61 protein-coding genes, 1 pseudogene and 1 riboswitch (1 of these 63 running past the window's edge) are annotated in these 54002 nt (G+C 73.3%); of the genes and pseudogenes, 29 read left to right on the forward strand and 33 right to left on the reverse strand.

Annotation, left to right across the window (positions count from 1 at the left end; all coding sequences use genetic code 11):
- The 3 genes from ABZ836_RS05035 to glgB form a co-directional block, all read left to right on the forward strand.
- Window positions 1-432: alpha-glucosidase C-terminal domain-containing protein (locus ABZ836_RS05035; protein WP_361139389.1), on the forward strand; the 432-nt coding region annotated here is incomplete at its 5' end.
- Window positions 433-457: 25 nt separating this feature from the next.
- Entirely contained in the window at window positions 458-1822 is a 1365-nt protein-coding gene (locus ABZ836_RS05040; protein WP_356139443.1) for a maltokinase, read from the forward strand.
- Window positions 1823-1830: 8 nt separating this feature from the next.
- Window positions 1831-4197, forward strand: a complete 2367-nt coding sequence (glgB, locus tag ABZ836_RS05045; protein ID WP_361139392.1) for a 1,4-alpha-glucan branching enzyme — start codon at window positions 1831-1833, stop codon at window positions 4195-4197.
- Window positions 4198-4291: 94 nt separating this feature from the next.
- Here the strand turns inward: glgB and ABZ836_RS05050 are convergent, their stop codons facing one another.
- Window positions 4292-4525, reverse strand: a complete 234-nt coding sequence (locus ABZ836_RS05050; protein WP_356127135.1) for a DUF6480 family protein — start codon at window positions 4523-4525, stop codon at window positions 4292-4294.
- 207 nt (window positions 4526-4732) lie between these two features.
- Between ABZ836_RS05050 and ABZ836_RS05055 the strand changes: the two genes are divergently transcribed.
- Window positions 4733-5173, forward strand: a complete 441-nt coding sequence (locus ABZ836_RS05055; RefSeq protein WP_356127138.1) for an ATP-binding protein — start codon at window positions 4733-4735, stop codon at window positions 5171-5173.
- Window positions 5174-5244: 71 nt separating this feature from the next.
- Here ABZ836_RS05055 and ABZ836_RS05060 read toward each other — a convergent pair whose 3' ends face one another.
- The 3 genes from ABZ836_RS05060 to ABZ836_RS05070 are packed head-to-tail and all read right to left on the reverse strand — an operon-like array spanning window position 5245 to window position 6962.
- Window positions 5245-5679 carry an ATP-binding protein gene (locus ABZ836_RS05060; RefSeq protein ID WP_361139397.1) on the reverse strand — a complete coding sequence of 145 codons (435 nt, stop codon included), beginning with the start codon at window positions 5677-5679 and terminating at the stop codon, window positions 5245-5247.
- 52 nt (window positions 5680-5731) lie between these two features.
- On the reverse strand, window positions 5732-6109 hold the full coding sequence (locus ABZ836_RS05065; RefSeq protein ID WP_361139400.1) for a DUF5133 domain-containing protein: 378 nt from the start codon (window positions 6107-6109) through the stop codon (window positions 5732-5734).
- Between the two features lie 4 nt (window positions 6110-6113).
- The gene (locus ABZ836_RS05070) at window positions 6114-6962 is read right to left on the reverse strand and encodes an RNA polymerase sigma factor SigF (RefSeq protein WP_361140251.1); all 849 of its coding nucleotides are present in this window, start codon (window positions 6960-6962) and stop codon (window positions 6114-6116) included.
- A 478-nt stretch (window positions 6963-7440) separates the two neighbouring features.
- On the opposite strand from ABZ836_RS05070, the gene ABZ836_RS05075 reads away from it, so the two are divergent.
- Window positions 7441-8325, forward strand: coding sequence for an RNA polymerase sigma factor SigF (locus tag ABZ836_RS05075; protein ID WP_356127150.1), 885 nt, complete (start codon window positions 7441-7443; stop codon window positions 8323-8325).
- 125 nt (window positions 8326-8450) lie between these two features.
- Window positions 8451-9794: an MFS transporter gene (locus tag ABZ836_RS05080; protein ID WP_361139403.1), complete on the forward strand. Its 1344-nt coding sequence runs from the start codon at window positions 8451-8453 to the stop codon at window positions 9792-9794.
- A 123-nt stretch (window positions 9795-9917) separates the two neighbouring features.
- Here the strand turns inward: ABZ836_RS05080 and ABZ836_RS05085 are convergent, their stop codons facing one another.
- A complete protein-coding gene (locus ABZ836_RS05085; protein ID WP_356127155.1) occupies window positions 9918-10364 on the reverse strand; it encodes a cyclic nucleotide-binding domain-containing protein in 447 nt (148 codons plus the stop codon).
- A gap of 352 nt (window positions 10365-10716) precedes the next feature.
- Here ABZ836_RS05085 and ABZ836_RS05090 point away from each other — a divergent pair, with 352 nt between their 5' ends.
- Complete coding sequence (locus ABZ836_RS05090; RefSeq protein ID WP_356127157.1) at window positions 10717-11148, forward strand: hypothetical protein; 432 nt, start codon at window positions 10717-10719, stop codon at window positions 11146-11148.
- A gap of 61 nt (window positions 11149-11209) precedes the next feature.
- Here ABZ836_RS05090 and ABZ836_RS05095 read toward each other — a convergent pair whose 3' ends face one another.
- The 6 genes from ABZ836_RS05095 to ABZ836_RS05120 form a co-directional block, all read right to left on the reverse strand.
- A complete protein-coding gene (locus ABZ836_RS05095; RefSeq protein ID WP_356127160.1) occupies window positions 11210-13489 on the reverse strand; it encodes an FUSC family protein in 2280 nt (759 codons plus the stop codon).
- Entirely contained in the window at window positions 13486-14862 is a 1377-nt protein-coding gene (locus tag ABZ836_RS05100) for an NAD(P)/FAD-dependent oxidoreductase (RefSeq protein WP_356127163.1), read from the reverse strand. The genes ABZ836_RS05095 and ABZ836_RS05100 overlap by 4 nt, the downstream gene beginning before the upstream one ends.
- Before the next feature lie 140 nt (window positions 14863-15002).
- Complete coding sequence (locus ABZ836_RS05105) at window positions 15003-15431, reverse strand: DUF6098 family protein (protein WP_361140254.1); 429 nt, start codon at window positions 15429-15431, stop codon at window positions 15003-15005.
- A gap of 92 nt (window positions 15432-15523) precedes the next feature.
- Window positions 15524-17197, reverse strand: a complete 1674-nt coding sequence (locus tag ABZ836_RS05110) for an FAD-binding dehydrogenase (RefSeq protein ID WP_361139409.1) — start codon at window positions 17195-17197, stop codon at window positions 15524-15526.
- A 174-nt stretch (window positions 17198-17371) separates the two neighbouring features.
- Window positions 17372-18256: a universal stress protein gene (locus ABZ836_RS05115; RefSeq protein WP_356127169.1), complete on the reverse strand. Its 885-nt coding sequence runs from the start codon at window positions 18254-18256 to the stop codon at window positions 17372-17374.
- A gap of 166 nt (window positions 18257-18422) precedes the next feature.
- Window positions 18423-19796 carry an alkaline phosphatase PhoX gene (locus ABZ836_RS05120; RefSeq protein ID WP_361139412.1) on the reverse strand — a complete coding sequence of 458 codons (1374 nt, stop codon included), beginning with the start codon at window positions 19794-19796 and terminating at the stop codon, window positions 18423-18425.
- Window positions 19797-20179: 383 nt separating this feature from the next.
- Window positions 20180-20244, forward strand: a riboswitch (guanidine-III (ykkC-III) riboswitch).
- Window positions 20245-20279: 35 nt separating this feature from the next.
- On the opposite strand from ABZ836_RS05120, the gene ABZ836_RS05125 reads away from it, so the two are divergent.
- Both ABZ836_RS05125 and ABZ836_RS05130 read left to right on the forward strand, forming a co-directional pair.
- Window positions 20280-20597 (forward strand): SMR family transporter, encoded by a 318-nt coding sequence (locus tag ABZ836_RS05125; RefSeq protein ID WP_356127174.1) that lies wholly within the window; start codon window positions 20280-20282, stop codon window positions 20595-20597.
- Between the two features lie 85 nt (window positions 20598-20682).
- Window positions 20683-20799: pseudogene (locus tag ABZ836_RS05130) on the forward strand (DNA-binding response regulator); the annotation flags it as partial.
- Window positions 20800-20859: 60 nt separating this feature from the next.
- Here ABZ836_RS05130 and ABZ836_RS05135 read toward each other — a convergent pair.
- Together ABZ836_RS05135 and ABZ836_RS05140 are read right to left on the reverse strand one after the other, a co-directional pair.
- Complete coding sequence (locus ABZ836_RS05135) at window positions 20860-21063, reverse strand: DUF2191 domain-containing protein (RefSeq protein ID WP_356127177.1); 204 nt, start codon at window positions 21061-21063, stop codon at window positions 20860-20862.
- Window positions 21064-21113: 50 nt separating this feature from the next.
- Window positions 21114-21821 (reverse strand): carbon-nitrogen hydrolase family protein, encoded by a 708-nt coding sequence (locus ABZ836_RS05140; protein WP_361139416.1) that lies wholly within the window; start codon window positions 21819-21821, stop codon window positions 21114-21116.
- A gap of 119 nt (window positions 21822-21940) precedes the next feature.
- Between ABZ836_RS05140 and ABZ836_RS05145 the strand changes: the two genes are divergently transcribed.
- From ABZ836_RS05145 to ABZ836_RS05155, 3 genes are all read left to right on the forward strand, one after another.
- A complete protein-coding gene (locus ABZ836_RS05145; protein WP_356127183.1) occupies window positions 21941-22690 on the forward strand; it encodes a hypothetical protein in 750 nt (249 codons plus the stop codon).
- A 95-nt stretch (window positions 22691-22785) separates the two neighbouring features.
- Window positions 22786-23190 (forward strand): RidA family protein, encoded by a 405-nt coding sequence (locus ABZ836_RS05150; RefSeq protein WP_361139419.1) that lies wholly within the window; start codon window positions 22786-22788, stop codon window positions 23188-23190.
- On the forward strand, window positions 23187-24002 hold the full coding sequence (locus ABZ836_RS05155) for an aldo/keto reductase (protein ID WP_361139422.1): 816 nt from the start codon (window positions 23187-23189) through the stop codon (window positions 24000-24002). Before ABZ836_RS05150 ends, ABZ836_RS05155 begins: the two co-directional genes overlap by 4 nt.
- A gap of 62 nt (window positions 24003-24064) precedes the next feature.
- Here the strand turns inward: ABZ836_RS05155 and ABZ836_RS05160 are convergent, their stop codons facing one another.
- From ABZ836_RS05160 to ABZ836_RS05180, 5 genes are all read right to left on the reverse strand, one after another.
- Window positions 24065-24859 carry a class I SAM-dependent methyltransferase gene (locus ABZ836_RS05160; RefSeq protein ID WP_356127192.1) on the reverse strand — a complete coding sequence of 265 codons (795 nt, stop codon included), beginning with the start codon at window positions 24857-24859 and terminating at the stop codon, window positions 24065-24067.
- A 9-nt stretch (window positions 24860-24868) separates the two neighbouring features.
- On the reverse strand, window positions 24869-25021 hold the full coding sequence (locus ABZ836_RS05165; RefSeq protein ID WP_361139425.1) for a hypothetical protein: 153 nt from the start codon (window positions 25019-25021) through the stop codon (window positions 24869-24871).
- A gap of 41 nt (window positions 25022-25062) precedes the next feature.
- On the reverse strand, window positions 25063-25758 hold the full coding sequence (locus tag ABZ836_RS05170; protein ID WP_361139428.1) for a DUF998 domain-containing protein: 696 nt from the start codon (window positions 25756-25758) through the stop codon (window positions 25063-25065).
- 194 nt (window positions 25759-25952) lie between these two features.
- A complete protein-coding gene (locus tag ABZ836_RS05175; RefSeq protein WP_361139431.1) occupies window positions 25953-26366 on the reverse strand; it encodes a VOC family protein in 414 nt (137 codons plus the stop codon).
- A gap of 10 nt (window positions 26367-26376) precedes the next feature.
- Complete coding sequence (locus tag ABZ836_RS05180) at window positions 26377-26796, reverse strand: helix-turn-helix transcriptional regulator (RefSeq protein ID WP_356127202.1); 420 nt, start codon at window positions 26794-26796, stop codon at window positions 26377-26379.
- 98 nt (window positions 26797-26894) lie between these two features.
- Between ABZ836_RS05180 and ABZ836_RS05185 the strand changes: the two genes are divergently transcribed.
- Both ABZ836_RS05185 and ABZ836_RS05190 read left to right on the forward strand, forming a co-directional pair.
- On the forward strand, window positions 26895-27869 hold the full coding sequence (locus tag ABZ836_RS05185; protein WP_361139434.1) for an LLM class F420-dependent oxidoreductase: 975 nt from the start codon (window positions 26895-26897) through the stop codon (window positions 27867-27869).
- Between the two features lie 91 nt (window positions 27870-27960).
- Window positions 27961-28404 carry an SsgA family sporulation/cell division regulator gene (locus ABZ836_RS05190; RefSeq protein ID WP_356127207.1) on the forward strand — a complete coding sequence of 148 codons (444 nt, stop codon included), beginning with the start codon at window positions 27961-27963 and terminating at the stop codon, window positions 28402-28404.
- Window positions 28405-28600: 196 nt separating this feature from the next.
- Here the strand turns inward: ABZ836_RS05190 and ABZ836_RS05195 are convergent, their stop codons facing one another.
- Entirely contained in the window at window positions 28601-29083 is a 483-nt protein-coding gene (locus tag ABZ836_RS05195) for a DUF6328 family protein (protein ID WP_356128341.1), read from the reverse strand.
- Between the two features lie 686 nt (window positions 29084-29769).
- On the opposite strand from ABZ836_RS05195, the gene ABZ836_RS05200 reads away from it, so the two are divergent.
- Entirely contained in the window at window positions 29770-30006 is a 237-nt protein-coding gene (locus tag ABZ836_RS05200) for a hypothetical protein (RefSeq protein ID WP_356127210.1), read from the forward strand.
- A 131-nt stretch (window positions 30007-30137) separates the two neighbouring features.
- Window positions 30138-30485 (forward strand): hypothetical protein, encoded by a 348-nt coding sequence (locus ABZ836_RS05205; RefSeq protein ID WP_356127213.1) that lies wholly within the window; start codon window positions 30138-30140, stop codon window positions 30483-30485.
- A 113-nt stretch (window positions 30486-30598) separates the two neighbouring features.
- Here the strand turns inward: ABZ836_RS05205 and ABZ836_RS05210 are convergent, their stop codons facing one another.
- On the reverse strand, window positions 30599-31582 hold the full coding sequence (locus ABZ836_RS05210; RefSeq protein ID WP_356127216.1) for an aldo/keto reductase: 984 nt from the start codon (window positions 31580-31582) through the stop codon (window positions 30599-30601).
- A gap of 150 nt (window positions 31583-31732) precedes the next feature.
- On the opposite strand from ABZ836_RS05210, the gene ABZ836_RS05215 reads away from it, so the two are divergent.
- Window positions 31733-32185: an SRPBCC family protein gene (locus ABZ836_RS05215; protein WP_356127218.1), complete on the forward strand. Its 453-nt coding sequence runs from the start codon at window positions 31733-31735 to the stop codon at window positions 32183-32185.
- A 49-nt stretch (window positions 32186-32234) separates the two neighbouring features.
- On the opposite strand, the gene ABZ836_RS05220 is transcribed toward ABZ836_RS05215, so the two are convergent.
- From ABZ836_RS05220 to ABZ836_RS05230, 3 genes are all read right to left on the reverse strand, one after another.
- Window positions 32235-32954: a ribonuclease H gene (locus ABZ836_RS05220; protein WP_356127221.1), complete on the reverse strand. Its 720-nt coding sequence runs from the start codon at window positions 32952-32954 to the stop codon at window positions 32235-32237.
- Window positions 32955-33018: 64 nt separating this feature from the next.
- Complete coding sequence (locus ABZ836_RS05225; protein WP_356127224.1) at window positions 33019-33816, reverse strand: VOC family protein; 798 nt, start codon at window positions 33814-33816, stop codon at window positions 33019-33021.
- A gap of 83 nt (window positions 33817-33899) precedes the next feature.
- Window positions 33900-34397, reverse strand: a complete 498-nt coding sequence (locus ABZ836_RS05230; RefSeq protein ID WP_356127227.1) for a VOC family protein — start codon at window positions 34395-34397, stop codon at window positions 33900-33902.
- A 191-nt stretch (window positions 34398-34588) separates the two neighbouring features.
- Here ABZ836_RS05230 and ABZ836_RS05235 point away from each other — a divergent pair, with 191 nt between their 5' ends.
- On the forward strand, window positions 34589-35239 hold the full coding sequence (locus ABZ836_RS05235) for an ATP-dependent Clp protease proteolytic subunit (protein WP_361139442.1): 651 nt from the start codon (window positions 34589-34591) through the stop codon (window positions 35237-35239).
- 2 nt (window positions 35240-35241) lie between these two features.
- Complete coding sequence (locus ABZ836_RS05240; protein WP_361139445.1) at window positions 35242-35835, forward strand: ATP-dependent Clp protease proteolytic subunit; 594 nt, start codon at window positions 35242-35244, stop codon at window positions 35833-35835.
- A gap of 7 nt (window positions 35836-35842) precedes the next feature.
- On the opposite strand, the gene ABZ836_RS05245 is transcribed toward ABZ836_RS05240, so the two are convergent.
- The 3 genes from ABZ836_RS05245 to mgrA form a co-directional block, all read right to left on the reverse strand.
- Window positions 35843-36190: a helix-turn-helix transcriptional regulator gene (locus ABZ836_RS05245; RefSeq protein WP_361139448.1), complete on the reverse strand. Its 348-nt coding sequence runs from the start codon at window positions 36188-36190 to the stop codon at window positions 35843-35845.
- A gap of 99 nt (window positions 36191-36289) precedes the next feature.
- The gene (locus ABZ836_RS05250; RefSeq protein ID WP_356127239.1) at window positions 36290-36742 is read right to left on the reverse strand and encodes an ATP-binding protein; all 453 of its coding nucleotides are present in this window, start codon (window positions 36740-36742) and stop codon (window positions 36290-36292) included.
- Between the two features lie 183 nt (window positions 36743-36925).
- Window positions 36926-37924, reverse strand: coding sequence for an L-glyceraldehyde 3-phosphate reductase (mgrA, locus tag ABZ836_RS05255; protein ID WP_356127242.1), 999 nt, complete (start codon window positions 37922-37924; stop codon window positions 36926-36928).
- Between the two features lie 111 nt (window positions 37925-38035).
- On the opposite strand from mgrA, the gene ABZ836_RS05260 reads away from it, so the two are divergent.
- The 5 genes from ABZ836_RS05260 (at window position 38036) to ABZ836_RS05280 (ending at window position 43157) form a co-directional block, all read left to right on the forward strand.
- Window positions 38036-38545, forward strand: a complete 510-nt coding sequence (locus ABZ836_RS05260; protein WP_361139453.1) for a DUF664 domain-containing protein — start codon at window positions 38036-38038, stop codon at window positions 38543-38545.
- Window positions 38546-38666: 121 nt separating this feature from the next.
- Window positions 38667-39131 (forward strand): SPW repeat protein, encoded by a 465-nt coding sequence (locus tag ABZ836_RS05265; protein WP_361139456.1) that lies wholly within the window; start codon window positions 38667-38669, stop codon window positions 39129-39131.
- Between the two features lie 190 nt (window positions 39132-39321).
- Window positions 39322-39585: a GlsB/YeaQ/YmgE family stress response membrane protein gene (locus ABZ836_RS05270; protein ID WP_356127251.1), complete on the forward strand. Its 264-nt coding sequence runs from the start codon at window positions 39322-39324 to the stop codon at window positions 39583-39585.
- 272 nt (window positions 39586-39857) lie between these two features.
- On the forward strand, window positions 39858-41543 hold the full coding sequence (locus tag ABZ836_RS05275) for an alpha/beta hydrolase (RefSeq protein ID WP_356127254.1): 1686 nt from the start codon (window positions 39858-39860) through the stop codon (window positions 41541-41543).
- Between the two features lie 225 nt (window positions 41544-41768).
- A complete protein-coding gene (locus ABZ836_RS05280; RefSeq protein WP_361139460.1) occupies window positions 41769-43157 on the forward strand; it encodes a PAS domain-containing protein in 1389 nt (462 codons plus the stop codon).
- Between the two features lie 185 nt (window positions 43158-43342).
- On the opposite strand, the gene ABZ836_RS05285 is transcribed toward ABZ836_RS05280, so the two are convergent.
- Window positions 43343-44827 (reverse strand): hypothetical protein, encoded by a 1485-nt coding sequence (locus ABZ836_RS05285; protein ID WP_356127260.1) that lies wholly within the window; start codon window positions 44825-44827, stop codon window positions 43343-43345.
- A gap of 231 nt (window positions 44828-45058) precedes the next feature.
- Between ABZ836_RS05285 and ABZ836_RS05290 the strand changes: the two genes are divergently transcribed.
- Entirely contained in the window at window positions 45059-46183 is a 1125-nt protein-coding gene (locus tag ABZ836_RS05290) for an aminoglycoside phosphotransferase family protein (protein ID WP_361139463.1), read from the forward strand.
- Between the two features lie 252 nt (window positions 46184-46435).
- Window positions 46436-48358, forward strand: coding sequence for an N-acetylmuramoyl-L-alanine amidase (locus ABZ836_RS05295; RefSeq protein WP_361139466.1), 1923 nt, complete (start codon window positions 46436-46438; stop codon window positions 48356-48358).
- Between the two features lie 81 nt (window positions 48359-48439).
- Here the strand turns inward: ABZ836_RS05295 and ABZ836_RS05300 are convergent, their stop codons facing one another.
- From ABZ836_RS05300 to ABZ836_RS05325, 6 genes are all read right to left on the reverse strand, one after another.
- Complete coding sequence (locus ABZ836_RS05300) at window positions 48440-48937, reverse strand: hypothetical protein (protein WP_356127269.1); 498 nt, start codon at window positions 48935-48937, stop codon at window positions 48440-48442.
- A 45-nt stretch (window positions 48938-48982) separates the two neighbouring features.
- On the reverse strand, window positions 48983-49918 hold the full coding sequence (locus ABZ836_RS05305; protein WP_361139469.1) for a universal stress protein: 936 nt from the start codon (window positions 49916-49918) through the stop codon (window positions 48983-48985).
- Window positions 49919-50119: 201 nt separating this feature from the next.
- Window positions 50120-50365, reverse strand: a complete 246-nt coding sequence (locus tag ABZ836_RS05310) for a DUF397 domain-containing protein (RefSeq protein ID WP_361139471.1) — start codon at window positions 50363-50365, stop codon at window positions 50120-50122.
- Window positions 50366-50551: 186 nt separating this feature from the next.
- Window positions 50552-52069 carry an acyl-CoA synthetase gene (locus ABZ836_RS05315; protein WP_361139474.1) on the reverse strand — a complete coding sequence of 506 codons (1518 nt, stop codon included), beginning with the start codon at window positions 52067-52069 and terminating at the stop codon, window positions 50552-50554.
- A gap of 138 nt (window positions 52070-52207) precedes the next feature.
- Window positions 52208-52399, reverse strand: a complete 192-nt coding sequence (locus ABZ836_RS05320) for a DUF2795 domain-containing protein (RefSeq protein WP_356127280.1) — start codon at window positions 52397-52399, stop codon at window positions 52208-52210.
- Between the two features lie 42 nt (window positions 52400-52441).
- Window positions 52442-52816: a ferredoxin gene (locus ABZ836_RS05325; RefSeq protein WP_356127283.1), complete on the reverse strand. Its 375-nt coding sequence runs from the start codon at window positions 52814-52816 to the stop codon at window positions 52442-52444.
- Window positions 52817-52905: 89 nt separating this feature from the next.
- Here ABZ836_RS05325 and ABZ836_RS05330 point away from each other — a divergent pair, with 89 nt between their 5' ends.
- The 3 genes from ABZ836_RS05330 to ABZ836_RS05340 form a co-directional block, all read left to right on the forward strand.
- A complete protein-coding gene (locus ABZ836_RS05330; RefSeq protein ID WP_356127286.1) occupies window positions 52906-53313 on the forward strand; it encodes a ChaB family protein in 408 nt (135 codons plus the stop codon).
- Window positions 53314-53387: 74 nt separating this feature from the next.
- On the forward strand, window positions 53388-53753 hold the full coding sequence (locus tag ABZ836_RS05335; protein ID WP_356127289.1) for a DUF6479 family protein: 366 nt from the start codon (window positions 53388-53390) through the stop codon (window positions 53751-53753).
- A gap of 59 nt (window positions 53754-53812) precedes the next feature.
- Window positions 53813-54002 carry the 5' portion of a hypothetical protein gene (locus ABZ836_RS05340; RefSeq protein WP_356128344.1) on the forward strand. The gene runs 161 nt beyond the window's last position, so only the first 190 of its 351 coding nucleotides appear in the window; its start codon is at window positions 53813-53815; the stop codon falls past the right edge of the window.

Below are 54002 nucleotides of genomic sequence, written 5' to 3' on the forward strand. Positions count from 1 at the left end.
GATCCGGGGCGGCTGTACCTGCCGACCATCATGGACCCGGTCTTCGGCTACCAGGTCGCCAACGTCGAGGCCTCCATGGCCTCGCCGTCCTCCCTGCTGCACTGGACCCGCCGGATGATCGAGATCCGCAAGCAGAACCCGGCGTTCGGACTCGGCAGCTACACCGAACTCCCCTCCTCCAACCCCGCGGTGCTCGCCTTCCTCCGCGAGTACGAGGACGACACCGTCGTGTGCGTGCACAACTTCTCCCGCTTCGCCCAGCCCACCGAACTCGACCTGAGCGCCTTCGAGGGGCGTCACCCGGTCGAACTGTTCGGCGGAGTCCGCTTCCCGGCCATCGGCGAACTGCCGTACCTGCTGACCCTGGCGGGCCACGGCTTCTACTGGTTCCGGCTCGTCCGAGTCGCACCCCGCGCCAGCCGACGACTGTGAGCCTGAGCCCGCGAAAGGACACGCCATGACGAAGACAGCACCGCTCCGCACCGCCCTCCCGGTCGCCGCCGAGCCCATGGCCTCCCTCAAGGGGCTGTTGCTCGAATGGCTGCCTCAGCAGCGCTGGTTCGCGGGCAAGGACCGGCCCGTGACGGACCTGAAGCTGCTGTCCATGACGGAACTGCACCCGGGCTGCCTGCACCTGCTGGTGCACGCCGAGCACACCGGTCTGCCCACCCCGGGCGGTTCCCCTCCGGGCGACTGCTACCAGCTGCTGCTGGGCGCACGGCGGGAGCTGCCGCCGCGGCTGGCGGAGGCGTTCATCGGCCGGGCCGGCTCCGGCCCGCTGGCCGGCCTGGCCGTCTACGACGCGCTGCGCGAACCCCGTTCGGCGGCCCTGCTGCTCGACCGGCTGCGCCACCCCGGCACGACCGGGCCGCTCACCTTCGAGCGCGACCCCGGTGTCTGCCTGGCGGCCGGGCTGGCCCCGCGGCTGCTGGCGGCCGAGCAGTCCAACACCTCCCTGGTGTACGGCGACGCGTACATCCTCAAGGTGTTCCGCCGCATCCAGCCGGGCACCAACCCGGACTGGGAGGTGCCGTGGGCGCTGGCGCGTGCGGGCTGCACCCGGGTCCCGGCGCCGACGGCCTGGTTCCGCACCTCGCAGCCGTTCGAGGCGACCCTGGGCGTGCTCCAGCCGTTCCTGCCGTCGGCGACGGACGGCTGGACGCTGGGACTCAACGCGCTCGCGGCCGACAACGACTTCACCCGGGAGGCGCACGCCCTGGGCCGGGCCACCGCGGAGGTGCACCAGGCGCTGGCCGCCGCCTTCCCCCGCGGCCCGCTCGGAGCGGAGGCGGCGCCGCAACGGGGCAGGCTGGCGCGGGAGATGAACGAGCGCCTGCACGCCACCGCCCGTGCCGTCCCCGACCTGCGGCCGTACGTGCCGGGGCTGTCCGCCGCGTTCGCCTCGCTGGAGGCGGACCGTCCCGCCCAGCGCATCCACGGCGACCTGCACCTGGGCCAGGTGCTGCGGGCCGGCAGCGAGTGGTTCGTGATCGACTTCGAGGGCGAGCCGTCCCGGCCGCTGGCGGAGCGCCGCAGCGTCCAGTCCCCGGTCCGGGACGTGGCGGGCATGCTCCGTTCCTTCGACTACGCGGCCCGCACCCGCCGGCCGTGGCACCCCGAGTGGGCCCGGCAGTGCCGTGACGCCTACTGCGCGGGCTACGCACGCGGCGCGGGGTGGGACCCCCGCGACGAGCCCGGCGTGCTCCGCGCCTACGAGACCGACCGGGCGGTGTACGAGGTCCTCTACGAGGCCCGGCACCGGCCCGACTGGCTCCCCGTTCCGATGGCAGCGATCCGGCGTCTCGCCGTTCTAGGAGGCTGAACCCGACCATGGCACTGCGTGAGACCGCTCCCCCCGAGCCGTCCGCCCCTCGCCCCGGCGCCGACACCCCGGCCGGCACCGCTCCCGCCGAGGCCGCCGAGGCCGCCGAGGCCGGCCGGGGCGGTGCGGAGGCGTCCGGCGCCGGACGGGCGCCCGCCCGGGCCAAGCGGCGGGCCTCGGCGCCGGTGGTGCGCAGGCCCGTCGTCCCTGGGGCGCCGCCCGCGCCCCCGCTGGGCACGGACGACCGCCACCGCCTGCTCTCCGGCTGCCACCACGATCCGCACGCCCTGCTCGGCGCCCACCCGGTGGCCGAGGGCGTCGTCTTCCGGGCCCTGAGGCCCGGGGCGCGCGGGGTCAGCCTGGTCCTCGACGGCGGGCGGCACGTGCCGCTGAACGACGAGGGTGACGGCCTCTTCGGCGGCCTGCTCGCGCTCGAGGCGGTTCCCGAGTACCGGCTGCACGTGGTCTACCCGGAGGCCGAGGTCGAGACCGAGGACCCGTACCGCTTCCTGCCCGCGCTGGGCGAGCTCGACCTCCACCTGATCCGCGAGGGCCGCCACGAGCAGCTGTGGAAGGCGCTGGGAGCGGAACCCATGGTCCACCAGGGCGTGACCGGCACCCGCTTCTCGGTCTGGGCGCCCAACGCCTCCGGGGTGCGGGTCGCGACGGAGTCGACGTTCTGGGACGGCACCGCCTTCCCCATGCGCTCGATGGGCGCGTCCGGCGTGTGGGAGCTGTTCCTGCCGGGCGTCGGCGAGGGGACCCTCTACAAGTTCGAGATCGCCACCAGCTACGGCACGCGGCTGCTGAAGGCCGACCCGATGGCCCGCCGCACCGAGTGCCCCCCGGCCACCGCCTCCGTGGTGACCGCCTCGCACTACCAGTGGGGCGACCAGGAGTGGATGGCGCACCGGGGCGACCTGCCGGTGCACGAGGCGCCCTTCTCGGTGTACGAGGTGCACCTGGCGTCCTGGCGTCCCGGGCTCACCTACCGGCAACTCGCCGACCAGCTCCCGAAGTACGTCAAGGAGCTCGGCTTCACCCACGTCGAGCTGATGCCGGTCGCCGAGCACCCGTTCGCCCCCTCCTGGGGCTACCAGGTCACCGGTTTCTACGCCCCGACCGCGCGGCTGGGGTCACCGGACGACTTCAAGTACCTGGTCGACAGCCTCCACCGGGCCGGCATCGGCGTGATCATGGACTGGGTGCCCGCCCACTTCCCCAAGGACGACTGGGCGCTGGCCCGGTTCGACGGCTTCCCCCTGTATGAGCCCGGCAACGAGATGCGGGCCGAGCACCCCGACTGGGGCACCTTCGAGTTCGACTTCGGCCGCACCGAGGTGCGCAACTTCCTGGTGGCCAACGCGGTCTACTGGTGCGAGGAGTTCCACATCGACGGCCTGCGGGTCGACGCCGTCGCCTCCATGCTCTACCTGGACTACTCCCGCGAGGACGGGCAGTGGCAGCCGAACGAGCACGGCGGGCGGGAGGACTGGGCCGCCGTCCGCTTCCTGCAGGAGATGAACGCCACCGTCTACCGCCGCAACCCGGGCGTGGTGACCATCGCCGAGGAGTCCACCGCCTGGGAGGGGGTCACCCGGCCCACCGGGAGCGGCGGCCTGGGCTTCGGCCTGAAGTGGAACATGGGGTGGATGCACGACTCGCTGGAGTACATGAGCCACGAGCCGGTGCACCGCAGGTTCCACCACCACGAGATGACCTTCTCGATGATCTACGCCTACAGCGAGAACTACGTGCTGCCTATCTCGCACGACGAGGTGGTGCACGGCAAGCGGGCGCTGGTCTCCAAGATGCCGGGCGACTGGTGGCAGCGCCGCGCCAACCACCGCGCCTACCTGGGATTCATGTGGGCCCACCCCGGCAAGCAACTCCTCTTCATGGGGCAGGAGTTCGCGCAGGGCGACGAGTGGCGGCTGGAGAACGGGCCGGAGTGGTGGCTGCTGGACGCGGCGTACGGCGCCCGGGCCGACCACCAGGGCGTGCAGGACCTGGTGCGGGACCTGAACGCGCGGTACCTCGGGACTCCGGCGCTGTGGCAGCGGGACACCGACCCGGCGGGCTTCCGCTGGGTCGCCTGTGACAGCGCGGACGACAACCTGCTGGCGTTCCTGCGCTTCGGCCGGGACGGGGCTCCGCTGCTGTCGGTCAGCAACTTCTCCCCCGTGGTCCGCCACGACTACGCGCTGTGGATCCCGGAGGAGGCCGGCGCCGTCTGGCAGGAGACGCTGAACACGGACGACCTGCGGTACGGCGGCAGCGACGTCCGCAACGAGGGTCCGGTCCGCCGGCACGAGGACGGCTTCCTGCGGATGACCGTCCCGCCGCTGGCCACCGTCTGGCTGAGCCCCGCCTGACCCGCGGCCCCGCGGCCCCGGACGAAGGACACGAAGCGCCCCCGGGCGGCGCGGCGCGGTCGCGCCGCCCGGGGGCGCGGATGTGTGGTCCCGCTCAGTCCCACACGGTCACGGCGTAGCCGATCAGGCCGACCGCCACCAGCAGCACGAGCAGCAGGATCAGGGTGAGGGGCCCCTTGGCCCACCCCTTGGGCGGGTTGTGGGTCTCCTGGGGCCCGGCCTCCGGCATGCTGCTCTCCGCGGGCGGCGTCTCACCCGGCGGAACTCCCCCGCCGGGCTCGAGGCCGGAGGAACGGGACGGGTCCGGATCGGGATTCGAGTAGCTCATGCCCGCCGGGTTCCCCCGCGCCGCGTGCCGGAACCGCTCGTTCCGCCGCCCGTGCGCGCCGTCTCCCCCACCATCCGTCCGACCGCTCCCACAGGACGCATCCCGCACCACGGCGGGCGCGTAGCCTCCCCGCCTCCGGGAACAAGCAACGGAGGAAGACGAGAGACTGCGCGACAGCACCGCGCCCGACGGGCTGGGGAAGGCATCATGGCATCCGAGCCGCGCGGGGACGACGCGCTTGCCCACCACACCGAAGACGTACAGAGCCTGACCGCGGGCTTCGCCGGCGAACTGCCGGACGTGACGGAGGCCAGGCTCGCCGCCGAGGAGTTCCTCCGGGCCCTGTCCCGGCCCTGTCCTCCCACGGCGCCCGAGCACTGGGACGACATCCTGCTGGTGGTGACCGAGCTCGCCGCGAACGCGATCCAGTACGCTCCCGGCCCCTTCGAGCTGCGGATGCGCCGCACCTTCGACGGGGTGCACGTCGTCATGAGCGACACCAATCCCGCACCGCCGTCACCCCGGCCCTTCCAGCCCAGTCGTGGCGGCGGGGGCATCGGCTGGCACCTGGTGCACACCCTGTCCGACCAGGTCAGCGTGGTGAGCCAGGACGACGGCAAGGACATCCACGTGTTCCTGCCCTGGTAGGAGCCCTGCCGAGGGTCCGTCCCCTCCGGTGAGGACGCCCGGGGTGCTCGGTCCTCGGCTCGGTCCTCGGCTCAGTCCTCGCGGGGCGAGGTCAGCAGGATCAGCACGCTGACCGCCTTGCCCCCTTCCGGGAGCCGGTCCACGCGGATGTCGCGGGCGAGCCGGTGGATCAGGGGCCATCCGTAACCACCCGGCGCGGTCCGGTCGAGGTGCTCGTCCCCCTCCGGGAAGCCTCCGGGCGCGGACAGCGCCTTGGGGACGCGTGCACTGGCGTCGTGGACGAAGACCCGGACCCCGACGGCCTCGGGGCGCACCTCGAAACCGGTCAGGCCGCCTCCGTGCCGGACCGCGTTGGACACCAGCTCGGAGACGACCAGGCGCAGGTCGACGAGGGCGCCCTCGGGCGCCCTGCGGAAAGGGGTCTCCCACTCGTCGCGGACGACGGAGACCGCGTAGGCGCGGGCCGCCGCGGCGCTCGCCACGGCGGCCCGCGGCCGCTCACGCACGGGCTGGGCGCCGGAGCCTCCGCCGCCCTTCACCGGACCGTGCCCCGGCCGGTCATGAGGCCACGGTTCCGCCGCCCTCGGCGACCAGCCTCCGGCCGGCCCCCCGGATCCGGCTCTCCGTGATCCGCCCGTCCTGGGGCACGCCCGCCCTGGGGAGCGTGCCCGCCGCCAGGGAGGCGCCCGGCAGGTGGCCGCCCGCGGGCACCCCCGCCACGGCCGCGCCGGCGGGCACGCTGGCACCGGCGAGCATCCGCCGCGCCGCGGCCAGCGCGGCGCGGACGTCCCGGGTCCCGGTGGAGACACAGAGGGTGTACGCCAGGTCCTCGGAACGCCGGCCGGTGCGCGGGCCGCCCCGCTCGGCCTCCTCGGCGAGCAGGGCGTGGTACTCGTCGACGAGCTTGCGCAGGGTGGCGGGGTGGGGCGTCAGCATGGACCTACTCCTTCGCGAAGGCGGTTCGCATGCCCTGGCCGAGGGCTTCCTCCCGTACCCGCGCACAACTGCGGCTGATGAGCCGCGAGACGTGCATCTGGGAGATGCCCAGCCGGTCAGCGATCCGGTTCTGTGTCATGTCCTCGAAGAACCGCATGTAGAGGATGGCCCGCTCCCGTTCGGGGAGCCGGCGCAGTCCCTCCTTCGCCGCCTCCCGGTCCACCACCACGTCGTACGCGGAGTCCGCCGCGCCGAGGGTGTCGGCGAGGCTGTAGCCGTCGTCGTCCGAGGAGAGCTCGGCGTCCAGCGAGAGGGTGCTGAAGCTCTCCAGCGCCTCCATGCCGGTGGCGACCTCTTCCTCGGTGAGTCCGGTGTACTCCGCGATGCGGGAGGTACTCGGCTCCGGGCTGCCGGGGCTCTGGGTGAGCTCGCGGCGGGCCACCCGGACCTTGTTGCGGAGTTCCTGCACCCGGCGCGGGACCCGCAGGGCCCACATCCGGTCGCGGAAGTGGCGCTTGATCTCGCCGGTGATGGTGGGGACGGCGTAGCTCTCGAACGCGCCACGGGAGGGATCGAACCGGTCGATGGCCTTGACCAGTCCGAGGGCGGCCACCTGCCGGAGGTCCTCGACCGACTCGCCGCGGTCGCGGAAGCGACTGGCGATACGGTGGGCCATCGGCAGCCAGGCCTCGGTCAGCTCCTCACGCACCGCGTCGCGCTCCGGCCCGTCCCCGAGTTCGGCGAGCCTGGCGAAGGCGGCCGCGGTGTCCGGGGCGTCGTCGTGGGGCCGGCGCCCACCGGAAGCTGTCCGATGTGCAGTGTTTTGTCCGTTTACGGAGCGACTTGTCGACATATCGATGACCATGCGATTGAGCTCCTGAGCAGTGGGGGGTCAGGGAACTGCCGCGGAAACGCTGCCCACGGTCGCCGGGAGGTTTCGGGTGCCGGGCGGTCGCGCCGACCTGCGGCGCGTTTCTCCGGTCCGAAGCACGAAACCCCACCTGCCCCAGGGGTCGGACGGCAAACGCCTCGATCTCCAATATTGTGACTGGCGTCACGCAACCCCGCACGCGGGCGGCTCACGCGCGGCGCAGCCGCGCCGCCGCCGCGCGGTCACTTCGAGCGAAAGCGCTGGTCAGGCCTTGATGAGATCTGCTTCACAGAAAAGTTTTCCTTCAGGTGGAGTACGACGTGCAACCCGGGGCAAGCGAGCCATGTCACCGAGCAACAGGGTGGCGCGCAGCTACGAGGACGAATACGCCGTGTACGAGGTTCTCTTCCAGGACCTGGACGGAGTGTTCGATGACTGCAGACGATCAGAGAGGAACAGCATGGCAGCCGTGACCGCGGGAGAGGCAACGACCACGGCGCAGTGGGATGTCCGGACCGAGGAGACGACCGCGGGGCTCCCGTACATCGAGGACCCCTCCGCCGTGGCCCCCCGGGACGCCCGGGAACTGTCGCGCGAGTTCCTGAGCCGCCTCGCCGTGCTGGAGGAAGGCACGCCGGAGTACCAGTACGCGCGGAACACGCTCATCGAGATGAACCTGTCGCTCGTCCGCTACGCCGCGTCCCGCTTCCGCGGCCGCGACGACTCGATGGAGGACATCGTCCAGGTCGGCACCATCGGCCTGATCAAGGCGATCGACCGGTTCGAACTGACCCGCGAGGTCGAGTTCACCTCCTTCGCGGTGCCGTACATCGTGGGCGAGATCAAGCGCTTCTTCCGTGACACCAGCTGGGCCGTCCACGTGCCGCGCCGTCTCCAGGAGGCGCGTGTGGAGCTGGCCCGGGCCACCGAGGAACTGCGCAGCCGGCTGGGCCGGACGCCGACCACCCGGGAGCTCTCCGAGCTCATGTCGCTGCCGGAGTCGGAGGTGGTGGAGGCCCAGAAGGCGTCCAACTGCTACACCTCCTCCTCCCTGGACGCGGCGCTCACCCGGGACGGCGGCAACGACGGCGAGGCCGTGCTGGCCGACTTCATCGGCGCCGAGGACGCGTCGCTGGAGCTGGTCGAGGACTTCCACTCGCTGGCCCCGCTCATCGCCGAGCTGGACGAGCGCGACCGCCAGATCATCCACATGCGCTTCGTCGAGGAGCGCACCCAGGCGCAGATCGGCGAGGAGCTGGGCATCTCCCAGATGCACGTCTCCCGCCTGCTGAGCCGCATCATCAAGAAGCTCCGCAAGGGTCTGCTCGACCCGTCGGTGGCCTGATCCGCCGCTGCCCGTCCTCTCTCCTCCCTCGTGCGCGAACCGGTGCTCGCACCGGTCCGGGCATGAGGGAGGATGTTTTTCGTACAGATAGTTGTAACGAGCATCGAGAGAGCGCGCGGTAGCACGTGGACACGAGCAGTCGGAGCAGCGTCGAGGATCGCGACGGCGGGGACGACACCACGCGGGCGGCCGCGGACGGGCAGGGAACGAGCCCGTCCGCGGCCGCCCCGCGTCGTGGCTGGCGCCGGTTCGCCATGGACACCCGCCCGCTGCGGCGGCCCGCCTACCGGAGGCTGTGGTCCTCCACCGTCGTGACCGCGGTGGGCAGTCAGCTCACGGCGGTCGCGGTCCCCAAACAGATCTACGACATCACCGGGTCGTCGGCGTGGGTCGGCTACGCCAGTCTCGCCGGCCTGGTGCCGATGGTGGTCTTCGCGCTGTGGGGCGGCGCGGTGGCCGACACCGTGGACCGCCGCAAGCTGCTCCTGGTGACCAACATCGGCATCGCGGTGACCTCGGTGCTGTTCTGGGCCCAGGCGGCGGCCGGGCTGGAGTCGGTCGCGGTGCTGATGGTGCTGCTCGCGCTGCAGCAGGCGTTCTTCGGCCTCAACTCCCCGGCCCGGACGGCGTCGATCGCGCGGCTGGTGCCCGCGGACGAGCTGCCCGCGGCGAACGCGCTGGGCTCCACGGTGATGCAGACGGGCCTGGTGGCCGGGCCGCTGCTGGCCGGCGCGCTGATACCCGTCGTCGGGCTGCCCGAGCTGTACCTGATCGACGCGCTGGCCCTGTGCGCCACCGTGTGGGCCGTGTGGCGGCTCCCCGCGCTGCCGCCGCTGGACACCGGCCGCGCGCCCCGGCGGGCCGGGCTGCGGGAGGTCGTGGACGGCTTCCGGTACATCGGCATGCAGCAGGTGCTGCTGCTGTCCTTCCTCGCGGACATCATCGCCATGGTCTTCGGCATGCCGCGGGCGCTCTTCCCGCAGATGGCGGAGGAGACCTTCGGCGCCTACGGCCCGGAGTTCGCGCTGGGCCTGCTGTTCGCCGCCATCCCGGTGGGCGCCGTGATCGGCGGACTGTTCTCCGGGGCGTTCTCGCGGGCACGGCGGCACGGCTGGATGGTGATCGGCTCGGTGATCGGCTGGGGCCTCGCCGTCATCGGCTTCGGGCTCACCGGGAACCTGTGGGTGGCCGTGGCCTGCCTGGCGGCGGGCGGGGTCGCCGACATGGTCTCCATGGTGTTCCGGGGGGCGATCCTGCTGTCCGCCGCGACGGACGAGATGCGAGGGCGGATGCAAGGGGTCTTCACGGTGGTGGTCGCGGGCGGTCCGCGGCTGGCGGACGTCCTGCACGGGACGGGGGCCGCGGCGGTGGGGACGCGGTGGGCGGTCGTCGGCGGCGGTGTCCTGGTCGTCGTGCTGACCCTCGTCCTCGCCTTCGCCACTCCGTCCCTGCGCCGCTACCGCGTCTGACGACCGGCCCGTCGCCGCGTCCGTGGAACCGCGCGGGCGCGGAGGGCGCGCGGAACCGCGCGGGCGCGGAGGGCGCGGACGTGCGCTCCGGGCGGGTCGGTGGCGTGCGGCGGCGGGCCCGGGTCAGTGGCGGGCGTGCTGGAAGGACTCGAGGAGCTGCACCCGGGTGGACTCGAGGCGGTAGGCGAGGATCTCGGCGACGATCCGCATGAGGGAGAGCCCGAGCCCGGGGTCCTCCTCGGCGAGGTCCAGCACGGGCGACGCCTCGAACTCGTAGGCCCGCACGGGGCTGAAGGCCACCGCGCCGAAGTCCCACTCGTGGGGCGGGAAGAGCCAGGACCACCCCAGCAGGTCCCCCGACCCGAGGCTCGCGACCGTCACCCGCCGCAGCTGCGTGACCTGCTGGTACAGGTCCACCCGGCCGGAGCGGACCACCCAGAAGCGGTCCGCCACCCCGCCCTCGTCGAAGATCGGCGCGTCCTCGGGGAACGACACCTCGCGCGCCAGCGTCATCAGCCGTTCCCGGCGGTCCGGAGTCAGCGCGGTCAGCAGTTTGATCGGCTTGGTCATCGCAGCGCTCCTCGCCGGCCGGGCGGACAACGGACACCCTCCCCCCATTGTCAGCGGGTCCCCACGACCGGAGCACTTCGAACGGGTGAAGGGTCGGCAAAGCCGAAAGCCGAGGACGCCCGGGACAAGGACGCGGAAAGGCCGGGGGGAAGCGGGGAGAAGAAGGCGGAAAGGCCGGGCGAGGGCCGCGAGCGCGCACGAAAAGACCCCGACCGGACGGGGGAGACCGGTCGGGGCCGCACAGGGTACGACGACCGAGCGCCGCATACGTGAAGTTTAAACCATCCCCACCCCTTCGGACGAATCGGCCGCCGACATGTGATCGACGTCCCACTCGGGGAACCCGGTGCCGATGAGCGAACCGCATCTGCCGGACGGCGAACCGGTCGAGCTCTACCTCGACCTTCTGCGCCTCCGCCTGAGTCCAGAGGAATACGACCTCCTGCTCCGTCTGGTCCGGCCCGCCCTGCGGGCGCTCGGTGAAGATCTCGACCTCGCCGACATGGAACCCGACGGCGACTGCGTGGACGCGGGTCCGGTCCCGCAGGAGATCCGCGACGAGGCAGCCCTGGTGATCGCCGCCGCGGTCACCGGCCGTCTCGACAACGTCCTGATCGAACTCGACTACGAGGACACCGGTCCCATCCGGGTCGTCACCGACGCGGCGAGCGCCGCCGACCCCGACCGCCGCCGTGAGATCGCCGACTCCCTGCTGCGACGCCGCCGCGAGGACGAGGAGCTGCGCGGCATCGCCGAGGTGAGCGACCTGCCCACGGACTTCTGACCGCTCCCCTCCCCCACCGGGCCCCGGCTCCGCCGGGGCCCTTCTCATGCCCGCCGCCGTGTCAGGCCGCCCGCTGCCGCGCCGGGGACCGCAGGGGGACCTCCAGCGGCCGGGCGAGGCCGGTGACCGCGTCGTCGAGGCGGCCGAGGTGTCCCAGGACCCGGTCGGTGACACGTCCGTACCGGGGCGCGGCGGGCGTGCCCGGCTCCAGCAGCGACGCGATGCTGGAGCCGGTCTCCAGCTCTCCGGCGTCCTTGCGGCCTTCCACGTGCGCCGCGACCGTCTCGATGTTCCGCACGATCCGCTCTCCGGCGCCGGCCAGCCGGGGGTCGGCGGCGATCGCCGTCTGGCTGGGCAGCAGTTCGGCCGTCGCGGCCAGCGACCTCGCGTGGTAGGCGCAGGTCTCCAACTGGGCCACCACGTACCGCGCGGTGTCGCGCCGGCTGCGCATGGGGGTGATCGGGTGGGTCAGCGGCTGGGTGGAGGACCGCAGCTCGCCCAGCGCCTCGTCGAGTTCCCGCGCCTGGTCCAGGAGGTCCGCCGGGGGGCCGCCGCTGAGCTGCTCCGCCGCGGAGCGGGTGACGTCGGCGAGCCGCTCCAGCACCGTCACCAGCAGTTCGTCCGTGCGGTGCGCGGTGCGTACCGGCAGGATCAGCACCGCGGCGGCCAGCCCGCAGGCGGCGCCCAGCGCGGTCTCCCCCAGGCGCAGCACCAGCACGTCGAGGCTGTAGGTGTTCAGCAGGGTGTAGAGCAGCCCGAGGGTCGCCGTGACGAAGAACGACATCAGCGTGTACGACAGGCGGGCCAGGTAGTGGGTGAGGAAGACGAGCACCAGCACCAGGGCGAAGGCGAGTCCCACCCGCTGCCCCACCAGGCCGGCCAGCACGATGCCCGCCACCACGCCGAGCAGGGTGCCCAGCAGGCGGCGGTAGGCCTTCACCAGGATCTCGCCGGTGGAGCTGGTGTTGACGAAGACGATCCAGCAGGCCAGCACGGCCCAGTACCAGCGTTCCCGGGACAGCAGTTCGCCGCCCGCGATGGCGAGGACGGAGCCGACGGTGACCTGGACGGCGCTGCGGGTGGTGGGGCGTTCCAGGCCGGCGGGTTCCTCGGTCCGCGCGTCCTCGACGGTCTCGGCCACCGCGATGGCGGCGTCCTCGGCCTCGATCTCCTCGCGGGAGCGGGCCGTCTCGGGGCTGTCGTCGGAGTCGTCGGGGCCGCCGCCCAGGGCGATCCGCAGTCCGAGCACGGCGCGGGCGGCCTCGCCGACGCCGCGGAAGACGTCACGGACCGCGGCGGACGCCTGCGCGGGCAGCTTGTCGTCGTCGCGGTAGCCGAGCAGGCGGTTGCGGAGCTGCGCGAGCCCGGTGCCCCGGTGTTCGTCGGCGGAGCGCAGCACCAGGGTGCGCAGGGCGCCGAGGTCGCGGTGGAGGGCCTCGACGGCACGGTCCCGCACGGGCTGCAGGCCGCTCTCGGGGAGGGCGGCGCCGGGCAGGTGCAGGGTGAGGGTGTCGGCGTGCCCGGTGCTGCGGGCGGTGCGGGCGGTGAGGATCAGCAGGCCGAGGCGTTCGGCGGCGATCTCGGCGTCGGCGATGCGCCGCTGCACCAGGGAGGCGGCCCGGTCGTCGGGGGTGCCCTCGGTGAGCCGGGCCTGGATCATCATGGCCGTCTCGTGGAGCCGCGCGGTGCGGGAGCGGAGCTGGTCGAGGGCCTTGTCGACCTGGTCGGGGCCGGCGTCGAGCAGGTCGATCTGGGCGCTCACCAGTTGGGCGAAGCGGGCCCGGAAGGCGGCGCGGAGCCGCACCAGCACCTGTTCGGGGCTGGCCTGGACGACGCCGAAGCGGATCACCGCGCTGCACGCGAAGCCCGCGCCGACCGGCCAGTAGAGGCCGAGCAGGCCTTCGGTGCCGACGCCCAGGAACTGCGAGAGGAAGTACGACTGGAAGGCGATCATCCCGAGCGCGAAGCCCCGGTCGCCGAAGCGGCGGCAGTAGACGGCGCCGAAGATGAGCACCACGAAGACGGCGACGCCGACAAAGGTCCCGCTGAGCAGGGTGCCCAGGGTCAGGGAGACCCAGGCGACGGGCAGGCCCGCGGCGAGGCTGAGGGCCTGCCCGCGCCGGTCCTTCTCCCGCACCGCGAAGGTCGCCACCATCGCCGCCATGGCCCCGGCGACGAGCTGCTCGATCCGCGCGCCGAAGACCGCCACGACGCCCAGGGTGAGGGCGAGCGAACTGACGGTGCGCAGTCCGGCGGTCAGCCGGAGCAGCCCCGGGTCGGACGCGGCGACCCGGTCGCGGAAGGCCGCCCAGCCCGATCGCGCCCGTGCCGCCGTCCTCACGCCTGGCGCAGCTTGTGCCGTTCGACGCGCTCCCGGATCTGCTCGGGCGTGAGGTAGGCGTCGGTGTACTCGAAGTCCTTCAGGGTGGCGGGCTTGCGCGCCTGGAACCCGGTGCGGACGAAGTCGTCGCCGGCCACCGCGTTGAGCGCCCAGTTGGTCGCCACGCGGGCCTTGGCGACGCCGGTGCGCAGCGCAGCCCAGTGGTAGCCGCGGGCCACCGCGAGGGCGGGCAGGCCCTTGAGCTCCACGCCCATCGGCTTGGAGACGGCGTCCAGGCCGCCGAGGTCGACGACCAGGCCGAGGTCCTTGTGGACGTAGGGCCGCAACGGCTGCCTGCGGACCTTGGCGATGACGTTGTCGGCGACGACCTTGCCCTGGCGCATGGCGTGCTGCGCGGTGGGCGGGCAGACGGCGCCCTCCTCGCCCTTGGCGAGGTCCGGCACCGCGGCGGCGTCGCCCAGGGCGAAGACGTCGGGGCAGCCGGGGACGCTCATCTCCGGGTCGACGACCAGCCGCCCGCGGGAGGTCTCGCAGCCGAGGGTGGACATCAGCGGGCTGGCGGCGACGCCGGCCGTCCAGATCAGGGTGTGGCTGGGCACCACGCGGCCGTCGGTGAAGGTGACCTCGGTGGGCGACACCTTGGCGACGGAGACGCCGAGGGACACCTCGATGCCGCGCCTGCGCAGGATGCCGAGGGCGGTCTCGCCCAGCTTCTCGCCGAGTTCGGGCATCAGCCTCGGGGCGATGTCGATCAGGTGCCACTTGATCAGCCCCGGGTCGAGCCTCGGGTAGCGCTTGACGGCGTTGTGGGTCAGCCGCTGCAGGCAGGCCGCCGTCTCGGTGCCGGCGTAGCCGCCGCCGACCACCACGAACTGCAGCCGGGCGGCGCGTTCGGCCGGGTCCTGGCTGGCGTCGGCGAGGTCCAGCTGCTGGATGACGTGGTCGCGGACGTAGGCGGCCTCGGCGAGCGTCTTCATGCCCCGGGCGTGCTCGGTGAGTCCGGGGATGTCGAAGGTGCGGGTGACGCTGCCGGGGGTCAGCACCAGGATGTCGTAGGGCTCGTCGATCAGCTCGTCGGTGACGGTGCGGACGACGCAGACCTTCGCCTTGCTGTCGACGCCGATGGCGCCGCCCGGGATGATCCGGGTGCGGTAGCGGCTGCTGCGCCGCAGTGAGACCGCGATGGACTGGGGGGTGAGCACGCCGGAGGCCACCTGGGGAAGCAGCGGCAGGTAGAGCTGGTAGGAGAACGGAGCCACCAGGGTCACGTCCGCCTCGTCGGGCCCGAGCTTCCTCTCGAGGCGGCGGACGCACTCCACTCCCGCGAAGCCCGCGCCCACCACCAGGATCCTGGGTCGTGTCACGATGGCCACCTTTCTGCGGCTCCTGGGTCGGCTGATCGGTCGTGTGCGTAGAACAGAACACGGTCCGAATGCCCCCGAAGGACCCTTTGATCCCACCCCGTTCCGAGGTCTTTCGCCACTCGGGGCCGGTCTTCGGGGTGCGGCGGGGCTCAGCGGCCGCGTTTCAGCGGGCCCCATTCCTCGCGGTGGCGGGCCACCTCGGCGCGGGAGGCCTCGATCACCTCGTCGCCCACCCAGCAGAGCGGGTCGACGTCCACGACCAGCGGCTCGTTGTCCGGGCCGCGGCCCGCCTCGACGCCCTTGAGCACCCAGGGGCGCACCTGAGGCCCCTTCTCACGGGGCAGGTGCTCGTAGTCGTGGACGCGCCGGGCCACCCACAGGTGGAGCGGGCGGTCCTCCCACCACCTCTCGACGTCCAGCGGGTTGGCGGAGAGACCCGGCATGGCGATGCCCGTCAGCTCGTCGCGGCTGGACGCCTTGGCCAGGTCGACGCCGGGTCCCCTGGACCAGCGGAGGTAGAGCCCGTGGTGCCGCTCCAGGAGCCTCGCGAGCTCCTCGATGGTGTGCAGCACGGGCATGCCGTCCCGCTCGGCGGATTCCACGCGCGATCACCTTCCGTAGAGGACCGGGGTACCCGGCGACCGCCCGCGGAATCCACCCTTCCGGCAGGTCAGGACAGGGCGCGGCCCGCGGCGCGGCCGGCGGCCCGGCCGGAGAACAGGCAGCCGCCGAGGAACGTGCCTTCCAGCGCGTTGTAGCCGTGGACGCCGCCTCCGCCGAAGCCGGCCACCTCACCGGCCGCGTACAGGCCCTCGACCGGGGATCCGTCGGGGCCGAGCGCGCGCGAGTCCAGGTCGGTCTGGATGCCGCCGAGGGTCTTGCGGGTGAGGATGTGCAGCTTGACGGCGATCAGCGGGCCCGCCTCCGGGTCGAGGAGGCGGTGCGGGGCCGCCACCCGGCCGAGCCGGTCGCCGAGGTAGCGGCGGGCGTTGTGGATGCCCTGGATCTGGGCGTCCTTGGCGTACGGGTTGGCGAGCTGCCGGTCGCGCTCCTCGATCTGCCGGCGCACCTCGGCCGCGTCGAGCAGCGGCTCGTCGGTGAGGGCGTTCATCTTCCCGACGAGTTCCTCGACGGTCGTGGCGACCACGAAGTCGGCGCCGTGCCGCTTGAACGCGTCGACCGGGGCCGGGGCACCCTTGCCGAGGATGCGCTCCTTGAGGAAGGCCTTGCGGTCCTTGGCGGTGATGTCGGGGTTCTGCTCGGAGCCGGAGAGCGCGAACTCCTTCTCGATGATCCTCTGGGTGAGGACGAACCAGGAGTGGCCGTGCTCCGCGAGGCCCTCGGCGGTGCGCAGGTGCCGGAGGGTGCCCAGGGTGTCGTAGCCGGGCAGGCAGGGGGCGGGGAGGCGGCGGCCGAGCGCGTCCAGCCACAGGGAGGACGGGCCGGGCAGGATGCGGATGCCGTGGCCGGCCCATATCGGGTCCCAGTTGCGCACGCCCTCGGTGTAGTGCCACATGCGGTCGCGGTTGACCAGCCGGACCCCGGCCGCCTCGCTGATCTCCAGCATCCGGCCGTCGACGTAGGCGGGGACGCCGGTGACCATGCTCGACGGGGCGGTGCCCAACCGCTCGGGCCAGTACCGGCGGACGATGTCGTGGTTGGCGCCGATGCCGCCGGTGGTGACCACCACGGCCTGGGCGGTCAGGTCGAACTCGCCGACGGCGTCGCGGTTGGAGGCGACGCCGCGCGGGGTGTCGTCCTCGGCCAGCAGGGTGCCGCGCACGCCGCGGACCGCGCCCTGTTCCACGACCAGTTCGTCGACGCGGTGGCGGTGGCGGAAGGTCAGCAGGCCGTCCTGGAACGCCTGCTGGGCGTACTTCACGAAGGGCGCGACCACGCCGGTGCCGGTGCCCCAGGCGACGTGGAAGCGGGGCACGGAGTTGCCGTGACCGCCGGCGCGCAGGTCGCCGCGTTCGGCCCAGCCGACGGTGGGCAGGAAGGTGATGCCGTGGCCGTCCAGCCAGGAGCGCTTCTCCCCCGCCGCCCACTCGACGTAGGCGCGGGCCCAGCGGACCGCCCAGGAGTCCTCGTCCTCGGTGCGGTCGAAGGCGGCGCTGCCCTGCCAGTCGCTCCAGGCCAGCTCGAAGGAGTCCTTGACGCGCAACCGCCGCTGCTCCGGGGAGTCGACCAGGAAGAGCCCGCCGAAGGACCAGTACGCCTGGCCGCCGAGGTCGGCCGGACCCTCCTGGTCCAGCAGGAGAACCTTCCGCCCCTGGCGGGTGATCTCGTGGGCCGCCACCAGCCCCGCCAGGCCGGCTCCGACGACGATGACGTCCGCGTCCATGACGGTGTCCCCATTTCTCGGGTTGCTCGGGTTCCTGCGGGCACGCCGGGTCCCGCCCGGTCGTGCTCCGCCTCGCCGGCCGGGCGGAACCGGCCGCACGCCCGCGGCGGTGTGCCGGGGGCGCGCGGCAATCTAACCCGTGACCTGCGCCGCCGGGAACCTGCCGAGGGGAACCTATGCGGCCGGTCCGGGCGGGACGACGGCCACCGGGCAGGGGGCGTGGTGGATCACCGCGTCGGCGACGGAGCCGAGCCGGGTGCCGATCGCGGCGCGCCGGGCGCGGCGGCCTACCACCGTCATCCGTGCCCCGGCCGACACCGACAGCAGCACCTCGCCGGCGCTGCCCATCTCGACGTGCTCGCTCACCTGGACATCCGGGTACCGCTCCTTCCAGGGCGCCAGCGCGGCGGCCAGCGCCTTGTGCTCGAACGGGACCGGGCCGCCGGCCTCGTCCAGCAGTTTCAGGGAGCCGGGGCTGAAGGCGAAGACCGGCGGCAGCGACCAGGCCCGCACCGCGCGCACCGGGGCTCCGGACGCGGCGGCCGCCTCGAAGGCGAAGCGCAGCGCCTCGGCGCTGTCCTCGGGGTCGCCGTGCTGGCCGACGACGATCTCGCCCGTCGCGGCGGTCTCGTCCTTGACGTCGGCGCGGATCAGGACCACCGGAAGGCGGGCTTCGCTGATGACCTGGCGGCCGACGGAGCCCAGCAGGAAGCCGAGGAGCAGGCCCCGGCCCCGGGAGCCGAGCACCAGCATCTCCGCGCCGTCGGCGATCTCCAGCAGTCCGTCCACGGCCTCGCCGCGGTGGATGCGGGTGCTCACCGCGAGGCCCGGGTGGCGCTCGGAGAGGCCGCGGACCGAGTCCTCGACGCCCTGCCGCACCCAGCGCTCCTGCTCCTCCGTGCTGCCGCTCTCCTGCTCGGCGCCGCTCACCCGGCGCGGTTCCCAGGCGTGGACCACCCTGAGCTCGGCGCCGCGCCGGCCGGCCTCGACGGCCGCCCACTCCAGCGCCGCCAGGCTCTCCGGGGTTCCGTCCACTCCCGCGGCGATCGGACGGGTCATCAGCTGCCTCCCTGCTCACGGCCCTCGGCCGCTGTCGTGTCATGACGCACTCGCTCGGGACCAGTCTGGACCACACGCGCCCGAAGATCACGGCGCGTCCGCCCCGCCCGCCGCGACGGCGGCGGGCCCGGGGGCGGCCTGCCGCGGGCCGGCCGCCCCCGGTCCGCTACCGGCGCCAGGGGCCGGTGACCGCGAAGGTGGTGCCGGGGTCGTAGCAGTTGAGGTACATGGTGCCGCCGTCCGGCGAGAAGGCGACTCCGGCGAACTCGCCCCACTCCGGGTCCTCCTCGGTGCCGATGTTCTGCCGGTTGCGAGCCATGGTGTAGACCTCGCCGCGCCGGGTCACGCCGTAGACGTGCTGCGCGCCGCTGCCGTCCTCGCAGACCATCAGCGAACCGCCGGGCGCCAGGCAGATGTTGTCGGGCGACTCGCCCGGCAGCTGGACGTCCGACCCGGGGCCGAAGACGATCACCAGGGTGAGGCGGCGGGAGCCCGGGTCGTAGCGCCAGACCTGGCCGTGGTGGTCGGCGCCGCTGCCCTCGCGGGTGCGGGCGTAGGAGGAGACGAAGTACACCGAGCGTCCGCCCCAGTAGCAGCCCTCCAGCTTCTGCCCCCGGGTGACGCCGCCGGGGCCGTAGTCCTGGAGCCGCGTCGGGGTGCGGGCGGCGAGCGGGTCGGGCACGTCCACCCACTCGACTCCCCCGAAGCTCGCGCCGGGCTCGGCGACCACGGACAGGTCGGGCAGGTCCGGGACGCGCATCGCCTGCAGGCGCCCGCCGGCGCGCAGCGAGCCGAGTCCGCCCTCGGGGCGGTGCGGCAGGAAGCGGTAGAAGAGTCCGAACGGTGCGACGAAGGCGTCCTCGGTCTCGTAGACGACGCCGTGGACGGGGTCGACGGCGACCGCCTCGTGCTGGAACCGGCCCATCGCGGTGAGCGGCACGGCGCCGCTGCGGCGCGGGTCGGCGGGGTCCACCTCGAAGATGAAGCCGTGGTCCTTGGCGTAGCCGGCGATCCCGGCCGTGTCCTCGGTCTCCTCGCAGGTCAGCCAGGTACCCCAAGGGGTGGGCCCGCCGCTGCAGTTGACGGCGGTGCCGGCGACGGCCACCCGTTCGTCCACCACCCGGCCGTCGGGGCCGTCCAGGGTGAGCAGGGTGCAGCCGCCCTTGGCCGCGGGGTCGTAGGTCAGGCCGTCGACGGTGGGCACGCCGAGGGTGGCGGTGGAGCGGTTCTCGTGGTTGCGGACGAGGTGGACGCGGCCTCTCCTGCCGGGCAGCGCCGTCATGCCGTCGTGGTGGGAGGGGACCAGGCCCTCGCCGGAGCGGAGGGCGTCGCCCTCGCGGGACAGCACGCGATAGCGGAAACCTTTCGGCAGGTCGAGCAGGCCGTCGGGGTCCGGGAGCAGCGGACCGTACCCGTCCTCGGTGAGCGGCAGCGCGGCGGCGGCGGACGCGGAGAACAGTTCCGCGACGGCCCCCGAGACGACGACGCCCGCTCCGAGGGCGCCGGAGCGGGCGAGCATCTGACGTCGTGTGGCGGACATGTGCGACCTTCCTGCTGGCGGACAGGACTGTGATCAGCCGTGTGTACCACGTCACTCCGGCGCTCGGGAACCACGCGCGCCGCACGCGTCCGGCTCCGCGAAGGCGGCGTGCGTCGCGCGGCCGGACGGCGTGCGGGAGGGTCCGGGGCGCAGCGGTGCCGGGTACTCCCCGGCGACGGTGTCGCGGGACCCGCGCGGGGGTGCGGGTGCGGTCCGGTGGTGCCGGGGAGCGGTCCGGGGCGGGGGTGCCGGGAAGCGGTCCGAGGGCACCGGGAAGCGAGCGGTGGAGGGGTAAGGGGCAGCGGTGCGGAGGGTGCCGGGATGCGGTCCGGAGGGCCCGGGAAGCGGCCCCCGGGCACCGCGCGCCCCCGTGCTAGCCTCGGAAGTGGTCGCCTCCGTGCGGCCCCGGACGAGCGCGTCGTACCCGGTCAGGACAAGACGGCGTCACGACCACCGTCGTCTCGTCCGAAAGGTGCCGCCGTCATGTCGGCCTGGATCGTCCTGATCGTCTCCGGTCTGCTGGAAACCGTCTGGGCAGTCGCCCTGAGCGCCTCGCGCGGGTTCTCCCGCCTCGTTCCCTCCCTGGTCTTCGCCGTCGCCCTGCTGCTCAGCATGGGCGGGCTGTCCTACGCCATGCGCTCGGTGCCCATCGGCACCGGCTACGCGATCTGGGTCGGCATCGGCGCCGTCGGCACGGCGCTCTACGGGATGGCCTTCCTGCACGAGCCCGCCACCGCCGCCCGTCTGCTCTGCCTGGCGCTGATCGTGGGCGGGGTGGTCGGACTCAAGTTCCTGCACTGACCCGCCGCGCCCGGGACGCCGGAGGCTCAGGCGTCCCGGCGCCGCACCGCCCGCCATCCGGCGAGCAGCGCGGCGGCCGCCCACAGGGCGGACCGAGACGGTGAGGTCCCCCGTCAGCGCGGTGCTCGCCAAGGTGGGCGTGCGGGACCGCACGCAGGCGGTGATCGTCGCCTACGAGTCGGGGTTCGTCTCCCCCGGCTGACGGCACGGTACCGGCCGGGCGGTAGGGGGCTCGGCCGGACCGTGGGGGCTCGGCGGCAGGTCAGCCGCTGTGCGGTTCCTGGGGCTGGGCGTCGACGTCGCGGAGGCGTTCGTCCTTGAGCTCGGTGCGGGCCTCGGTGCGGTGACCGCGGGCGATGTAGTCGCGGATCACCAACTCCACGGCGTCCTGCGGGGAGTTGGTCCCCGACAGGACCATCACCTCCACGACGAGCTCGGCGTCCAGACTGACGGCGACCTTGGCCACGGCTCTCCTCCTGCCCCCGGCCCGCCGGGTGGACGGGCTCTGCCGGGACTCTAGCCGTTGTCCGCCCCGTACACGACGGCCCGGGCCAGGTCGCCGGGGAGGTCGCTCGCCCCGGCGATCAGGGTGCCGTCGGCCGCCCAGATGCCCGAGCGGCCGGAGGTCCGGTCGAAACCGCCGCCGGTGGGGCCGGCGAAGGCGGCGGTGGCCACCCAGACGCCGTGGTCGGCGGCGGCCCGGCGGGCCCGCTCGCCGTGCACCTCGGCCTCGGTGTCGGCGTGCACGACGCCGGCCACGTAACCGTCCATGCCGAGGGCGGCGGTGGCTGCCGCGTGCTCGGGGAGGCCGGTGTCCCGGCAGACGGCGAGGCCCAGCCGCACGCCGTCCACCTCGAGCACGGTGGGTTCGCCGGGCAGGAAGCGGTCGGCCTCGGCCCCGTACAGGTGCGTCTTGCCGTACACCACGCGGGCCCCCTCCCCGTCCACGGCGAGCACCCCGATGTGCGGCCCGGGGACCGGCGCGCCGACCAGAGCCAGCGACCCGGTCCCGGCACAGGCGGCGACCAGGGGCGCCAGGCGCTCGTCGTCGGGGGCGACCGGGGCCGCGTCCAGTTCGTAGCCGGTGAGGGAGAGTTCGGGGAACACCACGACCCTGGCCCGCGCGGCCCGCACCGCCTCCGCATGGGCGACGGCGTTGCCCGCCACGTCGTGGGCCACGCAGCGGGGCTGCGCGACGGCGATGGTCAGGGGTGCGCCGGCCATGGGGCGTCCTTCCGGAAGTCGTTGTGCCTGGTCATCCTATGGGGCGATGAGAGGGACGACGCGCCCGGCGATCACGGCCGAAACCGGGCGGAGACGGCGGGTCGCCCTAGATTCGTCGCATGGGTCACTGGCTGTACCGGAACATCGTCGAGCCCGGCAAGCTCCCCCTGCTGCTCGCCCTCACGGCCTTCGTGATCACCTTCGCGGTCACCCGGCTGGTGACCCGGATGATCCGGGCGGGGCGGGGGCCGTTCCGCGACGTGGAGAGCGGCGGGGTCCACGTCCACCATGTCGTACCGGGGGTGATCCTCACGGTGGCGGGCGGCTTCGGCGCGGTGGCGAGCGGCAGCCACGGCTTCGGGGCCTGCGCGGCGGCGGTGGTCTTCGGGGTGGGCGCGGGGCTGGTGCTCGACGAGTTCGCGCTGATCCTTCACCTGGCCGACGTGTACTGGTCGGAGGCGGGCCGCAGGAGCGTCGAGGTGGTGGTCATCACCGCGGCGCTGGCCGGGCTGCTGCTCGCCGGGTTCCTGCCGTTCGGGGTGAACGGCCTGGACGAGGACGACCGGGAGGGCCGGGGCACGCTGGTGGGCACCGTCGTGGCGCACTTCCTGCTCGCGCTGGTGGCCCTGACCAAGGGGAAGGCGCGGACGGCCGTCTTCGGGCTGGTGGTCCCTTTCGTCGCCCTGTTCGGCGCCGTGCGCCTCGCCCGCCCCGGGTCGCCCTGGGCCCGTCGGCTCTACCGCGACCGGCCCCGTACCCTGGCCCGCGCCGAGCGCCGGGTGCGGCGGCACGAACAGCGCTGGTCGAGCCGCCTGCGCACGGTGCAGGACTGGATCGGGGGACGCCCGGACGACGAGAACCCCGGGTGAAACCCCGCACGCGGGCGTCCACCGCTTTGTAGGGTGACGCCTGATCGCCAACCGGCTACCGACCTGGTCACGCACCGGTCGTCCAAGGGGGACCCATGTCCGACCGCACCCACCTCGACCACCCGCCGGTGGCGGGTCTGGCGCCCGGCAACGGCTACAGCCCGGTGGTGGTGGCGGAGGGGCGGCTGGTGGTGATCTCCGGCCAGGTCGCCCTGGACGCGGAGGGCCGGGTCGTCGGTGAGGGCGACGTCACGGCGCAGACCCAGCAGGTCTTCGAGAACCTGGAACGGTGCCTGAAGGCGGTCGGCGCGTCCTTCGCCGACGTCGTCAAGCTGGGCTTCTTCGTGACCCACGTCGGGGACATGCCGCAGGTGCGGGCCGTGCGGGACCGGTACATCGACGTCGACCGCCCGCCGGCGAGCAGCGCCGTGCAGGTGTCGGCGCTGATCCGTCCCGAACTCCTCGTCGAGGTCGAGGCCTACGCGGTCGTCCCCCGATGACCACCGCCTCCGGCCTGCCGGTCGGACGGGTCGGGTTCGGTGCCATGCGCCTGCCCGCGGCGCCGGGCCCAGCCCGCGAGCAGGCCCTCGCCGTGGTGCGCCGCGCGGTCGGACTCGGTGTCCCCCTGATCGACACGGCCTTCCTGTACGGGTGGGGCGCCAACGAGGAACTGCTGGCGGAGGCGCTGCACCCGTACCCCGAGGGCCTGCTGGTCGCCACCAAGGTCGGCATCGTGCCGTCCGAGGAGGGCGAGGGCTGGGCCCACGACGGCCGCCCGGAGAGTCTGCGGCGCCAGACCGAACAGGCGCTGCGCAGGCTGCGCCTGGACCGCGTGGAGCTGCTGCAGCTGCACCGGCTCGACCCGGCGGTGCCGGTGGCGGAGCAGGTCGGGGCGTTGCGGGAGCTGCGCGACGCCGGCCTGGTGGGCGGCATCGGGCTCTCCGAGGTGACGGTGGAGCAGCTCGCCGAGGCGCGGCGGACGGCGGCGATCGCCAGCGTGCAGAACCGGTACAACCTGTTCGACCGGGAGCACGAGGCGGTGCTGGCGCAGTGCGAGGCGGCGGGGATCGCGTTCCTGCCGTGGCGGCCCGTCGCGGCGGAGCGGTCCGCGGAGGTCGACGCCGTGGCCCGTGAGCTCGGGGCCACGCCGCAGCAGGTCCTGCTGGCCTGGCTGCTGGCCCGTTCGCCGGTGATGCTGCCGATCCCCGGCACGGCGTCGGCGGCCCACCTGGAGGAGAACGTCGCGGCGGGCGCCCTGCGACTGACGGACGACCTGCGGGCCCGCCTGGACCGGGCCGCGGCCGGGGCCTAGCGGCTCAGACGCCGAGGCTCAGGCGCGGAGACGCAAGCGTGGAGACTCAGGCGCGGGGCGTCTCAGGCGCTGGGCGTCTCAGGCAGGGGCCCTGCCTTGCGGAAGAGCGCGGCCCACAGGAACGGCTCGCCGAACGTCCCGGAGGCGGGGTCCGGCTTCCGCATCCGGCGGAGCTCGGCCTCGGTGAGGTCGGAGAAGATCCAGCGGAGGTCGTCGGCGCCGTACGCCACTCCCCCGTGCAGGCGTGCCTCACGGTAGAGGTCGAGGTCGGAGAGCTCGGAGCCGGAGTTCTCGGAACCCACCGCGAAACAGCTCAGCCCGAAGGCCCCGCCGGGGGCCAGGAACCGGTCGAGGAAGGCCAGGTAGCTGACGCGCCGGTGCGGCGGCAGGTGGTGGAAGCAGCCCGAGTCGTAGATCAGGTCGTAGGGGCCGTCGAGGTCCCGCTCGGTGAGCGCGAACGCGTCCGCGCGGTGGAAGGCGACTGAACCGGCCCCCGCGTCCTCGGCCCGTTCCCGCGCCCAGGCCAGCGCCTTGGGCGACAGGTCCACGGCGTCCACGGTGAAGCCGTGCCGCGCCAGCAGCAGCGTGTTGCGTCCCGCGCCGCACCCGAGGTCGAGGGCGCGGCCCCGGGCGCCGAGGGTGACGGCCCCGTCGTCCAGCCAGGACGCCAGGCTCTCGTCGGGCCGCGCGACGAAGAACGGCACGCCCCGCGACCGGTCGGCGTAGAACCGGTCCCACCAGTCGGCTCCGCCCCCGTCCGTCCACCGGTCCGCCCCGGGCGCGAACAGCCCGTCCATCAGCCGGAGGACGTCCTCCACGGTACGAATGCTGCGCATGCTCTCCGGGGTGCGATCCATCCCGAAATCCTATAGGCGTAGGACCAGTTGGCCCAGGTCGCGCCGACCCCGCGCCAGGCCGTCCACGCCCTGCGCGGCTGCTCCCCGGACGTGCGCGTCACGGCCCTGGTACCGCTGCGTGCCCACCTCGCCCACCAGGGCGACGCCACGGTCACCGCCCACGCTTGCCGCGCCCCGACGAACCGTCCTCCGGCGGAACCTGATCAGGTGCGGCGTTCGCTGTCGCCGGGCAGGGGTGCGGGGCGGGCGGACCGTGTCGCGGGAGGCTCCCGGCCCACCCGGCCGAGGAGGCCGGTGAGGCCCAGGGCGAAGGTCCACAGGAGGAGGGGGAAGGCGGCGACGCGTTCCATGCCGCCCATGCCCAGGCCGAGGTACTGACGCACCAGCAGCAGGCCGCAGGCGGCGAAGGCGGTGAGGCCCAGGGCGGCCGCGGCGCGGCGCCAGGGGCATGGCACCCGGTCCGCCAGACCGGCCGCCGCCAGGACGAGGCCCGCGTTGCCCGCGCCCATCGCCAGGAGGGCGCCGAGGACGTGAAGGCTCTCGGCGGAGTCCGCGGGGGCCAGTCCGACCAGGGCGAAGCCCGCCGCAGCGGCGGCCAGCAGGGCGCGGGAGGCCGCCGCTGCCGGACCGCTGCCCCACCACGGGCGGGTGAGGAGCACTCCGGCCAGGAACAGCACGCCCAGGGTGACGAACGAGCCGTTCATCAGGGCGTGCTGGGGCGAGCAGACGTAGCGGGGGTCGGCGTCGCCCTGGACGGCACAGCGGACGTTGCCCAGGTCGCTGATGTTGTGCGCCGACCAGCTGTACGACGGTGTCCAGGCGGCCTCGACGACCGCGTGGGCCGCGAAGAACTGCGCCACGCCGACCGCCCAGGCGGCGCCGCCGAGCCGAGCCGTCACCTGTGCCTCCCCGGGGGCCGGGTGGGCCGGCCGGGTCGCTTTGCCCGACCCGCCCGCCGCTCTCTCCCCTCATGGTCCCCGCCCGCGCCCCGGTCGGCTCGACGGACCGGTGCGAACGGCTGACGCGCGCCCGGGACCGTGGCCGGGGCGGTGGCCGGGACGGCCGGGACGGCGTGGGGCGGGGCGGGGCGCGGTCAGCGGGCCTGCTGGAAGCGGATCATGTTCCCGGCCGGGTCGCGGAAGGCGCAGTCCCGCACGCCGTAGTGCTGGTCGGTGGGTTCCTGGAGCACCTCGCCGGCGCCGCTGGAACGGATGCGCTCGAAGGTGGCGTCGACGTCGCCGGTGGCGAAGATGACGCCCCGCAGCAGTCCCTTGGCCAGCAGTTCCGCCATGGCCCGACGGTCGGCGGGCGAGGCGTTCGGGTCGGCCAGCGGCGGTTCGAGCACCACGGCGACCTCGGGCTGTTCGGGGGACCCGAGGGTCACCCAGCGCATGTTCTCGAAGCCGACGTCGTTGCGGACCTCCAGCCCGAGGGCGTCGCGGTAGAAGGCGAGCGCCTTGTCGTGGTCGTCGACGGCGATGAAGCACTGCGAGAGCGTGATGTCCATGCGCTCCACGCTAGGCGCGCGGTCGGGCGTTCGCTTCTCCGTTCCTGACCGGTCGGGTGTAGAGCTTGGCGACGCACGGCGGGACGGCCGCCTCCGCCGAGTGGTCGCGGGCCCGGTAGGCGCTGGGGGTCTCGCCGACGAGCTCGGTGAAGCGCGAGCTGAAGGAGCCGAGGGAGGTACAGCCGACGGCGAAGCAGACCTCGGTGACCGAGAGGTCGCCCCGGCGCAGCAGCGCCTTGGCCCGCTCGACGCGGCGGGTCATCAGGTAGCTGTACGGGGTCTCGCCGAAGGCGGCGCGGAAGCTGCGCGAGAAGTGCCCCGGCGACATCAGCGCGACCCGGGCCAGCGCCGGGACGTCCAGCGGCTCCGCGTAGTCGCGGTCCATCGTGTCACGCGCCCGGCGCAGCCGGACCAGGTCCTCGAGCGTCACCCGTCCAGCCTCTCACGCGGCCTCATGGCGCGGCCCGCGGTGCGGCGCCCCGGCCGCCCGCGCGGTTTCCTGTCCGCTATGTCGGGAACGCGGCGGGCATGGTGCAAATCGGATACACGATGATGACCGAGCAGGCCGGGCCGCGGGAGCTGGTCGGACATGTGGTGCGGGCCGAGGAGGCGGGCTTCGACTTCTCGGTGACCTCGGACCACTACTTCCCCTGGCTGCGGGAGCAGGGGCACTCCCCGTACGCCTGGTCGGTCCTGGGCGCGGCGGCGCAGGCGACCTCGCGGATCCCGCTGATGACGTACGTGACCTGCCCGACCTTCCGGTACCACCCGGCCGTGGTGGCGCAGAAGGCGGCGACCGTGCAGTTGCTCTCGCAGGGCCGCTTCCGGCTGGGGCTGGGGTCCGGCGAGAACCTCAACGAGCACGTGGTCGGCGAGGGCTGGCCGGCGGTGGACGTGCGGCACGAGCGGTTCGAGGAGGCGGTGGAGATCATCCGCGCGCTCTTCGACGGAGGGCACGTCACGTACCACGGGGAGCACTACCAGGTGGACTCCGCCAAGCTGTGGGACCTGCCCGACGAGCCGCCGCCGATCGGCATCGCGGTCTCCGGCCGGCAGTCGTGCGAGCTGGCCGGGCACTACGCCGACCTGGTGATCGCCACGGAGCCGAAGAAGGAGCTGCTGGACCTGTTCGACCAGCACGGCGGCGAGGGCAAGCCGCGGGTCGGGCAGCTCCCGGTCTGTTTCGACCCGGACAAGGACGCCGCGATCGGGCGGGCGCACGACATGTTCCGGTGGTTCGGGCTGGGCTGGAAGGTCAACGCCGAGCTTCCGCACCCGGACTCCTTCGCCGCGGCCACCCAGTTCGTGACGCCGGACGACGTGGCGTCGTCGATCCCCTGCGGTGACGACCCCGAGGCCTTCGTCGAGGCGGTGCGACCGTACGTGGAGGCCGGTTTCACCGAGCTGGCCCTGGTCCAGATCGGCGGGGACGAGACCCAGTACCCGTTCCTAGAGTGGTCGGAGCGCACGCTGCTGCCCGAGTTGCGTAACGCCTTCGGCTGACCGGCGGCGCCCGGAAGTCGGCGGTCATGGGTGCGGGGAGTGGGGGTAACAGGGTGTGCACGGTACATCTTCCACTCCCCCGGAGGTCTCGATGAAGTCGAGCGCGTTCGTGCACAGGGCCGTTGTGATGCAGCTCCAGTCCGGCGGGAGCGGCAGCGACGCCAACCGTTTCGCGGTGCTCGCGCACCTGAGCTACGACCGCGACGACCCGTTCGCCGTCACCGCGACCTTCAGCCACGACGGGCGGGTGCTGGCCCGCTGGCGGCTGGCCCGCGAGATGCTCGCGGAAGGGCTGCGCCGCCCCGTCGGCGAGGGGGACGTGCGCTTCTCCCCCCGCTACGCCCGCGGCTGGCACGAGCTGCGCATGGACTTCTACGGGGAGCACCGGGGCGACGGCGAGCGTCACCACGCGGTGGTGCACGCCTGGGCACCGGCGGTGGAGCGGTTCCTGGACGAGAGCTACCGCGTGGTGGCCCCCGGCGACGAGCACGTCGAGGTGGACGGCTTCCTCTCGGAGCTGCTGGCGAACGGATGACGTGACGCCTCCGGGGCACGCGCGCGACACCCGCATCGCCGAGAAGAGCACCGCACGACATCGGAAAGGCCCGGCCCCGCGGAAGGGGCCGGGCCTTCCGCGTGTCGGGCCTTCCGCAGGGGCGGGTCTTTCGCGGGCGGGTCTTTCGCGGGGGCTCTCGCGGGCGGCTCTTGCGGGCGGCTCTAGCGGGGGCCGGTTACTTGGAGGTGTACCGGTAGCGGGTCCACAGCGGCAGCACGAACCAGCAGAGGATGTACCAGGCGAGCACGCCCGCGACCAGGAACGGCACATAGCCGTCGTGGGTGGCGACGCGGAGGATGAGCAGGAGCGCCGAGGTCATGGTGCCGAGCAGCAGCACCAGCCCGATGAAGGTGACCCGGGCCGCCCACTGGACGGCCTGCGGCTTCACCCGGCGGCCGGCGACGATGCGGTGCAGGGCGACGGGGGCGATGAGCGCGCCGGTCGTCAGGGCGCCGAGCACGACGGTGACGAGGTAGATCTTCCGGTCGGTGGAGCCGAGTTCCTCGTAGCCGGGCTGGAAGACGACGGTGAGGAGGAAGCCGAAGAGGATCTGCACGCCGGTCTGGGCGACCCTGACCTCCTGGATCAGCTCACCCCACTTCCGGTCGGCGGCCTCCTCCTGGGTCTCGTTGCGGCCTCTGTCGGGCCGCCGGCCTATGCCGCCGCCGAGACCGTCCTCGTCGTCACCGGATCGGTTGCCGGTCACCCTTCCTCCTGTCGCCGGGAGCACTGTCGACAGCCCCTTCTGCCCAGAGTTCCCCGGGCCAAGCGGTGTATGGGCCCACCCGCCGCGACCGGGACCGCCCCCGAAAGGCCGCGCACCGGCGGCGGCCACGGGCGCGGCGTGTTGACATCTCCCTGACCGGCATCGTCCCGACCCGGTCGCCCGTCTTCCGGCGGGCGACGACGCGTGCGGGGCGGCATGCCCCCTATCTCACGGAGGACGACATGGGACTCGACCGCATATCCCTGCTGCGCCGCACCGCCGCACCGCTCCTGGCCGCGACCTTGCTCGCGGGCGCCGCGGGGACGGCCGCGGCGGCGGGCACGAGCGGCGACGACGGCGGCCACGGGCACGGCCACGGTCAGCACGGCTGCTCGGACACCTGCCCCCGACCGGAGCCCGGTCCTCCCGGACCGGCGGGCCCCGCGGGCCCGGCCGGGCCCCAGGGAGTCGCCGGCCCGGCAGGACCCGAAGGACCCGCGGGCCGGCCCGGTCCCGCCGGCCCCGAGGGCGCCGCCGGCCCGGCAGGACCCGAGGGACCCCCCGGACCCGAAGGACCAGCAGGACCCGAAGGACCCGCCGGCCCCGCAGGGCCGACTCTGCCGACCGAGATCCGCCAGGTGAGCCCCGACCTGACTGCCGGCGTCAACACCGCGAGCGTCGACTGCCTGGACGGCTACTCCGTCACCGGCGGCGGCCTGGTGACCCCGCTCGGCGGCAACAACCTGACGACGCAGCTGTATCAGTCCTACCCCTCCGACGGGGACACCTGGACCGTGTCGTTCGTGAACTCGGCGGGCACCACCGGCACCTACACCGTCTACGCGGTGTGCATCCCCGTGACGGAAGCGGACTGACACCGCCCGGCGGCGCCGCGCGCCCCCGGTCCCGGTCGGATGCGGAGACTTCCGGTTTCGGGGATCGGACGCACGGTTACCCGTCGGACTGCAAGAAGCCAGGCGATCTCGGCCGAGGGGGCCCGCGGAACATGACCGGCACACAGCTCACCATCACCCTCAGCGGCGGACACTGCACCGACGCGCAGGCGGTCCTCCGTGTGCTGGAGCCCGTCTTCGGTCCTCCGGACTCACAGCCCGAGGACGAGCACGCCACGGTGCACACCGCCATCTTCGGCGGGTCGGAGGGTTCGGCCCCCACCCCGCCGGACGAGTCGGGACGCACCGGCGTCGCCGAACCGGTGACCGTCACCCTGCAGGGCACGCCCGAGGCGGTCCACAAGGCGGGCGAGGCGCTCTCCGGGGCGTTCACTGTGCGTGACAAGGGCAGCGTCTCCGGGGACCAGGAACTGGAGCAGGAGCTGCTCGTCGAGGCCTGACGGCCGCACCGCTGCCGCCACGCCGAGGGCGGGGCCGTTCCGACACCGGAACGGCCCCGCCCTCACTCGTGCCCGCCCTCACTCATGCCCGCGGTCACTCGGGCCCGCGGTGACTACCAGCGGTTCTCGACCTGCTCCTTGATCCGGCCGTCGTAGAGGTCGCGGATCGCGGCCAGCGTCTCCTCGGAGAGCGGCGGCAGCGCGGCCGCGGCGGCGTTGGCGCGGGCCTGCTCGGGGTTGCGGGCGCCGGGGATCACCGTGGTGACGCCGGGCTGCTGCATGATCCAGCGCAGCGCCGTCTGGGCCGGGGTGAAGCCCGCGGGGGCCAGGCCGGAGAACTCCGCGGCGGCCTCGACACCGGTCTCGTAGTCGACGCCGGAGAAGGTCTCGCCCTGGTCGAAGGCCTCGCCGTGCCGGTTGAAGGAGCGGTGGTCGTTGGCGGCGAAGACCGTGTCCTTGGTGTACCGGCCGGAGAGCAGGCCGGAGGCGAGCGGGACGCGGGCGATGATGCCCACGCCGGCCTCGCGGGCGGCGGGCAGCACCTCCAGCAGCGGCTTCATCCGGAACGGGTTGAGGATGATCTGCACGCTCGCCACGTGGGGCCGCGCGATGGCGGTGAGCGCCTCGGCGCAGGTCTCGACGCTTACGCCGTAGGCGGCGACGCGCCCCTCCTCGACCAGGGTGTCCAGGGCGTCGAACACCTCGTCGGTGGAGTAGACGGGGGTGGGCGGGCAGTGCAGCTGGACCAGGTCGAGCCGGTCCACGCCGAGGTTGCGGCGGGAGCGGTCGTTCCAGGCCCGGAAGTTCTCCAGGACGTAGTTCTCCGGGATCTGGTCGACCCGGCGGCCCATCTTGGTGGCGACCGTGATGTCGAGGTCCGGGCGGCCGCGCAGAAAGGCGGCGATGGTCTGCTCGCTGCGCCCGTCGCCGTAGACGTCCGCGGTGTCGAAGAAGGTGATGCCGGACTCCGCCGCGGCGTCGAGGACCGCCAGGGCGTCCTTCTCGTCGACGTCGCCCCAGTCGGCGCCCAGCTGCCAGGTGCCGAGTCCGATGACCGAGAGGCTCTGACCCGACCTGCCGATTACTCGCTGTTCCATGCCGTCAGTCTGTCACGGGGCCCGGACCGCTCCCACGCGGGCGGCGGTCGCCGCCGGAGAGCTCCGTTCCGTTTCTTCCGGCGAGCCGGTTTGCCGGAGAGGCGGGCGGCAAGACGCAAGTCACGCAAGCTACACGAAGGAGGACATCACGTGTCCGTGATCGAGGAATCCATCGAGGTCCGAGTTCCTGTGCACACCGCGTACAACCAGTGGACGCAGTTCGAGACCTTCCCCGAGTTCATGAGCGGGGTCGAGCGGATCGAGCAGCGCACCGACACGCTCACCCACTGGGTCACCAAGGTGGACGGCGTCAAGCGTGAGTTCGACGCCGAGATCACCGAGCAGATCCCGGACGAGTGCGTCAGCTGGACCACCGTCGGCGGGGAGACCAAGCAGGAGGGCCGGGTGACCTTCCAGCAGGTCGCCCCCGGCGCCACCAAGGTGAACCTGCGCATGCGCCTCCAGCCGGAGGGTGCCGCCGAGAAGATCGGCGACAAGCTGGGCTTCGTCGAGCGCAACGCCAAGGCCGACCTGCAGCGCTTCAAGAAGTTCATCGAGGAGCGCGGCACCGAGACCGGCGAGTGGCGCGGCACCGTCCTCTGACGGCGCTCCGGGCGCCGCTCCGACGGCGCCACGCCCGGCGCAGGCCGGCTCAGCCGGCCGCGCGGCACTCCGGATGGCCCCAGCCCTGGTCGTTCTTGGCGATGGACCCGCCCGCCGGATAGCCGCGTCCGCAGACTCCGCACCTGCCGGGGAACTTGGCCTTGATGGTCCTCGCCGAAGCCCCGGCCGAGGCGGCCCGCCCGCCCGTACGCGCACCGCGCGTGCGGGCGGGCGTCTTCCTGCCCGCGGGCGTCGGCGAGGGCGGGGGCTCCGGCGAACCGAGGGCGCTGCCCGCGGGCTGCTGGGCGCTCGCCGCCTGGCTGGCGGCCCGGTCCGCGAAGTCGTTGAGCGGGTCGCCGTCCACCTGGTGGGCGGCGACGTGGCGGAACTCGACGGTGCGTCCGGCGAGCAGTTCGTCGATCCGGACGACGAGTTCCCGGTTGGCGACCGGCTTGCCCGCGGCGGTCTTCCAGCCGTTGCGCTTCCAGCCGGGGAGCCAGGTGGTGACGGCCTTCATGGCGTACTGGGAGTCCATCCGGACCTCCAGCGGCACCGCGGGGTCGGTGGCCGCGAGCAGCCGCTCGAGGGCGGTCAGCTCGGCGATGTTGTTCGTGGCGGTGCCGAGGGGTCCGGCCTCCCAGCGGGTGGGGATGTCCGGGGTGGTCCCGCTCTCGGCGAGGACCCACGCCCAGGCGGCGGGACCGGGGTTTCCCTTGCAGGCGCCGTCGCAGGCGGCGACCAGTCGTTCAGCACGCATGGATCCGATCATCCCACGCACGGCCCGCGGTCCCGCCCCCGAGGGGAACGGGACCGCGGGCCCGTTGCGGCGCCGGTCAGCCGACCTCGTTCAGCTGCGGCATCTCGCCCTCGGTCTTCTCGGGGTCGAGGAGCGAGAACGGCGCGCCCTGCGGGTCGGTGAGCGTGGCGAAGCGGCCGAAGGGGCTGGTCACCGGGCCGAACTGGACCTGGGCGCCCAGCTTCCGGGCCTTGTCGACGGCCTCGTCGCAGTCGGAGACCGTGAAGTAGACGTTGACGAACGCCGGGGCCTCCGGCGGGAACTCCTCCGTCATCCGCATCCGGCCGAGCAGCGGGGCGCCGTTCAGCTCGTAGACGCGGAAGTCGATCTCGCCGTCGCGCATGTCCTTCTGCGTGTAGGAGAAGACCTTCGGGAAGAACCCGTCCGACTTCTCGGCCTCACGGGTGTAGATCTCGGCCCAGCAGTAGGCGCCGGGCGTGCCGACGGCGTCGAAACCCGTGTGCTTGCCGGACTGCCAGAGGCCGAAGGCGACGCCGCCGGGGTCGCGGGCGATGCACATCGTGCCGTAGTCGGCGACCTGCATCGGCTCCAGGACGATCTCTCCACCGTTCTCGCGGATGCGGGCCGCGGTGGCCTCGGCGTCGGCGGTGGCGAGGTAGAGGCACCAGGCGGACTGCTCCTCGGCGCCGGGCATCGGCGGGACGACCGCGGCGACGGCCTTCCCGTCCGCGTAGGCCTCGGTGTAGTTGCCGAACTCGCTGCTGGACTCGCCGAAGGTCCAGCCGAGGACCTCGCCGTAGAACTTCTTGGCCCCCTCCAGGTCCGCGAACATCGCGTCCGCCCAGATCGGGGTGCCCTCGGGTTGTGCGGCCATGGTGCGGCCTCCGTTCGTGGTGGTTCGGTTCTCACGCTAGTCAGGTACGGCCCGCCCCGCGCGTCGACGGCGGGCCGCGGCGGTCAGGCCGCTTCGGCGGCGGCGCGGAGCTCGGCGACGTCGAGCCGCCGCATCGTGAGCATCGCGGCCATCGCGCGGGCGGCCTTCGCCCGGTCGGGGTCACGCATGATCTCGAGGGCCTCCTTGGGGATGACCTGCCAGGACAGCCCGTACTTGTCCTTGAGCCAGCCGCACTGGCTCTCCTGGCCGCCGTCGCCGACCAGCGTGTTCCAGTAGTGGTCGGCCTCCTTCTGGCTGTCGCACATGATCTGGAAGGAGATCGCCTCGTCGAAGTGGAACAGGGGTCCGCCGTCCAGGGCGGAGAACCGCTGGCCGTTGACGGTGAAGAGGACCTCGGCGACCGACCCCTCGTCGTCGGGGACGATGCGCTCGGGGCCGGTCTCGGAGAACCGGTCGACGCGCTCGATCCGGGAGTCCGGGAAGACCGAGACGTAGTAGTTGGCCGCTTCCTCCGCCTGGTTGTCGAACCAGAGGCAGGTGATGAATCCGTTGATGTCCATCGGTTCCTCCCGATTGTCCGCCGTTCACCACTGTCGACCCGTGGCGCCGGCGAAACTCATCGGCCCGCGGCCGTCTCCCCGGGATCTGCCGTCGGCGAATCTGCCGCAGGCAGAGAAATGCCCTGGTGGGACGAGGTCGGGGGCACAGTCGAAGCAGACCCTTCCGGCACGAGTCCTCAGGAGGACCCGCGATGTTCCCACCGCTCGCCCAAGGACCGTACGGCGCTCCCCGCGCCCAGGACGGTGACACCCCGTACTCGCGTTTCGACGACCAGCTGGCCCAGGCGCTGCTGGCGCAGCGGATCGTGGTGCTCGGCACCCAGGTCGACGAGGTGTCCGCCAACCGGGTCTGCGCCCAGCTGCTGGTGCTGTCCGCGGAGGACCCGCGGACCGACATCGGCCTCTACATCAACAGCCCCGGCGGCTCGGTGACGGCCGGGCTGGCCGTCTACGACACCATGCGGGCGATCCCGAACGACGTGTCGACCCTGGCGATGGGATTCGCGGCCAGCATGGGCCAGTTCCTGCTGACGGTGGGCGCACCGGGCAAGCGGTACGCGCTGCCCAACGCGCGGATCATGATGCACCAGCCGTCCGCCGGCATCGGCGGCTCGGCCGCGGACATCGAGATCCAGGCGGAGAACCTCGAGTTCACCCGGGGGCAGATCGAGCGGATCCTCGCCGAGCACACCGGTCGGACGCGGGAGACCATCGCCCGGGACTCCGACCGCGACCGCTGGTTCACCGCGGAGCAGGCCAAGGAGTACGGCATGGTCGACCGTCTCGTGGACTCCTTCGACGAGGTGCGTCCCAGCGCCTCCCGACGCCGGACGGGGCTGTGATCATGGGAAGCTACACGGTTCCGTACGTGACGGAGCGCACCGCGCGGGGTGAGCGGTCCTACGACGTCTTCAGCCGCCTGCTGTCGGAGCGGATCGTCTTCCTGGGCACCGAGATCGACGACGGCGTGGCGAACGTGGTCATCGCCCAGCTGCTCCACCTGGAGTCCGAGGCCCCCGACCAGGAGATCGCGCTGTACCTCAACTCCCCCGGCGGATCGGTCACGTCGCTGATGGCCGTCTACGACACCATGCGCTTCGTGCGCGCGCCGATCGCCACCTTCTGCGTGGGGCAGGCGGCGTCGACGGCGGCGGTGCTGCTGGCGGGCGGCGATCCGGGGCGGCGGTTCGTGCTGGACCACTCGCGGGTGCTGCTGGGGCAGCCGGCCAGCGCGGGCAGCCAGGGGACGGTGGCCGACCTGGCGCTGCGGGCCCGGGAGATGGGCCGGATCCGCGCCCAGATGGAGGAGGTGCTGTCCCGGCACACGGGCCACGACACGGCCACGCTGCGCGCCGACATGGACCGGGACAGGGTGTTCACCGCGCGGGAGGCGGTGGCCTACGGGCTGGCGGACGAGGTGCTCACCGAGCGCCTCTGAGGCTGCGTCAGGCCGCCAGGCACAGACCGCCGCGGTGCGGGACGCCCGACGACAGGGCCGTGGACCGGGTGGTGAGGTCGCTGTGCACGCGGATCAGCAGGTCTCCGAGGCCCAGGCCGAGGGCTCGGGCGGCGGCGGCCAGGACCTCCGAGGAGGCTTCCTTGCGGCCCCGCTCGAGCTCGGAGAGGTAGGGCATGGAGATCCGTGCCGCCTCGGCGACCTCCTTCAGCGTGCGTCCCTGGGCGAGCCTCTCGCGCCGGAGCGCCTCGCCGACGAGGTCGCGCCACAGCGGCTCCTTGGCCCGGCCGGGGCGGCGGAGGGGAACGGGGGTCCGGGAAGATGCGTGGTCGCTCACCCTGTTCAGCCTAGGCCGCGCTCCGGCCCCGGCAAGACCGCCCGCAGGGGTTCCGCTCAGAGGTGAATCGCGATCGGGCGGGCACGGGGGCGCGGAGGGTCAGCGCTCGAGGCGGAGGGTGGCCCGTATCCGCTTGCCGACCGGGACGCGCTCCACGACGACCTCGTCGGCGAGCGCGTGGACGATCTCCAGGCCGTGCCGGCCGACCCGCTCGGGGTCGCGGGGGAAGATCTTGGGGAGGGCCACGCTGCTGTCGTAAACCGTGACGGTCACGCGGTGGTCCGAACCCTCGAGTTCGAGGATGTAGGGGCCGTGGCTGTGACGGTCCGCGTTGGTCACCAGTTCGCTGACCACCAGGAGGAGTTCGGCGCCGTACCGTTCGTCGGCCGTCGCGCACCACTCGTTCCTCAACTGCTCGAGGAAGTGCCCCGCGAACTCACGCGCCTCGGCGATGCACCCCGGTTCACCGGTGAAGTGCGTCGCACGCCGCAGAGGTTCCACGGGGACGTCGAAGCCCGTCGTCACCACGGTCCCGTCCAGGTGCTCGATCATGCGTTTCTCTCTCGGATGCCGGCCCGGCCGGATACTGATGCGCCTGTCCTTGTACCCGGGTCCGGCCACGGCACTCCCCCCATTTTGAGGTACGCGTAACCGTGTGTACACACGGCGTGGTCCCTGTGGGGCCCTGGGGGCCCGTTCTGTCGCACAGGAACCACGCCGGTGGCCCTTCGGGGATCAGCCGGCGGCGCGGACGATCGCGTCGATCCGGGACAGCTCGTCGTCATCGAAGTCCAGGTTGCCGATGGCGGCGACGGAGTCCTCGAGCTGCTGCGGGCTGCTGGCGCCGACCAGGGCGGAGGTGACCCTGCCGCCCCGCAGCACCCAGGCGAGCGCCATCTGGGCCAGCGACTGGCCGCGGTCGGCGGCGATCCCGTTCAGCGCGCGCAGGTGGCCCACGAGTTCCGAGGTGACCTTGTCGGCGGTCAGGAAGGGGCTGTCGCTCGCGGCGCGGGAGCCCTCCGGGATGCCGTCGAGGTAACGGCCGGTGAGCAGCCCCTGCTCCAGCGGCGAGTAGACGATCGACCCGACCTGGAGCTCGTCCAGCGCGTCGAGCAGACCGGTCTCCTCGGGGCGCCGGTCGAGCATCGAGTAGCGCGGCTGGTGGATCAGCAGCGGCGTGCCGAGGCCGGCGAGGATCCGGGCGGCCTCGCGGGTCTCCTCCGGCGAGTAGTTCGACACGCCGACGTAGAGCGCCTTGCCCTGCTGCACGGCGGAGTGCAGCGCGCCCATGGTCTCCTCGAGCGGGGTGTCCGGGTCGGGACGGTGCGAGTAGAAGATGTCGACGTACTCGAGCCCCATCCGCGACAGGCTCCGGTCGAGCGAGGAGAGCAGGTACTTGCGCGAGCCCCATTCGCCGTACGGGCCGTCCCACATCAGGTAGCCGGCCTTGGTGGAGATCACCATCTCGTCGCGGTACGGGCGCAGGTCGGCCTTGAGGGCCTCGCCGAAGGCGGACTCGGCGGCGCCGGGCGGCGGGCCGTAGTTGTTGGCCAGGTCGAAGTGGGTGACGCCCAGGTCGAACGCGCGCCGCAGGATGGCCCGCTGGGTCTCGACCGGGCGGTCGGGACCGAAGTTGTGCCACAGGCCGAGCGAGAGCGCGGGCAGCTTCAGGCCGCTGCGTCCGGTGCGCCGGTAGGGCATCCGCTCGTAGCGGTCGGGATGGGCGGTGTACAACGCGACTCCTGGTGGTGGACGTGTCCGGTACTGCGCGATCACTCTTCCTCACCACCCCTCCCCCGGTCCAACCGCCGAGCGGGGCGGCCCGATCGGGCGGAGGCTGGAGGTATGCACGCACGGGACATTCTGATCGACGGATACGGCCGGATCCGCGAGGAGGTACACGCGGCGGTCCAGGGCCTGGACGCCTGGCAGCTCGCCGCGCGCCCCGACGCGGAGGCGAATCCGGTGGCCTGGCTGGTGTGGCACCTGACCCGGGTCCAGGACGACCACGTCGCGGACGCGGCCGGCCTGGAGCAGGTGTGGACGGCCCAGGACTGGCACGGCCGTTTCGGCCTGGACCTGCCGGTCTCCGACACCGGCTTCGGGCACGACGCCGCGAGGGTCGCCGCGGTGCGGGTGGACTCCGCGGACCTGCTGACCGGGTACCACGACGCGGTCCACGAGCAGACGCTCGGCTTCCTGCGCTCCCTGACGGCGGGCGAGCTGGAGCGGATCGTCGACGAGGGGTGGGATCCGCCGGTGACGCTGGGAGTGCGGCTGGTCAGCGTGCTCTCGGACGACCTCCAGCACGTCGGGCAGGCGGCCTACGTCCGGGGGCTGGTCGAGCGCATGTGACCCGCATTACACATAACGGGTGAATGGGGGCAGAATGGAACAGGTGCGGGCAAAACCGCACGCATGCGATTCCTTCCGTCCGCACCTGCGGTCAGGCCTGAGATTTCGAAGGAGCCGAGTCATGGCCAATGTCTCGCACCAGCGTGGTGACATGGCTAGTCACCCCGACGTGCTCGAAATGAGGGAACAGTACGCCCGCTCCCAGCAGCAGGGACCGAATCTGGGGATGCTCGCCGCGCCGCTCGCCCTGGTCGGCGTGTTCTGCGCAGCGTCGCCCTGGATCCTGCACTTCACCGGGAGCCAGCCGCCACTGGTGGCGCACAACCTGATCGTGGGCGCGGCGATAGCCGCCCTGGCGATCTGCGCGGCCGCCAGCCCCACGCGGATGGGCGCGCTCGGCTGGGCTGCCGCCGCGCTCGGCGTGTGGATGATCATCGCCCCCTGGGTGGTCGGGACAGGACCCGACGCCGGCGTGATCATCGCCCACATCTGCATCGGCGCGCTGGCGATCTGCCTCGGAGCCGCGTGCGCGGCGCTGGGCATGAGGAAGGCGAAGGCCGCCAAGAAGGCGTCGTCGAGGTTCTGACGACGCCTCTCGCGGTCCTGCGCCACGACGGCGGGGCCGGCCGGGTCACCCCCGGTCCGGCCCCGTTCTCGTGCCCGCCCCCGCATCGCACCCGCGTCGCACCCAGCTCGCACACGCCTCGCACGGCGCGTGCGGCTCCCCGGGCGGGGCAGAAGAACGAGCACGACGCAACCGAAGGGATGGGCGGAAGATGGAGGTCTCGGGCATCATCAGCGCGATCCTCATCGGCATCGTGATCGGCGTGCTGGGGCGTCTCGTCGTGCCCGGACGCCAGCGCATCGGGGTGCTGTGGACGATCGTGGTGGGCATCGCGGCCGCGCTGATCGGTTCGGCGCTCGCCGGGGCGTTCGGCGTCGCGGACACCGACGGGCCGGACTGGGTGGAGTGGCTGATCCAGATCGTGCTGGCCGCGCTGGGCGTGGCGGCGCTGGACCGCAGCCGCGCGACGCGCTGACGCGTCCCGCCGGAGGCACACCGGGGCGGAGGGGAACAGCTTCCCCTCCGCCCCTGCCGTGCCCGCGGCTCCCCCGGTCCCCCCACCGGCCCGTGCGACCGGTGGCGCCCGTGCGGCGAGTGGCGCGCCGGAACTCCGCGGCGGACCCGGGCACCGGGGCGGACCGGGCACCGCGGCCAACCCCTGGCCGGGGGCCCGGACGGTCGGTGGACAGGCGAGGTGGGCGGGGCGCGCCTAGGGTGGGCTACGGCCGTCCACCCCAGGAGGCTCGTATGCAGGGACCGTGCTCCATACGCGTCGCGGCCAAGGCGGCCGCGCTGGCCGTGCTCTGTACGGCGCTGCCCGCCGCCCCGGCCGCGGCGAAGGGCGACGCGGCGGACGTGCCGCCGTCGCTGCGGCGCTTCTACGAGCAACGCGTCACCTGGCACCCCTGTGACACGGAGGACGCCCCGGGCGGACTCCAGTGCACGGCCGTGACGGTCCCGCTGGACTACGCGAAGCCGGGGCGCGGCACCATCGACCTGGCGCTGGCCCGCTACCGGTCCACCTCCGACCGGCCGCGCGGCGCGCTGGTCCTGAACTTCGGCGGCCCCGGCGGCGAGGGCGTCGGCCGGCTGGCCATGGCGGGCAAGGACTTCATGCCGCTGGCCGAGGGCTACGACGTGGTCACCTTCGACCCGCGCGGCGTCGGCCGGTCCTCCCCCGTGACCTGCGGCGAGGCCGCGTACTCCGGCTCACCCGGTTCCCCCCTCGTCGACCCGGACGAGGAGGAGACCGGGGAGGAGGGCACCGTCGAAGGCGGGAGCGGCGAAGACGGGAGCGGCGAGGGCGAGGGGCCCGACGAGAGCGCCTCGCCCGACCGGGTGGCGGACGGCGAACCGCACGCCTACCTGCGCCGGCTGCGCGAGGTCGCCGAGGCCTGCGCCGCCCACTCCGGCCCGGTCCTCGAACACATGGGCACCGTGGACGCGGCGCGGGACATGGACGTCATCCGCCAGGCCCTCGGCGACCGCCGCCTGAACTACCTCGGCTTCTCCTACGGCACCCGGCTGGGAGCCGTCTACGCGGCACAGTTCCCCGACCGGGTCGGACGCTTCGTCCTGGACGGCGTGGACACGCTCACCGCCTCCCCGGTGGAGCAGGCCCGGGCGGGCGCTGCGGGCCAGCAGGCGGCCCTGGAACGCTTCCTGGAGTGGTGCGTCCGCGACATCGCCTGCCCCTTCGGGCGCGACGCGCGCACCGCGCCCCGGCAGGTGGAGCGCCTGGTCGACCTCCTGGACGCCCGCCCGGCCCCCTCGCCGGACGGCAGGCCCCTCACCGGGCAGGACCTGGTGGCCGCCCTGGGGCAGGCCCTCTACAGCAGGGCGCTGTGGCCCCCGCTGGAGCGGGCGGTGGCCGATCTGGTCCAGTACGGCGACCCCCGCGGCCTGCGCTCCTTCACCCAGGGTTCCTTCTCCCCACCGGTGTTCGGCCGCGAGAAGGACGACCGGCCCCGGCAGCCGGTGCCCCTCGACAATCCCCCGGCCGCGCTGCTGGCCGTCAACTGCGCCGACTCCCCCGAACGCCCGTCCGCCGCGCGCATCGCGGCGGAGCTGGGAGCGATGCGGACGTCCTACGAGAAGGCGTCCCCGGTCTTCGGCCGCTACCGGCTGGCCGAGGCGCTGATGTGCTACGGGCGGCCCGCGGGAACCGACTTCGTGCGCGAGCGGGTCCGGAACCTCGACACAGCCAGGATGCTGCTGGTGGGCACCCGCGGTGATCCCGCGACGCCCTACCGCTGGACGGTGGAGACGGCCCGACGGCTGGGCCCGTCGGCGGTGGTCCTGGACAACAGGGGCGAGGGCCACACGGGCTACGGATCATCACGCTGCGTACAACGGACCGTGGAGGATTTCCTTCTCCACGGGGACCTGAAGGGCGGTTCCTGCCCCGCCGAGGAGCCCGAGAACGGCGACTGACGCTTCGTCAGATAGGCTGTCCTGGCCCTCAACTGGCCTGTGCGCCAGTGACGTTGGTCCCCGCTTTCGTGGGCCGAAGGTCCCGGAAGACTCTGGCATATGTCAGAAGCACCACCCCATCGAGTGTTGCCAAATCCCTTACAGCGGGTGGCGAGCTGTGCGAGAGTCGTACCCGGTTCACCGACCGGCCCCGGCCGCACCGTCTCTCAGACACCGGAGTTCGTCATGCCGTCCCATCTGTCCGCGGATCGCCCCGCCGACCGTGCGCCCTCCGGCGCCGGCCCGGTGGAGGCCCTCATCACGCGGACACGGCAGCTCAGGACGGACATGGACGCGGTCCGCCGCGGCACGGAGAGCAACGGCACGAACCCCGCGGACCGGTGGCAGCGCGCTCTCTACGACCTCGCGCTGACCCACCTGGAGGACCTCGACGAACACCTGGCACAGCTCCGCGAGGGCCCGCCGCCCACGGCCGGTTCCCCCGAGGCGCTGCCCGCCTCGCCGGCCCTGGGCGGCGAGGCGGCCACGGCCCCCGGCCGGATCGGCAGCGCGGAGTGGGAACTGCTGACCGACGAGGTCCGCTGGTCCGCCGAGTTCTACGAGATCCTCGGCATGGCTCCCACCGCCCACGCCCTCACCCTCGACGAGCTGCCCTCCCTGGTGCTCGACGAGGACCGGCCCCGGCTCACCGCGATGGTGACGGACTGTCTGGTCGACGGACGTCCCATCGACGGCGAGTTCCGGATCACTCGGCCGGACGACGGCAGGGTGCGGAGCGTGCACATGAAAGGCGAGCCCGTGCTCGACGCCGACGGCAACACCGCCTCCATGTGGGCCGTGCTGCGTGACGTCAGCGAACTGCGCCGTCACCGGCGGACGGTGAGCGAGACCCGTGACTCGCTCCGTCACCGCCGGCCGGCCCGGTCCGGGCAGGGGCTCGTGGTCGAGCCGCAGGAAGCCTTGCTCCCCCCGTGGCACGGCTTCCTGCGGCTCCCGCGACAGGGCGGGCCCGGCTCCCTGGAAGTGGCGGCGCACCGGCTGCCGTTCGAGGGACCCGGTGAACCCGCGGGCAGTGACTGGTACGACGCCTGTGAACTCCCCGGCGGCGAGACGCTGCTCGGCGTCGGTTCCCTCGACGGGGAGCCCTCCGCCGTCGCCACGGGCACGGCGATGGTGATCGGCGGACTGCGCGGCATGGCGATGGCCGGCACCGCGCCCGGGCAACTGACCGCCTGGCTGGGCGACCTGGTGAGCGGTACCGCCCGGCCGCTCACCGGACCGGCGCTGTGCTGCCGGTACCGGGCGGAGACCAGGACCTTGCGATGGGCCGGCCGTCCCGCCCCGATGCTGTTTCGGGACGGGACGGGCCGGCGACTGCGCATGCCCGACGGGCAGGCCGAGGCCGAACACCGGCTGGAGGCGGGCGACCTGCTGGTCCTCCACACCCCGGGACCGGCCACCGGCCGGGACGGCGAGCGCCGGCTGACCGGGCTGGCCCGGACCCTGCTGGCCGAACCCACCGCGCAGGGCGCGGCACGCGTGCTGGTGGACACGTTCACCGCCGAACGGCGCACCGGGACAGCCTGCGTCCTCGTCGCCCGCGTGCAGGGCTGAGCACCGGCCGCGAACCCGCTGAGCACCGGCACGCGGAGAGCTCACGCCTCCACGACCGGACAACGACCGGCCGGACTACGACCGGCAGGGCAACGACCAGCCAGGCACCGACCAGCCGGACAACGGCTGGACGCCCGGTCGGGCTCGGGGATGTCGGGCCCGCCCGGCGGGCAAGGCCCCACCCCTCAGACCGCCGCGCCGCTCCCCGGCCGCTTGGGCTTGGGCAGGGCCAGCTGGATCTCCTCGCGCAGTTCCTCGATCTTCGGATAGCTGGCGTACTGACCGGTGAGGCGGTACATCTCCCGCAGCCGGTCCCAGGTCCGGTGCGAGGAGTTGTTCCCCATGGACACCAGCGCCAGGCGCGCGTAGCGGTCGGCCTGCTCCGGGTCGTCGGCGATGAAGCAGGCGGAGGCCAGGGAGAGCCAGTCGAAGATCTTGGAGCGCTCCCGGCCGTTGGCCCGCAGGTCCAGCGCCCGCTTGGCGTGGTTCTGCGCCAGGGAGGCCGCCGACTCCTCGTGCTCGGCGAGGGTGCGGTAGGCCAGGGCCTCCATGCCGTGCAGGTCGGCCTCGTCGAACATCTGCATCCAGCTCGGCGGGGCCACGTCCCCCTTGTCGGAGACGAAGAGCTCCTCGGCCTGCCCCAGCGTGCGGCGCATGGCCTGACCCTTGCCCATGGCCGCCTGGGCCCAGGCCTCGATGGTGTGCAGCATGGCCCTGGTCCGCGGCAGCACCTCCTCGCCTGCCCCCGACTTGGCCAGCTTCATCAGGTCCAGGGCGTCGTCGGGTCGGCCCAGGTGGACCATCTGCCGGGCTGCCCGGGAGAGCGCCTCACCGGCACGGGGCCGGTCGCCTCCCTCGCGGGCCGCGTGCGCCGCGATGACGAAGTACTTCTGCGCCGTGGGTTCCAGGCCCACGTCGTGCGACATCCACCCCGCCAGGACGGCCAGGTTCGCGGCGACGCCCCACAGGCGACGCTGCAGGTGCTCGGGGTGGCGGTAGGCGAGCATGCCGCCCACCTCGTTCAACTGCCCCACGACCGCCTTGCGTTGAAGGCCCCCGCCGCGTGAGGCGTCCCAGGCGCGGAAGACCTCGACGGAGCGTTCCAGCTCCTCGACCTCCTCGGAGCCCACCGGGGCCGCCTCGTAGCGGTCGAAGCCGGCCGGTTCCGCGGGGAACAGTTCGTCGGTGTGGGGGGCGTCGGCCGCGAGGGCCGGGTCGGTGTTCAGCCACTGGTGCATGGCGCTGTGGAGCGCCGCTCCCGTGGTGAGCGCGACGCCCGCGCCCACCAAGCCGCGTCGGTTGAGCATGAGGTCCATTCCCGTGAATTCGGTGAGGACCGCAGCCGTCCGCTCGGGCGCCCACGGCAGTCCGTCGGGATTCTCCTCGCCGCGCTGCCGTTTCCCCGTTCGCCCTCGCCGGACCAGTCCGAGATCCTCGATGGTCACGACACGGCCGAGACGCTCGGTGAACAGAGCCGCCAGCACCCGCGGCACCGGATCGCGGGGGATCTCCCCCATGTCGATCCAGCGCCGCACCCGGGAGGTGTCGGTCGCCAGCTGCGGATGGCCCATGGCCGCCGCCTGCCGGTTGACCAGCCTCGCGAGTTCGCCCTTGGTCCAGCCGGCCAGGCCGAACAGGTCCGCCAGGCGGGTGTTGGGTTGTCCGCTCACGTCAAGCCCCCAGGTTCTCGGCTGACTTGACACTAACGCGGGCCAAAGTGCCGAGCGACTATTCGCCAGGGTTCGCCAGGGGTCGCCAGTTGTCAGCCATGGGGCTGGTTGCGGTGGAGTAGAAGTGCGCCATCCCGCCCCGGTCCTCCGGGGGCTCTCCCCAGGGTGCCCTCCGGGGCCGGGGCGGATGGTGCGGTACCTCTCCTTGGCACACGAAGGGAACCGTCTCCCATGTACGCAGTGTCGTCCTCCGTGTCCGCCCCGCTCCGGCCGCAACCCCGCCCGGGCGCCGGCCCCTTCCTCGACCCGACCCGCCCGATGCAGGCCTCGGGCCCCCGGCTGCGGCGGCTGCCACCACAAGGGAGCGGGACGCTCAGCGGCAGGCTCGACCTGTCCGGTCCGCAGGGCGCGCAGCTGCGGACCGCCATCGCCTCGGTGCACCGCATCTGCCCCGAGTTCGCCCCCGTCCAGGTCCTGCGGCGGACGGGCCGCTCGGTGCTCCTGGTCGGGACGACCGGACGCACCAACGCGGTCGCCAAGGTTTTACTGGACGACTCGCCGGCCTGGGCCGAGCGCATCCGGCACGAAATAGCTGCCTACCGGTCCTTCGTCCGGCACCGGCCGCCCGTCAGGGTGCCGAGGCTGATCGCGGCGGACCCGGACAACTGCACGCTGGTCATCGAGCGGGTGCCGGGGCGGTCCGCGGCGCTGCACCGGCACCCGGTCGAGGCGCCGCCGCGGGCCGACCTCCGGGCGGCCCTGGGGGCGATCTGCCGGCTCAACGCCTGGCGGCCTCCGGCGGGCACGTTCTCCGCCCCGCTGGACTACGCGGCGCGGATCAACCGGTACCACGCGCTGGGGCTGCTCACCGACCGCGACCTGGGGGACCTGCAGAAGCTGCTGCACGGCATCGCGCACATGTCGGGCAGGCAGGGCATGGGGCAGTTCTGCCACGGTGACGCGCTGCTCTCCAACATCCTGGTCGCCCCCACGGGACCGGTGCTGGTGGACTGGGAGCACGCGGGCTGGTACCTGCCGGGGTACGACCTGGCGACGCTGTGGACGGTGCTGGGAGACGCGCCGGCCGTGCGACGCCAGATCAGTCAGCTCGCCCAGTCCCAGGGGCCGGCCGCCCGGGACGCCTTCCTGGTCAATTTGATGCTGATCCTCACCCGGGAGATCCGCACCTACGAGACGGCGGTCCAGCGCACCATGCAGGACGTCCCGCCCCCGCCGGTGGCGGCGCCGGCCGGGGCCATCCCGACGGGCGAGGAACAGCGGCTGCTGCTGCGTCGGCTGCACGACGACGCGCAGATGGCGCGGCGGGCGGTGCGCGCCGCGGTCGGCACCCGCTGACGCCGTCCCGGTGCCGCCGCGGGACCCGGACCCGGCCGGGTCCTGCGGCGCTTCCGGGAGGGGCGGCTTGCTCCGTCCCGGTCAACTCCCTTGCGTGGGCATGCCATTGACGGGGCGACGGGATACCGATATCCCTGACCCCACGTCCCGACCGTCCCACCAGCGCACAGCCGTCCCCGGGAGGATGCCTTGCGAGGAACCGCCACCGCCCCCACTCCCCCACCGGGGGCCCGACGCCCGCTGCCGAGACGCGTGGCGGGAGCCGTCGCCGCGGCGGCCCTGCTGCTGCCCCTGCTGGGCGCGGCGCCCGGGGAGGCGGCGGGCGGGGCACCGCTGCGGGACGCCTTCGCCAGGGCCTCCGCCGAGTACGGCGTGCCGCAGAGCGTGCTGCTCGGCGTCTCCTACATGGAGTCCCGCTGGGACGCGCACAACGGCGCCCCCAGCGTCGCCGGCGGCTACGGCCCGATGCACCTCACCGACCTCTCGGTGGCGCTGGCCGAGGCGCCGCACCACAGCCACGGCGAGGAGGACCCGCGGGGCGACGACGCCCGGCCGATGGCGGCGCCGGAGGCGGGTGACCTGCCGGTCCCCGAGGCGTCCGAGCTCCCGGCGCACCTGCGCACCCTGCCCGAGGCCGCCGGACTCACCGGCCGGTCCGTGGAGGAGCTGCGCGAGGACCCCGCGGCCAACGTCGAGGGAGGGGCGGCCCTGCTGGCGCGGACCCAGCGGGAACTGGGGCTGCCGCTCAGCGAGGACCCGGCCGACTGGTACGCGGCGATCGCCCGCTACTCCGGCGCCGACAACAGCGCGACGGCCGCGATGTTCGCCCAGGACGTGTTCTCGGTGATCTCGGCCGGTCAGGAGCGGGTGACCGACACGGGCGAGCGGATCGTCCTGGCCGCGGACCCGCGGGCCGAGGCCGATCCGGCGCAGCTCGAGCGGGCCGGTCTGAAGAGGCTGGACCAAGACGGCACGGAGTGTCCGCCCACGGTGGCCTGCGAGTGGATCCCCGCCCCGTACGAGCACCTGGGCGGTGACGACCCGGGCGACTACGGCAACCACGACCTGGCCGACCGCCCGGCGGACCAGTCCATCGACTACATCGTGGTGCACTCGACGGAGGCGACCTGGGACACCACCCTGATGCTGGTGCAGCGGCCCAGCTATCTGGCGTGGCACTACTCGATCCGTTCCTCGGACGGCCACATCGCCCAGCACATCAAGGCACGGGACGTCGGCTGGCACGCGGGCAACTGGTACGTGAACGCGCACTCGATCGGCGTGGAGCAGGAGGCGTTCCTCGCGCAGCCGGACGCGTGGTTCACGGAGTCGCTGTACCGCTCGTCGGCCCGTCTGGTGAAGTACCTGGCGAAGCGCCACGGGGTGCCGCTGGACCGGCAGCACATCCTGAGCCATGACGCGATCCCCGGGGTGACCGCCGCCAACATCCCCGGCATGCACACCGACCCCGGCCCGTACTGGGACTGGGCCCACTACTTCCAGCTGATGGGCAAGCCGTTCCACCAGAACGCGAACCCGCACGGCGGCGTGGTGACCATCCGCCCGGACTACGCCACCAACCAGCCCGTGTACACGGGGTGCGTCAGCGCCGGGGTGGCGTGCGCGCCGCACGGCTCCAGCGAGGTGCGGCTGTACTCCGCGCCGTCGGAGGACGCGCCGCTGGTGCGGGACATCGGCCTGTACCCGAAGAACGAGGGCCGGACCACGATCGGCGTCAACGACGTCGGCGCCCGCGCCTCGACGGGCCAGCAGTACGTGGTCGCGGACCGGGCCGGCGACTGGACGGCGATCTGGTACCTCGGGCAGAAGGCCTGGTTCCGCAACCCGGCGGACCGGCCGGCCGCGGTGCCGACCAAGGGCCTGGTCGTGACGCCGAAGGCCGGACTGGCCTCGGTGCCGATGTACGGGCGGGCGTACCCGGAGGCCTCGGCCTACCCGCCGGGCGTCCCGGTGCAGTCACTGGCGCCGCTGCCGTACCGGTTCGAGGCGGGGCAGCGGTACGTGGCGGGCGACCGGTTCCGGCCCGAGTACTTCTGGAACACGACGTTCGGCGGCCGGGGCACCGTGGTGCGCGGCCAGGAGGACTACTACCAGATCCAGCTCGGGCACCGGGTGGCCTTCGTGAAGGTGTCCGACGTGGACGTGGTGTCCTGATCGGCGGGTGATCGGAGAACGGCGAAGGGGCCGGACCACCGAGGTGGTCCGGCCCCTTCGCCGTGGCGGCGGTGGTGCGGCTCAGCCCTGGCGGAAGAGCTCGGCGGGCAGCGGCTTGAGGAGGGCGTACAGGTCCTCGGTGATCGGGCGGTCCCAGGAGGCGATGGTCACCAGGACGTTGTCGCTGCGGTCGAACTGCACGCAGGAGATCCGGCTCTCGGAGAGCTTGACGCGGCGGACCACCAGGAGGTTGTCGCCCTGGAGGACCGGCACGTCCTCGGAGCCGACGACGGTCACCTCCTCGTCGTTCTCCAGCGCCAGCAGCAGCTGGGCCACCTCGAACGGCACCTCCCCCTCGGGGACGTCACGGGCGGGCGAGCCTTCGGGAAGGTTCCCGATGATCATCGCGGGGCCCCGGTTGCCGAACAGGTCGTAGCGCAGGAAGACGCCCTGGCACGTGCCGTCGGGGGCGGGCAGCAGGCCGGCGCCGAGGTTGCCGGGCCAGTCGCCCGGGTCCATGGCCAGGACGTCGAAGTCGGGCCCGGCGGGCGTGGCGCTGCGGCGGCGGAGGAACGACATGCCGCCATGGTACGTGGCCCGCCGGGCTTCACCATGTGCGGGAGTTCACTCCTCGCCGGCCCGCTCCCCGTCGGCGCCGCCGTCCTGCCCGGCGCCGTGCGGATCGACCACGGCCACCGGGGCGGCGGCGTGCAGCAGCACCGCCTGGGTGACCGAGCCGACCATCCGGGTGGGGACCAGCAGCCGCCGCTGGTGGCGGCCCACGACGACCAGCTCGGCGTCGCGGGAGTGGGCGACCAGCCGGCCCGCCGCGTCGCCGCCGTCCACCGCGAGGTCGACGGCGACTCCCGGATACCGCTCGCGCAGCGGGCCGAGCCGTTCCTCGGCGAGTGCCCTGGTCTCGGCGGCGATCCCGGCCTCCTCGATCACCGGCAGCGCGAACTCGCCGGGCGCGGCCCAGATCTGCGGGGGCCACGGGTAGACGGTGACCGCCTGGACCCGCACCCGGCGCCTCTCCGCCTCGGCGAAGGCGAACTCCAGGGCGTCGTCGCCTGCCCGGTCGACGCCGAGGCCGACGACGACGCGGGGTCCGTCGGAGGCGCCGGTGAGGTCCTCGGGGACCTGGCGGCCGGGCCGGGGCACGACGACCACGGGGCAGTGCGCGTCGCGGGCGGCGGCGATGCCGGTGGAGCCCAGCAGCAGGCTGGCGAAGCCGCCGCGGCCCCGCGACCCCACGACCAGCAGGGACGCCTCGGCGCTGACCTCGGCCAGCACTGTTCCCGGGGCTCCCATCCGGCTGAGGTACTCGACCTCCGGCCGGCCGGCCGCGCCGTCCGCGAGGCGGGCGCGGACCTGGTCGAGGACCGGGTCGTCCGCGGTGTCCACGGCGACGAACTCGGGGGGCGCCCAGGCCGGGTACTGGCGCACGTGCACCACCCGCAGGGGCGCCTCCCGCGTCAGCGCGGCCCGCACCGCCCAGTCCAGGGCGCGCAGGCTGTCCTCGGATCCGTCGACCGCCGCGATGACCGGCAGGGTGGTCATGGAGTCCCTCACCTCCGGATGTCGTTCTTCCGCCTGTCCCCGCCCGGCCTCGCCCGGAGGGCGGGGCGGGACGGGAAGCGGTGGCCGAGTGTCCGGATTTCGGGCGGGGAACCCTCCCGCGGCGGCACGGGCCCGGTGCGGAACGGACCGTGCGGGGGGGGCGGACCGGGGTGGCTGAGGGGCGGGCCAGGTCAGGTCAGGTCAGGTCAGGTCGAACTCGCCCTTGCGGGTGTCCGAGACGAAGACCCCCCACTCGTCGGGGGTGAAGATCAGGGACGGGCTCTCGGGCCGCCGGCTGTTGCGCATCGCGACGAAGCCCTCGACGAAGGCGATCTGGACGTCGCCGCGGCCGCGGCTGCTGGAGCGCCACTCTGCGTTGCTGAGGTCCAGGTGGTCCGGCTTGTCCCAGCCGGTGCGGCGCTGCTGCTGGGTGGTGCTGTCGGCCACGTCCGTGCTCCTCCCGTTGTCGTCGGCGGACAGCCTACCGACCGGTCGGGTCCGCGGACAGGCCCCGTGCCGCGCTCGCCCGGCACGGGGTCGTGCACGGACTCGCGGCACGGGCTCGTGCGCGGGACGGCGGCACGGGCTCGCGGCGCGGCTCGGCGGCACGGGCTCGCGGCGCGGCACGGCGGCTCAGCCCGTGGCGCCGAACCGGTCGCGCAGCTCGCGCTTGAGGATCTTTCCGCTGGCGTTGCGCGGCAGTTCGTCGACGAGGACCACGCGCTTGGGCGCCTTGAAGGAGGCCAGCCGCTCCTTGGCGTGGGCGACGAGTTCCTCCTCGGTGACCTCGCCGCGCGGTACCACGAAGGCCGTGACGGCCTCGATCCAGCGCTCGTCGGGCAGCCCGACCACGGCGGCCTCGGCGATCCGGGGGTGGGTGTAGAGGACGTCCTCGACCTGGCGGGAGGCCACCAGCACCCCGCCGGAGTTGATCACGTCCTTCACCCGGTCGACGATGGTGTGGTAGCCCTCGGCGTCGCGGACGGCGAGGTCACCGGAGTGGAACCAGCCGTCCCGGAAGGCCTCCTGGGTCTCCTCGGGCTTCTCCCAGTAGCCCTCGCAGAGCTGCGGGGAGCGGTAGACGATCTCGCCGGGGGTGCCGTCGGGGACGTCCTTGCCGTCCTCGTCGACGACGCGCGCCTCGACGAACAGGACGGGGCGGCCGCAGGAGTCCATCCGGCCGTCGTGCTCCTCGGGTCCGAGCACCATGGCGAGGGGGCCGATCTCGCTCTGGCCGAAGCAGTTGTGGAAGGCCAGGCCGGGCAGGCGTTCGCGCAGTCTCTCGAGGACCGGTACCGGCATGATGGACGCGCCGTAGAAGGCCTTGCGGAGTGCGCCGAGGTCGCGGGTGGCGAAGTCGGGGCGGTTGGCGAGGGCGATCCAGACGGTGGGCGGGGCGAACACGCTGTCCGCGCGCCCGGCTTCGATCAGGTCGAAGAGACGGTCGCCGTCGGGGGCGTCGAGGATGGTGTTGTGCGCGCCGACCGCAAGGTAGGGCAGCAGGAAGACGTGCATCTGCGCCGAGTGGTACAGCGGCAGGCAGTGCACGGGCCGGTCCTCGGCGTCGAGTCCGAGGGCGGTGACGGCGCTCAGGTACTCGTGGACGAGCGCCCGGTGGGTCATCATCGCGCCCTTGGGGAGGGCGGTGGTGCCGGAGGTGTAGAGGAGCTGGGCCAGGTCCTCGGCGCCGGGTCCGGGGCCGTCGTAGGGGGCGGCGGAGGCGAGGCGGGCGAGGAGGGAGTCGTCGCCGTCGCGCAGGGGGAGGACGCGGGCGCCGGCCGGGAGGCGCCCGGCGATCGCCGGGTCGGCGAGGACCAGGGCGCTGCCGGACTGGTCGAGCAGGTACTCCAGGTCGTCGCCGGTGAGGTTCTGGTTGACCGGCACGTGCACCAGACCGGCGCGGGCGCAGGCGAGGTAACCGATCAGGTAGGCGTCGGAGTTGTGCCCGTAGGAGGCCACCCGGTCGCCGGGTTCCAGGCCCTCGGAGCGGAGCACGCCGGCGGCGCGGGAGACGGCGTCGTCGAGTTCGGCGTAGGTCCACGACCGGTCGGCGTAGTCGACCGCGACCCGGCCGGGGGTGCGGCGCGCGCTGCGGCGCAGGACGGCGTCGACGGTGCTGGCGTTGCCGTTGCCGGCGGCGGTTGGGCTCATGGCGCCGATCCTGCGCGGGGCCGCCGCCGGGGTCAAGACGTCTGCCGCCGCGGTCCCGTTCCGTCCTCGGGACCGCGGCGGCGGTCGGTGTTCGCGGCGTCCGGCACCGCCGGGCGGGCGGTGGCCGGCGGGGGCGGATCAGCCCTTGAACACCGCCTTCTGCACCTCGTTGGGGCCGTCGAAGCTGTCCTGCCTGAGGTTCTCCAGCTTCTCGACGAGCTTGCCGTCGGCGTGGTTGCTCCTGGCGCGGTCCACCAGGGACTTCTTGTCCGTCGGGTAGTCCATGCCGCTGAGGGCCTTCTGCAGCTCGATCGGGTTGGTGTCGGCCATGGTGTACCTCCTGCGAGGGTGGTGCGTCGGTACGGGCCCGCGCTACGCGGCGAGCGTGGCGAGGAACTCCGTGCAGGCCTCGGCGCAGCGGCGGCAGGCCTTGGCCGCCTCCTCCGCGCCGGGGCAGGCGTCGAAGACCTCGGCGCACTCGAGGCAGACGGTGCGGCACCATTCGACCTGCATCCGCAGCCCTGCCTCGTCCAGTCCGGTCTGCTCGGACAGCACCCGGCAGGTCGCGTCGCACACCTCGGCGCACATGATGCCCTTGCGCCGGGCGCGGTCCTGCGCCTCGGTGCCGTCCGGATCCATGAATCCCGCGCGCAGGGCGCAGGCCCGCGCACACTCGGTGCAGGCCTGCGCGCAGGCGAACCGGTCCTCCAGGAACCGGTACAGCTCGTCCTGGGATGCGCTCGTCACGGGGCCCGAGTTGCCCCGTCCGGCGGTGTCAAACGCCGGTCCCCGGGCACCCGGCGACGCAGGGACCGACGAACGGAAGGGGTGATCCGATGCCCGGCCGCGAGGAACTGCCGTCCACGCTCGAACGCTCCTCCGAGGAGGCGCGGCGCACCTGGATCAAGGCGCACGACTCGGCCGTGGAGCAGTACGGCGAGGGCGAGCGCGCGCACCGGGTGGCGTACGGGGCGCTGAAGCACACGCACGAGAAGGTCGGCGACCACTGGGAACGCAAGGAGGGCGGCCGCAAGGGGCCCTCCGACCCGCGGTCGGCGCGGCCTCGGCAGCAGGGCGGCCGCAGCGGCGAGGGGGTGGACGAGGACGCCTCGAAGGAGCACCTGTACGAGCTGGCCCGGCGGCTGGAGGTGCCCGGCCGGTCGCGGATGGGCAAGCCGGAGCTGCTGGACGCGATCCGCAAGGCCAACCGTTCACGGACCCGGTCCGCCCGGGAGGGGGACTGAGCCCGGTCCGGCCGGTCGGCGCGGCGCGGAACGCTGATCGGTTCATATCCAGCGATCTAGGGTAGGTACATACCATGAGTGACGAATGGGTGGATTTCGCCCTGGAAGAGGGGCAGATCGGCGGCCTGGCTCCGTTCATCCTCGGCGCGATCGTGGCGGCCATGCTGATCGCGGCGGTGGTGTTCGGCTGGCGGGTCCGCCAGCGCGAGCCGCGCAGGCCGACTCCGGAGGAGCAGCCCAAGATGCCTCCGGGCGGGCCGGTGCGCGAGGACCGGACGACGCGCGACGCCGACGACGTGCCGAGGCACGACCACGACCGGCTCACGCCGTACCAGCTCGACCCGCAGGGGACCGTCCCCTCCGAGGAGGAACCGCCGCGCCCGCGCTGGAACGAGGGCAGCAGCGGCGGCTTCGGCAGCGGGGGCGGCGGCCACCGCTGAGGCGGTACCGCCTCCCCCCGCACCATCGCACCCTCATCGCAGGAAGTGAGTGAGTGACCATGTCCCATTCCGGCCGCGACGACCTGCCGCTCCCCGACTACGACCAGTTGCCGCTGGGCTCGCTGGAGAGCCGGATCCGTTCGCTGACGTCGGACCAGGTGGAGAAGCTCCTGACCCACGAGAAGGAGCACGGTCACCGGGTGCCGGCCACCCAGGTGCTCTCCGCGCGCCTGGACCAGCTGCGCCACG

It is taken from the genome of Streptomyces sp. NPDC047130 (genome assembly GCF_040643475.1).
Lineage (GTDB): Bacteria > Actinomycetota > Actinomycetes > Streptomycetales > Streptomycetaceae > Streptomyces.

What these genes read in the sequence shown, in the direction of transcription:
- ABZ836_RS05270 (WP_356127251.1), top strand. Translation starts at nt 39,322, where the DNA reads ATGGAGGTCTCGGGCATCATCAGCGCGATCCTCATCGGCATCGTGATC.
- ABZ836_RS05140 (WP_361139416.1), bottom strand. Translation starts at nt 21,821, where the DNA reads ATGGCCGGCGCACCCCTGACCATCGCCGTCGCGCAGCCCCGCTGCGTG.
- ABZ836_RS05275 (WP_356127254.1), top strand. Translation starts at nt 39,858, where the DNA reads ATGCAGGGACCGTGCTCCATACGCGTCGCGGCCAAGGCGGCCGCGCTG.
- ABZ836_RS05290 (WP_361139463.1), top strand. Translation starts at nt 45,059, where the DNA reads ATGTACGCAGTGTCGTCCTCCGTGTCCGCCCCGCTCCGGCCGCAACCC.
- ABZ836_RS05175 (WP_361139431.1), bottom strand. Translation starts at nt 26,366, where the DNA reads ATGGACATCACGCTCTCGCAGTGCTTCATCGCCGTCGACGACCACGAC.
- ABZ836_RS05335 (WP_356127289.1), top strand. Translation starts at nt 53,388, where the DNA reads ATGAGTGACGAATGGGTGGATTTCGCCCTGGAAGAGGGGCAGATCGGC.
- ABZ836_RS05225 (WP_356127224.1), bottom strand. Translation starts at nt 33,816, where the DNA reads ATGGCCGCACAACCCGAGGGCACCCCGATCTGGGCGGACGCGATGTTC.
- ABZ836_RS05210 (WP_356127216.1), bottom strand. Translation starts at nt 31,582, where the DNA reads ATGGAACAGCGAGTAATCGGCAGGTCGGGTCAGAGCCTCTCGGTCATC.
- ABZ836_RS05185 (WP_361139434.1), top strand. Translation starts at nt 26,895, where the DNA reads ATGGTGCAAATCGGATACACGATGATGACCGAGCAGGCCGGGCCGCGG.
- ABZ836_RS05070 (WP_361140251.1), bottom strand. Translation starts at nt 6,962, where the DNA reads ATGTCGACAAGTCGCTCCGTAAACGGACAAAACACTGCACATCGGACA.
- ABZ836_RS05120 (WP_361139412.1), bottom strand. Translation starts at nt 19,796, where the DNA reads ATGTCCGCCACACGACGTCAGATGCTCGCCCGCTCCGGCGCCCTCGGA.
- glgB (WP_361139392.1), top strand. Translation starts at nt 1,831, where the DNA reads ATGGCACTGCGTGAGACCGCTCCCCCCGAGCCGTCCGCCCCTCGCCCC.
- ABZ836_RS05105 (WP_361140254.1), bottom strand. Translation starts at nt 15,431, where the DNA reads ATGCCCGTGCTGCACACCATCGAGGAGCTCGCGAGGCTCCTGGAGCGG.
- ABZ836_RS05280 (WP_361139460.1), top strand. Translation starts at nt 41,769, where the DNA reads ATGCCGTCCCATCTGTCCGCGGATCGCCCCGCCGACCGTGCGCCCTCC.
- ABZ836_RS05315 (WP_361139474.1), bottom strand. Translation starts at nt 52,069, where the DNA reads ATGAGCCCAACCGCCGCCGGCAACGGCAACGCCAGCACCGTCGACGCC.
- ABZ836_RS05085 (WP_356127155.1), bottom strand. Translation starts at nt 10,364, where the DNA reads ATGACCAAGCCGATCAAACTGCTGACCGCGCTGACTCCGGACCGCCGG.
- ABZ836_RS05260 (WP_361139453.1), top strand. Translation starts at nt 38,036, where the DNA reads ATGCACGCACGGGACATTCTGATCGACGGATACGGCCGGATCCGCGAG.
- ABZ836_RS05145 (WP_356127183.1), top strand. Translation starts at nt 21,941, where the DNA reads ATGGGTCACTGGCTGTACCGGAACATCGTCGAGCCCGGCAAGCTCCCC.
- ABZ836_RS05235 (WP_361139442.1), top strand. Translation starts at nt 34,589, where the DNA reads ATGTTCCCACCGCTCGCCCAAGGACCGTACGGCGCTCCCCGCGCCCAG.
- ABZ836_RS05330 (WP_356127286.1), top strand. Translation starts at nt 52,906, where the DNA reads ATGCCCGGCCGCGAGGAACTGCCGTCCACGCTCGAACGCTCCTCCGAG.
- ABZ836_RS05065 (WP_361139400.1), bottom strand. Translation starts at nt 6,109, where the DNA reads ATGCTGACGCCCCACCCCGCCACCCTGCGCAAGCTCGTCGACGAGTAC.
- ABZ836_RS05050 (WP_356127135.1), bottom strand. Translation starts at nt 4,525, where the DNA reads ATGAGCTACTCGAATCCCGATCCGGACCCGTCCCGTTCCTCCGGCCTC.
- ABZ836_RS05305 (WP_361139469.1), bottom strand. Translation starts at nt 49,918, where the DNA reads ATGACCACCCTGCCGGTCATCGCGGCGGTCGACGGATCCGAGGACAGC.
- ABZ836_RS05055 (WP_356127138.1), top strand. Translation starts at nt 4,733, where the DNA reads ATGGCATCCGAGCCGCGCGGGGACGACGCGCTTGCCCACCACACCGAA.
- ABZ836_RS05040 (WP_356139443.1), top strand. Translation starts at nt 458, where the DNA reads ATGACGAAGACAGCACCGCTCCGCACCGCCCTCCCGGTCGCCGCCGAG.
- ABZ836_RS05075 (WP_356127150.1), top strand. Translation starts at nt 7,441, where the DNA reads ATGGCAGCCGTGACCGCGGGAGAGGCAACGACCACGGCGCAGTGGGAT.
- ABZ836_RS05205 (WP_356127213.1), top strand. Translation starts at nt 30,138, where the DNA reads ATGACCGGCACACAGCTCACCATCACCCTCAGCGGCGGACACTGCACC.
- ABZ836_RS05125 (WP_356127174.1), top strand. Translation starts at nt 20,280, where the DNA reads ATGTCGGCCTGGATCGTCCTGATCGTCTCCGGTCTGCTGGAAACCGTC.
- ABZ836_RS05160 (WP_356127192.1), bottom strand. Translation starts at nt 24,859, where the DNA reads ATGGATCGCACCCCGGAGAGCATGCGCAGCATTCGTACCGTGGAGGAC.
- ABZ836_RS05230 (WP_356127227.1), bottom strand. Translation starts at nt 34,397, where the DNA reads ATGGACATCAACGGATTCATCACCTGCCTCTGGTTCGACAACCAGGCG.
- ABZ836_RS05250 (WP_356127239.1), bottom strand. Translation starts at nt 36,742, where the DNA reads ATGATCGAGCACCTGGACGGGACCGTGGTGACGACGGGCTTCGACGTC.
- ABZ836_RS05090 (WP_356127157.1), top strand. Translation starts at nt 10,717, where the DNA reads ATGAGCGAACCGCATCTGCCGGACGGCGAACCGGTCGAGCTCTACCTC.
- ABZ836_RS05155 (WP_361139422.1), top strand. Translation starts at nt 23,187, where the DNA reads ATGACCACCGCCTCCGGCCTGCCGGTCGGACGGGTCGGGTTCGGTGCC.
- ABZ836_RS05300 (WP_356127269.1), bottom strand. Translation starts at nt 48,937, where the DNA reads ATGTCGTTCCTCCGCCGCCGCAGCGCCACGCCCGCCGGGCCCGACTTC.
- ABZ836_RS05240 (WP_361139445.1), top strand. Translation starts at nt 35,242, where the DNA reads ATGGGAAGCTACACGGTTCCGTACGTGACGGAGCGCACCGCGCGGGGT.
- ABZ836_RS05190 (WP_356127207.1), top strand. Translation starts at nt 27,961, where the DNA reads ATGAAGTCGAGCGCGTTCGTGCACAGGGCCGTTGTGATGCAGCTCCAG.
- ABZ836_RS05110 (WP_361139409.1), bottom strand. Translation starts at nt 17,197, where the DNA reads ATGGACGCGGACGTCATCGTCGTCGGAGCCGGCCTGGCGGGGCTGGTG.
- ABZ836_RS05115 (WP_356127169.1), bottom strand. Translation starts at nt 18,256, where the DNA reads ATGACCCGTCCGATCGCCGCGGGAGTGGACGGAACCCCGGAGAGCCTG.
- ABZ836_RS05320 (WP_356127280.1), bottom strand. Translation starts at nt 52,399, where the DNA reads ATGGCCGACACCAACCCGATCGAGCTGCAGAAGGCCCTCAGCGGCATG.
- ABZ836_RS05220 (WP_356127221.1), bottom strand. Translation starts at nt 32,954, where the DNA reads ATGATCGGATCCATGCGTGCTGAACGACTGGTCGCCGCCTGCGACGGC.
- ABZ836_RS05150 (WP_361139419.1), top strand. Translation starts at nt 22,786, where the DNA reads ATGTCCGACCGCACCCACCTCGACCACCCGCCGGTGGCGGGTCTGGCG.
- ABZ836_RS05265 (WP_361139456.1), top strand. Translation starts at nt 38,667, where the DNA reads ATGGCCAATGTCTCGCACCAGCGTGGTGACATGGCTAGTCACCCCGAC.